Source organism: Methylosinus sp. H3A (assembly GCF_015709455.1).
Classification (GTDB): domain Bacteria; phylum Pseudomonadota; class Alphaproteobacteria; order Rhizobiales; family Beijerinckiaceae; genus Methylosinus.
In genome coordinates, this window is the sequence record NZ_JADNQW010000003.1 from 111,440 (window position 1) to 169,110 (window position 57,671).

A 57,671-nucleotide genomic window follows, 5' to 3' on the forward strand; every position below is an offset into this window, starting at 1 on the left:
CGAAGGCCTCGATCGGAAAATCACCGAGACAAACGCCAACACCCTCAAATGGGTCATCGGCGCAATCGGATTTCAGACCCTCGTCTTGGTCGGAACCATCGTCGGAGCCGTGGCCGCCCTCACGAGATTCATTCCGGCCGCTCCGATTCTCCACCAATAGGCGAATTCCGATAAATCGGAACCGCGCTCTACTCGCGCCGCGCGCGGCGCTCACCGAGCCGTCGCAAGCGACGTCTCGGCCGTTCCGGTCACGATCGCTTTCTCGCGAACCGATCCGACGCGCGAACAATCCCTGCATTCCAAAGGCCTGACGACGGCTGTTTCTCCCCAGCGCGCTCCCGCGCGCGGACGAGTTTCCGCACATGCGTCCGCATGCGGTTTTCAGAACGAAGATTCGCTTCCCTCACTATGAAGAGGCGGGCGTGCGGAGAGGCGGGTGCCTTTCAATCCCGCCGCTCGGGCCGGGCGCCCCATCGGAAGCGCGTCGGATTTGCGCTCGCCGCGATCTCGCGGCGCCGTGGGCCTTCAAAATCCCGCCGATGCGATCGGCGAGACGGCTCCACGGTCGGCGGCAGGCGTAGCCCTGCATGGCTCGGCGCGAAGGCGAGCGCTGGCCAAGGGTCTCTCGCACGGCGGGCGCGACCTCGTCGCTGTCGATGGCGAGCGCGCTGTCGGGGTGGAAGCCTCGTCGCTGTCTCCGAGAAAGCGGGTTCCCGGCAGTGCGCGCCTCGGTCCGTCCGATGCGCTGATGTGCTGGGTCGGCGGAGTCGTCGAGCGCTGTGGGCGGTCCGGTCGCGGCGCGCGTCATGGGCCGCGGGTGGTCGGCGGGGAATCGAGGCCGAGGCCGCGGCAATCGACGGTTCGTCGCGCGCGTCGGCAGTCGTCGGCGCGCTCCGGTCGATCGAAGGTTCGGCGGGATGCGGCTCGCAGTCGCGGCGTTCGGGAGATCACGCTCGGTCTCGACGATCGCATGATTTCTCTGGGGGCGTTTCGCTCGGCAGGCCCGATACGTCGGTTTGCCCCCTCGGTTTTGTTGCGTCCCTAAGCCTGGCCGACCGGCCCCGCAACGGCGGCCCCCGACTTTTTTCCGCCGATGCCGGGGCAGTTCATTTTTTGACCGGCGCAAGCGCCGGATCTCTTTTCCTTGCCCCGGACATCTTTGCATCGCGAAGCAAAAAAGTCGGCGTCTCGCCGTCCTCCGCTTTGCTACGGCCCGCGCCGCCGCCCGATGGGCGCCGGACGCGGGTGCAGGCCCGCTCTCTTGGCCAGGCTTTCAGGGACCGCACCGAGGGGAACAAACCGGCATCGGGCCGGCGAAACCCCCGGCCCAGAAAATCAGGATCACGATCATGACCAAGCGTCCCCAAACGTCCGCTGCGAAACGCAATAAGCCCGCTCGTCCCCCGATCTCCCTCGAGAGCGCGCGCCTCCTCTGCCCCAACGACGCGATCGCGACAAACGTCGCCGCGGCCTTCGCCCTCTCCGTGCCCGACTTTTCCGGGATCCGCGAAGCCCACGACACGCTGCTCCGCAAGACCTGGACCGCCTTCGACGAAGCGCTCAACGAGACCGCCACCAAGATGCACTTTCAGCGCCTCGTCGGAACCTACGTCGCTTCCGCCCAGGGAGCCGGACGCTTCTACTCCGAAAAGGTGACGGAGGCCCGAACCCTCACCGCCAAGCTCGCCAACGAAGCCCGCGACGAGGATCGCGACGCACCTGCCGGCTTCGAGTCCAAGGCCCAGCGCGCTCGCCAGTTCGCCGCCGATCTCGCCATCCAGGCCTACGCCCTCCTCGCCGCCGCCGAGGGAGCCGTCGAGGCCTATCTCCAAATCACCGGCGAAGATTGGAAGCCCTACGTCGCCCACAGCGAGACCGAAAGCGTCGAGCGTAAGTCCGCCGCCGCCGAATTGGGAGCCTTCGGCTGAGCCCGAGCGGCGGGGATCGAAAGGTCCCCGCCTCCCTCTCTCGTGATCTCGATGGAGAACGACATGTTCGACTTCACCAAGCTCCGCCGCCCGAACGCAGCCGAGCAGCGCGAGCAGGAACAGCGCCGCCGCGCCGACGCCATCGCCGCCGACCACACCCGTCGCCTCCTGCGTTCCCGCGACGCCCTCCGCGTCACCCTCACCGATCACCCCGAGGCCCGCTTCACCATCGCCGGCGACCGTGCCGTCCATTTCTATGGCGACCAGCCGAACGGCCGCGAGGCCCGCGCCGTCTGGTATGCCCCCGATCACATGAGCCGCGACGAATTCGACGCGATCGTCGCCGGATATGCGATCGGCGCAACGCTCGACCTGCGCGGCTATTGGAAGCCCTTCAATGGCAATTCGGGAACGAGCTTCACCTTTGTCGCCCAGTTCGTGAAAGCCGCCGATGGCGCCGAGCCCGTGGAGCGAAAATCGCCCGACGCCGAAATCGCCGCCTTCGACGCTTGACGTAAAATGTGCGGGAGCCGCAAGGCTTCCGCATTTCAATGACGTATCCACCCGACGAGGAGAGCGACCCATGCAGCTCACCGCTCGCGTCGCCACCACGAAAGTAATCGCTATGCCTCTCTCCCGCCGGCCCATCGCCCGCCCGATCAACCAGGCCGCCCGCGCCCTGCGCCGACGCGCCGCCAACGCCGGCGCCGAGATCGCTCTCGACGCCCGCCCCAAAATCGTCGCGCCGAAAAAAGGCAAGGGCTCCTATCGCCGCGTCAGACAGAAGCCTCCCGACCCCGAATGACCGAGCGCCCGCAGCGCTTCGGATTCGCTACTCTGACAGGAGACGCGCGAATGAACGCCCGCGATTCCCGACGAGCCTTCCCCGATCGAGACGCCTCCCCCGCGGCCGCCGCACCCGACCAAAACCGGGCCCCTTCGGGGAGCGTCCGCCTCGGCAACAAGCGCAAGGGCGCCGCCGCGAAGCCGCGCCCCGGCGAAACCGTCGTCGATATCGACAGATGCAATCCGATCCTCGGCAATCCCTTCATTCTCCAAAATCACCGCGACGACGCCCGCCGCGCCGAAGTCATCAAGCTCTACAAGAAGAAATACGACGCCGACATCGCGCGCGGCGGGCCGATGTCCGCCGCGACCGAAAAGCTCGCCGAGCGCGTGCGCGCCGGCGAGCGCCTCATCCTCATGTGCTGGTGTCACGGCGCCCCGCTCGACAAGCCGTGCCATGGCGATCTCATCAAGGCGCAAATCGAGAGAATTCTCACCTTCACATGTGTTTGAACCGCGCCGGCGAAGCGCCGGGCACGGAAAAAAGGAGAGGGGCAGACACGCGCCGCGCATCTGCCCCGCATCCGTGTCAGACCCGCCGGCTCGGCCTCAGCCCGAAAACGGCCACCATGTCAGCCACCGACGCTTCAGCTCGTCCGGCAAATCTCGCCACTCCCGCGGAGCCAGCGTCTCCAGCTTGCACACCCAGTCACCCGTCGGCTGACCCTGTATCGCCACCCGCATCGGCGTCTTCGCGCAACGCGCCAGTGATTGCAGCGCCGGCTCGTCCTGCAAGACGCGAATCTGATAGCCGGACCAGAAGCTCACACTCAGCAGCGCCAGCGCCGCCGCGCTCATCTTCATCGCGAAAATGCGCGTCCGGCGACGGTGGATATTGTTCTCCGCCAGCACCAGCCATTGCTGCGACTCGCTCGTCAGATTCTTCACCAAGTCCTTGCAGACGTTGCTGACGATCGTCTCCTGCACCACTTCCGCCTGCCGGATCGCCAGAGCCGCCATCCGGTTCGCCTCTCGAAGCCGCGCGATCTCCGCATCCGTCGCGCTCTGCGCGCCACGAACAATTTCCCGCATTTCGGCCACCGATCCCGCAACGAGCGACCCGAGCGCCCGCAGCGCCGCCATGAACACCGCGATGAACCGGCCCTCTGGATGGTTCGTCCGAACGCCCCAGCCGTGAGCCGCCTGCTCGACCTCGCGGATCGCGCCTTCGAGCGGCTCCGTAATCGTCGCCGCCTCGGACGCCTGAGCGCCTCCCGACCGATTGCTGTGATCCAACATGATCAAGCCTCCTTCGCCGCGGGCGTCCATGCGAGCGGAATCCCGCTCAACGCCTCGGCAAGCTCCTCCTCCAAGAAAATCTCCGTCCGAGCACGATCGAACAGCGACAGCAGCTCCTCGTCGCCCTCGAACCTCCCATCCGCAGCGTCGCGGAACGAGATCCCCAGATCCATGATCTCCGACATGCACGGAAGCGCTGGCATGGTGATCACCACCGCGCCCTTCGAAACCGCGTCCCGAACGACGCTATCCGTCATGATCTCCGCAAACGACTGAGCGATCGACTGACCCGACTGAACGAGCCCCGCGTTCAAAACGATGAGCGTCGCCTCGGGCATGAACACATCGGCCGCCGCCATATGTCGCAGATAATCGAGATCGGCCTTCTCCGGCCCGACGACATGAACCGCCACCGGCCGAATGCCCATGCGTTTCAGCAATCGAACGAGACGCGTCTCCTGCGCCAGCTTCAGCACGGTCGAATCCCCGCCGGGAAAGTCGATCAAGGCGTGAAATCGCCCCCGACTCTGATCCTGAATCCGATCCTCCAGCCAGCGCTTTCGGTCCTCGAAGGTGCTCCCCGGGCGCGGTTCGAGCGCGTCCATATGAAAACGCGACAGGCTGTGCGTCTCGTTTTGCTGGTCCGCATTCCAGACCTGCAACTGCCCGCCCGCCGACCGATAGTATTGAATGAGCGTCGTCGCCGTCGCCGTCTTCCCGACTCGACCCCGGCCCAGCATCATGATCAGCACGGGAAGCGCGGCCGCCTCGCCCGCCTTCGACGCGCCAGTGACCGCGGCTCCCGTGTCTTCGATTTGGTTTTCGACCTTTGCCATGGTGATAGCCTCCGCTTCTCGACCGCCGCCGTCTTGGCCGCGCCGACGCCGCAAACGTCGGCCGACCCTGCGCGAATATGAACTCGGATTTTTTTGTCCCTTCGTCATGGCTGCCTCGCCGTTTCGAACTCGACCAGAAGCACCTCGTCCTCGAGGACGAGCAGTCCCTGCGCTAAGCCCGTCCACTTGTCCGCCCGGCGCGCCTGCATCCCGCTCCACGCCATTGTCAGTTCGATCGCGCGCGGCGTCAGACGCCCGTCCTTCCCGATCTCGCTCATGCGTGTGCGAATGTCCGCCTCGGCCGCGACACGTTGCTGCACCGCCCGCTGGGGCTCGATCGGATGTCGCACCAGCCCCTCGCGAACCCCAGGCGCCCCCGCTTTCGGCAGGGCGAGCACGCGGCCGCCCCCGGCGCTGCTCGCGACCGCGCTCGCCGCGCCATTCGTCGCGACCATTGGCCGCAAGTCCGCTGGTTGTCGTGACGGGTAGCTCTTTCGCACCTCGGCGGCCGCTACCCGCGCCGCCTCGCTCGCTCTCGTCGCTTCGTCGCGCCGCTGCTTTTCACGCCGCGCCCGGAACCAGGTTTTTCGGGCGTTCGCCTCCGACACCGGCTTGCCCGTCGTGTCGCCCATTCCCATCGCCGCGAATTCCGCGCACAAACCCCGCCAGTCCATTCGCGTTCCGCTCGACGCCTCAGCGATCCGATCGTGGTTTTCGAGCATCCACCAGAACAGCGCTGATCGATTCGCCGGCCGGGCGATCAGCCCGAGAACCCGTTCCGTCTTCTTCTGCATCGCGCACTGACCCCCGCGGCTTGCAAATTCGCTCTTGACGGGTCACCGTGAGTCGCGTCTGCGCGAATGAGAAGCAGCGCGTCCCGCGCTCCGGCCGCCATCGCGGCCCGCTTCTTGCTGACGCCCCCGCCGAGCGGGACGCTTCCGAGACGCCTTCGAGACAGACCCGGGACAGCAACGGGACGGTAAAAACAACCATTATGGACCATTGCACCGTTGGTGCCGGACGCCCCTCCGGGGCGCTCAGAACCGAACCGGCGAACATCACACGCAAGGCGCGCTGACGCGCAGAAAAATACGCAGAAGTTGAATTTGAAGGGGCCGCCGGCGTGGAATTCGGCGCGCGCGGCGCGGTCCGATAATTTTTTTGGCGCGAATTTCCGGCCGCCGCGGCGCTTCATATTCGCGCACACCACTCGCAAGCTGATTCTCGCGGCGCCTGGGCGCAGCCCCGGGCGCAGAGCGGCTGTTCGGAAAACAGCCGTGATTTCAAATGCGAGGTGGAAAATGTCAAATCATCAAAACCACGATGCCGGCGGTCCGGTGGAAAACCTGCCCGTCGAAAGTCTCGTCTCCATCGCGGATGGCGCCGTGCTCGCGGACAGTCGCCAAGTCGCCGATGTGTTCGGCAAACGACACGATAATGTCCTGCGCGACATCGATGGGCTGCTCCAGTCCTCAAAATTGAGGGATGTGCAGAAACAATGGTTTATGGAGACGTCGCTCCCTCACCCGACAGTGCCGGGTCACTCCATTCGCTCGTTCGCCATGACCCGCGACGGTTTTACGCTTCTCGCTTTCGGCTTCACGGGCGACGAAGCGTTGGGGTGGAAAATAAAATATATCGACGCCTTCAACGCTATGGAGACCGAGCTCGGCCTCCAGCGCGCCGTCGGCTCCGAGGAGCCCGTACCCGCGTCGGCGGAATTCCTCGAGCATTGCCGCCGGCGATTCAAGGATATCTTCTCCGGCGACTTCATCAGCCCGGACTACCTGCTCAAGATCCTGTTCGTCGGAAATATCCCCTACACCGGCGACAGGCGCTTCCCGCTGCTCGCGAAAGAATCCTGCGAGGCGCTCGGGATCGGCAATAAGGACGCCGCCCTCGGGCGTCTTCCTCCGCTGGCCAAAGGGTTCGTCACCGTCGATTTCGGCGGTGGGCCGACCGAGCGCGAAGCAATCACGGAAGCGGCTCTCTATGCGCTCGCGTTCGATCGTCGCCAGCTCAACACTGCGTGGCCCGCCGGTCCCGGCGGTCTTTTTCCCTACGACATCGCAGCGAAGAGCGATGCAGTCGCCCTCTCCTATCAGATCAAGACGCTCGAGAGCTACTTCCGGTCCTTCCGAGAGTCGGTCTCGCCGGGAACGGGTCTCGAGGAAATACCGGCGTTCCATAATTTCGAACGGGTGATCTCGAGCGCCGCCCAAGCCGCGGACCAGCAGCTCACGGTCGGCTTGCCGCGGCGAGGACATTGATCTTTCGAAAAAAGATCACGTCACCGAACCAGAAGGGCGAGTGGTTCTCTGCAGCTTTCCAGCTTCTCGGCGCGCGGGTCATCCTGCCCGTCGAGGAGACATCCGCGCTCCAAAATTGCTGATGCGCGCTCGACCCTGGCGGCTGCGTCGACTTATTTCGACGCAGCCGTCGCGGCGAGGCGGCTGTAGAGATTCCATCAGCAAAAATCCCGGCTTTTCACTCGTATCGAGCCCCGGCTGCGGAGCTGGTCGCCCCGGCCATGCGGGAAAGGAAACGTCTCGTCCCGGCGGCCCACGCTGGCGAGGTCGGCCGAGAGGTCCGCGATGCGCTGCGCGACCAGATGAACGACGTCGCCCTCGCGCTGCACGCGGCCGTACGCCGCCATCATGCCGGCCGACAGGATGGCGCGCCGGTTCGCCTCGAGCACCTTCGCCCAGATCACGAGATTGGCGATGCCGGTCTCGTCCTCCAAGGTGACGAACATGACCCCTTTGGCGCTGCCTGGACGCTGGCGGACGAGGACGATGCCGGCGGCTTCCAGCCAGCGGCCGTCGCGCGCCGCCATGGCCTCGGCGCAGGTGACGATGCCGCGGCGCCGGAGATCCTCGCGGAGGAAGCTGAGCGGGTGCGCCCTCAATGTCAGTCCGACATGGCCATAGTCCTCGACGACCTCGCGGCCCGCCGTCATCGGTCGCAATGTCACGACCGGCTCGCTCACCTCGGGCACGAATTCCGCCTCCCGCGCGGAGGCGGCGGCGAAGAGCGGCAGCGGCTCGTCCCGCAGCGCCTTGATCGCCCATAGCGCCTCGCGGCGGGCGAGCCCCAGGGCCGGACGGAAGGCGTCGGCTTCGGCGAGATGGACCAGAGCGGCGGAAGGGACGCCGGCGCGCCGCCAGAGATCGTCGACCGAGGCGAAGGGCCGGTCGGCGCGTGCGGCGACGATGGCGCCGCCATGGGCGTTGGCGAGACCCCTGACCATGCGCAGGCCGAGGCGCACCGCGAAGCGGCTGTCGTCCTCGGTCGGCTCCAGCGCGCAATCCCAGCGCGAGGCGTTGACGCAGACCGGCCGCACATCGACTCCATGCGCGACCGCGTCCCTGACGATCTGGGCCGGCGCATAAAAGCCCATGGGCTGAGCGTTCAGCAACGCCGCGCAGAACACATCGGGATGCCAGCATTTCAGCCAGGCGCTGGCATAGGCGATGAGCGCAAAAGAGGCCGCGTGCGATTCCGGAAACCCGTAAGAGCCGAAGCCTTCGAGCTGACGGAAGGTTTGCTCGGCGAAGTCGCGCTCATAGCCGCGGTCGACCATTCCTTCGATCAGCTTCTGCTTGAATCCGGAGACGCCGCCGGTGAATTTGAAAGTGGCCATGGATTTGCGCAACATGTCGGCTTCGCCGGGCGTGAAGCCGGCGCACTCGATCGCCACGCGCATGGCCTGTTCCTGAAAGAGCGGGACGCCCAAGGTCTTGCCGAGCACTTTTTCGAGCTCCGGCTTCGGGAAGACGACGGGCTCCAGCCCTTCCCGGCGGCGCAGATAGGGGTGGACCATGTCGCCTTGGATCGGTCCCGGCCGGACGATCGCGACCTGCACGACGAGATCGTAGAAGGTCCGCGGCTTCAGCCGCGGCAACATCGACATCTGCGCGCGGGACTCGATCTGAAAGGTTCCGAGCGTGTCGGCGCGCCGGATCATCGCATATGTGCGCGGGTCCTCGGCCGGGATGGCGGCGAGATCGAGATGGATTCCCTTGTGATCGGCAAGCATGTCGAGGCCGCGCTTCATGCAGCTCAGCATCCCCAGCGCTAGCACGTCGACCTTCATGAACTTCAAGGCGTCGATGTCGTCCTTGTCCCATTCGATCACTTGCCGCGCGTCCATCGCGGCCGGCTCGATCGGGACCAGCTCATCGAGCCTGTCCTGGGTGAGCACGAATCCGCCGGGATGCTGCGACAGATGCCGGGGCGTCCCCATGAGCTGACGCGCGAGGTCGAGCGCCAGGCGCAAACGCCGGTCGCCGAGGGCGCCGACGTTTACGTCCTCGGCGCCCTCCGATTGTTCCCAGACACGGCTCGACAGCGTTTCGACGATATCCTGGGTGAGGCCGAGCGCCTTGCCGACGTCGCGCATCGCGCCCTTGGCGCGATAGCGGATGACGGTCGAGCAAAGCGCCGCATGGTCGCGGCCATAAGTGTCGAACACCCACTGCATGACGATCTCGCGCCGTTCGTGCTCGAAATCGACATCGATGTCCGGCGGCTCGCGGCGCTCCTCGCTGACGAACCTCTCGAACAGGAGGTCGTTGCGGCCGGGATCGATCGAGGTGACGCCGAGCACATAGCAGACGGCGGAATTGGCGGCCGATCCACGACCCTGGCAGAGGATATCCCGGGAGCGGGCGAAGCGGACGATGCTGTTCACAGTGAGGAAATACGGCGCGTATCGAAGCTTCTCGATCAGGCCCAGCTCGTGCCGCAGGGACGCCTGGACGCTCTCAGGCACGCCTTCGGGATAGCGCGTTTCCGCGCCTTCCCAAACGAGCTTCTCCAGCGTCTCCTGCGGGGTGAGCGTCGGATCGTCGCGCTCCTCCGGATATTGGTAGGAAAGCTCCCCGAGGTCGAAGCGGCAACGCGCCGCGATCTCGATCGTGCGCGCGACCGCCTCGGGATTGCGCGGGAACAGCCGGCGCATTTCCTCGGGCGGCTTCATGTAGCGGTCGCCGTGCTCGCGCCGATCGCCCAGCTCGTCGATGGTGACGCCGTGGCGAATGCAGGTCACAACGTCCTGCAGCATGCGCCGGTCGGGCGCGTGATAGAGCACGTCATTGGTGACGACGCTCGGCACGCGCATCCGCGTGGCCATGGTCGACAGCTCGTGGATCCGAAGCTGGTCATTGGGGCGTCGACGAAGCGTCAGTGCGAGATAGGCGCGGTCGCCGAAGGCGTCGCGCAGCCGGCGCAATCGCAGGCCGCAGGTCTCATCGGCCTCGTCTGGAACGAGGACGCTGATAAGGCCATCGCCGTAGGCGACGAGATCGGCCCATTCGAGGATGCATTTCGCCTTGCCGCCGCGCTTCTTGCCGAGCGACAGCAGCCGGCAAAGGCGGCCATAGGCGGCGCGGTCGGTCGGATAGACCAGCACCGACATGCCGTCGATGAGATCGAGGCGACAGCCCACGATCAGGCGCACGCCGGTCGTCTTGGCGGCCTCGAATGCGCGCACGACGCCGGCCAGCGAGTTGCGGTCGACCACGGCGACCGCTTCGACGCCCTGAAGCGCCGCCTGGGCGAAAATCTCATCGCAGGATGACGCGCCGCGCAGAAACGAAAAATGCGATGTGACCTGCAGCTCGGCGTAGCGGATTCGGCCGCTCATCCGAACACTCCGTGCAGGAACCAGCGCTGCGAGCCGCTGTTGGGATCCTCGCCATCTCCGGAGCGGAAGATCCAATAGCGTTCGCCAGCGTCGTCCTCGACGCGGAAATAGTCACGCACGGCGGTCAGCTCGGCATCGCGCCGCCACCACTCGCCGCGGATGCGCTCGGGGCCGTCGGCCCGGCGGACGCGCCGCCTCACGCCACGCCAGGTGAAGGCGATCGGCGGGTGATCCGGCAGCGCGGCCATCGTCTCGATCGGCTCGGGCGATGGCAACAGCCGCGATGGCCGCGGCCAGCGTCCTTGCCATGTCTCGCCGGTGTCCGGCGCCATGGGCGGAATTCGGCGCACCGAGCGTTCGGGCGTCTCGGTGGCGACCGGCGCAGCTCGGTAGAGGCGCTGCTCACCGACGCGGTTGACGAGGGTATCGACGAGATCGGACACGTCCGGCGCTCCGTCATCGACCATCGCGGTCAGGGTCTGCTTTTCCGCGAGGGGCTCGGCCAGTGTCGCGGCGAGGCTGAGGGTTTCGATGCCGAAGCCGGGCTCGATCGTGTCGATCTTGTCGGTCAGCAGCCGCGTGAGGCGCTTCACGTCGCGCACCGGGATGGCGACCCCGATACGGACCGCCTGCACGCGATCGTCGACCCGGTGACAAATGAGGTCGAGGCGCTTGGCGCCCAGCCCCTTGGCCTCCAGTCCGGCGCAGAGCTGGACGACCAGCTCGCCGATATGGCGGGCGATGGTCTCGGCCGCGCCGATGGGCTCCGCGAAATTGCGCTTCACCTCGATCAGCTCGTCGGGTCGGATCGGCTCGATCGGCTCGCTGAGAATCCCGAGGGTCTGGTCTAGGCGGCGGCCGAGCTGCGGACCGAAGCGCAGCGTGAGCGGCGCGCGCGGCTGCGCGAGGAGATCGCCGATCCGCTCGAAGCCGAGAACATGGAGCGCCGCAACCATGTCGGCAGGCAGGCGAAGCGCGGCGAGCGGGAGGCCCGTCAGCACGGAACCCACATGGCCGCGCGGCGCGATCAGCACAGGCCGCGCGGCGTAGCGAGCCAAGGCGTGCGCCGCGCCCCAGCTGTCGGCGATCGCCGCACGCGCACGCACGCCGGACGAGGAGAGCCTGTCGATCAGGCCGGCGAGCATGGCTTCTTCGCCGCCGTGGAGATGATCGGCTCCGGTGGAGTCGATCACCAAGCCGTCCGGGGGATCGGCGGCGACGATCGGCGCGTAGCGTCGGAGCGCCCATAGCGCGAGACGGTCGAGGCCCTGGGCGTCGGCCGCGGCGTCGTGATCTCGAACGACGAGACCCTGCACGAGAATCCGCGCCTTGGCGGCTGGCATTCCGACGCGCGCGCCCGCAGCCATGGCCGCCGCGTCCGCGGCCCGCACCACCTGTCTCCTCCCGTCGTGACCGATCAGGACGAGCGGCGTCTCAGCCGGCGGCGCCGCGTCGCCAGCCTGCCGTCGAAGCCGGTCCGTGGGCCAGCTCGGCAGGAACAGCGAGACGACCCGAACCATCACACGCCTCCACTTCGAAATCCGCGCTTTCACCGGCGCGGACGCGGATCAGCTCCAGGAGCCAGCGGTGGCGGCCGACGCCGGGAACCGGCAGAGCGGCCGAGGGCGTGACCGAGACGCGCCATCTGGTCGCCGCGGCAGTCGGCTGACCGAAGTCGACCGCTTCGGATTGCCGGCGCCAGCGCCGCAACGCGAGTCCGATCGAGCCGCTTCCCTCGGCGCAGAGCTGGAGACGCCGGGACGCGGTCATGTCGAGACGCGCGACTTCTCCGACGACCGCGCCGAGACCGCCGTGCCGCAAGCCTTCCTCGACACATGCGAGCACTGTCTTGTCATTGCCGGCCTCGACATAGATCACGCGATCGGGCGCCAAGCCCGCTTGCGCGAGGGCCGGGGCGAAAAGGTCGGATCGCGTTATGACCCAGAGAACCTTGCCTTTCGTGCGGGTCGCGATCCCGGCGGCGAACAGCGCCGCGGCCGCGCCGTCCACTGCGCCATTGCCGCCGCCAGCGATCTCATGGAGCGCGCCGAGGGGGAGACCACCGCCCGGAAGGCGCGCGTCGATGTCGGCGATTCCGAACGGAAGGACCGATTTGACGCGCCGCGCCCGGCCTTCGATCTTCTCGATCTGCGCGCGCAACGACTCTATGGCGGGCTCGTGCCGCAATCGCCTTCTCGACCTCTGGGTGTGGGTTCAACGTCATGTTCTCTAAATGTTCTCCCCTTCGAGGTCGGGAGTCAAGAGGACGGGGTTGCGGATATTTCTCTGCGAGGAAGGCCGCGCGAACGCTTCGTGGCGCCTCGAGCAATTTCGAGGGGCCGCAGCTTCGATTTTCGTGATACGCCGCCATTGCGAACAAAACAAGAATCATGGTTCAGTCCGCTGGCCCGCTCACCCTGCCGATTCGCCCATGACCGCCGTCGCCTATCTCGAAAAGCTCAACGCCGAACAGCGCCGCGCCGTCGAGCACGGCCTTGCTGACGGCTCGTCGGCCTCCGCCGGCGGCCCGCTGCTCATCATCGCGGGCGCAGGCTCCGGAAAGACGAACACGCTCGCCCATCGGGTCGCGCATCTCATCGTCCGGGGAGCCGATCCGCAGCGCATGTTGCTGATGACCTTCTCCCGCCGCGCCGCCGCCGAGATGACGCGGCGGGTCGAACGCATTTGCGCCGAGGCGCTGGGCGCCACAGGCGGCGGCGATGTCCTCGTCTGGGCCGGCACGTTTCACGCGATCGGCGCGAGGCTGCTGCGCGAATATGCCGGCGCCATCGGGCTCGATCCCGCCTTCACCATTCATGATCGCGAAGATTCCGCCGATCTGATGAATCTCCTCCGCCACGAGCTCGGATTCTCGAAGACCGAGAGCCGCTTCCCTGCCAAAGGCACATGCCTTTCGATCTACTCCCGCGCCGTGAACGCCGAAATCCCGCTCGAGCAGGCGCTGCTCGGCGCCTTCCCTTGGTGCGCCCGCTGGCATGACGAGCTGCGCCGCATATTCGCCGCCTATGTCGAGGCGAAGCAGGCGCAGAATGTGCTCGATTACGATGATCTCCTGCTCTATTGGGCGCAGATGATGCAGGACGAAGCCCTCGCAGACGAGATCGGCGGCCGCTTCGATCACATTCTCGTCGACGAATATCAGGACACCAATCGCCTCCAGGCCTCCATCCTGCTCGCCTTGAAGCCCAAGGGCCAGGGGCTCACCGTCGTCGGCGACGATGCGCAATCCATCTACTCCTTCCGCGCCGCCACTGTGCGCAACATTCTGGAATTTCCGAAGAGCTTCACGCCGCGGGCGGAAATCGTCACGCTCGACCGCAATTATCGCTCGACCGAGCCGATTCTCGCCGCGGCCAACGCGGTCATCTCGCTCGCCGCCGAGCGCTACGCCAAGAACCTCTGGACCGAGCGCCGTTCCTCGGAGCGGCCGCAGCTCGTCGCCGTGCGCGACGAGAGCGATCAGGCGCGTTTCATCGCCGAGCGTGTGCTCGAGGCGCGCGAAGCCGGCATGACGCTGAAGCAGCAGGCGACTCTGTTCCGCGCCTCGCATCACAGCGCAATGTTGGAGCTGGAGCTCGCGCGCCGCAACATTCCCTTCGTGAAGTTCGGCGGGCTGAAGTTCCTCGACAGCTCCCATGTGAAGGATGTTCTCGCTTTGCTGCGCTTCGCGCAGAATCCGCGCGATCGCGTCGCCGGCTTTCGCATTCTGCAAATCCTGCCCGGCGTCGGCCCCTCCTCCGCGCAGAAAATTCTCGATTTCCTCATCGAGCGCCCGGACCCGCTCGCCTGCCTCGCCGAGGCGCCGTCGCCGCCGCGCGCCGGCGAGGAGTGGCGCGGCCTCGTCGCGACGCTGCAAATTCTGCATGCGAGAGAGCGCTGGCCGGCGGAAATGGAAGCGGCGCGCCGCTGGTACGAGCCGCATCTCGAGCGGCTGCACGAGGACGCGCCGAGCCGCCTCGCCGATCTCGTCCAGCTCGAGCAGATCGCAGCTTGCTATCCCTCGCGCGAGCGCTTCCTCACCGAGCTGACGCTCGACCCTCCGGACGCGACGAGCGACGAGGCCGGCCCGCCTCTGCGCGACGAGGATTATCTGATCCTATCGACGATTCATTCCGCCAAGGGGCAGGAGTGGAAGTCGGTCTTCGTGCTGAACGCTGTCGACGGTTGCATCCCCTCCGATCTCGCGACGGGAACGGCGGCGGAGATAGAGGAGGAGCGTCGGCTGCTCTATGTCGCGATGACGCGCGCGAAGGACAGCCTGCGCCTAGTGACGCCGCAGCGCTTTTTCACCCATGGCCAGCCGGCGCAGGGCGACCGGCATGTCTACGCCGCGCGCACGCGTTTCATTCCCGCGGAGCTGCTGCGGCATTTCGACTGCGTGAGCTGGCCGGTCGCTGCGGCCGCGGGCGAGCGTCTCGCCGGGGGTGGGCTGCGGGTCGATGTGCGTGCAAAGATGCGGGGGATGTGGGGGTGAGCGATGACGGCGACGGAGCCGAAGGTAAAGCGCGTCGTCTATGCCGCGCGCACCCACTCCTGAATGAAGCTCAGTTCCGGGAATGACATAGCCGAAAGAAACCAAGAATACGCCCACCCCTGACCCTTTGCGGACTCTGGGAGCGTCCGGTTCAGGGTAGTTAGTTCGCTCTGGAACTGGTCTTCCCCAGTCCTAGCGACAGTTGCAATGTCATCTTAGATCTGGGCGGTTACGCGTAGGCCACTGACTGGCTCAGCGGTCGCGGCATTGACGTTGACCGCATAACCTCGTCCGTTCCGAGTCGGCTACGATCCGGCGATCAAGTTGCTCTTCGAAAGTAGCCAGGATGTCGCTGAACGGCATGTAGCGCTGCATCTGATTGCGCGAATGGCGCTCAGCAACGACACTTTGCAACTTGCCGGCGGTCGGCGAAAAATGGTTCAAGAACTACCGGATGGCCGCCTGACGGTTCGCTAAAGGGTCAGGCGCTCGCTGAAGCAAGGGGGGCGTTCTTGGATATGAGGCACAATTCGGAAGCCGATTGGTGGTCCGAATGGAAGGAGCTCAGCGATGCCGGCAGTCTTGGAACGCGAAGGCCCGAAGAGGTGGTCCGAGCCTGCCGTAAGCTTGACCAACCGCGGCACGATCGCCTGAGGGGCAAGCTCCTCAAGCATTTGACGGACCTGGCCAGAGCTTATCTTCGGCCACGCGTTCGTCAGGACCTGGTCGATGGCGGGCGCGAGGTCATCGAAGAGGTCATAGAGATCCTCTCCGTCGCGGTCTTGACGCCGTCCGCGGCAGATGGTGTCGGCTTCGAGACGGCCTTCCACGCGAAACTTCGCCAACGATTGGTGGATCGGATCAGGGCGTCGCTCAAGGATCGCGACGTCATCGAGCAAGAGGCCGTCGATCCCGAGACGGGCATCGCGACAGAGCCGCCGGACTGGAACCAACTCAGTCCGGAAGACAACGCCGTAATCGCCGACGCCATCGCGAAATTACCGCATCTGCAACGAAAGGCCTTCCAGCTGCACCGCCTGGGTTTTCGCTACACGTCTTCCAACCCGAACGAGAGCATTGCAGTAATGCTTGGGAAGACGCCGAAAACCGTCCAGGACTGGGTCGAGAAGGCCGAAAGGCAGATCCTTGAACTCTTGGGATCGAACAAATGATAAGCGCATCCGAAACACTCGACGACGTCCTATTCGAATTCCATCAGGTCGCGGACCCGATCTCTCCCGAGCTGCTCAACGCCTGGACGGGTCGTTACCCTCAGTTCGCGGACGAGATCCGCGCCCACGCGGTCGAGATCATGGACATGGAACTGCTCGCCTCGAGGCAGGCCGCGGCAGCCGCGCAGCCTCTCGTCGGCGAGATTGTCACCCTACGCGCCGCGCTCCAGGAAGCCGGAACGTCGTTGCGCGACTTCGCCGATCGGCTCGACATATCGCGATCGGTGGTCTCGGATATCAACTCCGGTCGGATCGACCCGGCAACGATACCAAAGCGCTTCGCCCGCCTGGGAGCCGCGCAGATCGATAGGGCCATGGACTGGTTCGAATCCATCGTGAGGTCGTCTCGCGAGATGGCACCTACGCCCGCGTTCAAGGCAAAGGCTGCGCCGACCACCGGTCGCCAGAGGACTTGGGAGGAGGCCATTCGCGGTTCGAACATGGCCGAGGATCGCCGGTCCTTCTGGCTTTCCGACGAGGACTGATCGTGGATATCTGGCGCGACATTCGATTGAAGGCGCGCCAGCGCCACACGGAATCGGCCGCGACGGCATCGGCCGCCACGGCCGACGCGCTCATCAGATCGGGACTGAAGATCGCGAAGCTTCAGGTCGACGAGTTCGATCCCGGAACGGTCTTCGGCCCTGGAGTGTTCGGCGCACTGGAACGCGACGACGGGTTCGTTCGGCTGGCTTCCAACCTCGACGACAGCCAGAAAGCGGTCGTGGCCGCCCATGAGCTCGGCCACTATTGGCTGCACGACGAGACGGCCTTCATGATCCGCTCGACGGAGGCCGGCTTCGGTGGGCAGCCTATCGAGACCGGTTCGGATCGCGTCGTCGCCTACTCGCCTCGCGCAAGGCAGGAGGTCCAGGCCGACATCTTCGCGCAGGAATTTCTCCTGCCCGCCGATGCGCTCCGCGAGAAGCTTGTTGTCCAGCGTCAGCGCCCTTCGAAGATCGCCGAGGAAGCTGGCCTGCCCGTCGAGTTCGTTCGCATGCAGGCGATCCGTGCACTGTTGCTTCCGCCACTGACCGCTCCGGTCACGCCCGAGGCCTCCGGGCCTAGCCATCCTCTGGATCCCGAGCAGCGTGAGGCGGCCGAGTGGGATGAACGTCCCCTCATTCTCGATGCAGGTCCCGGAACCGGCAAGACCAAGACGCTGGTCGCCCGCATCAGGCATCTGATCAACAAGGATATCCCGCCGTCGAGCATCCTAGCGCTGACCTACTCGAACAAGGCCGCGGCCGAGATGATCGAGCGGATCGAGACGGTCAGTCCGGCCTCCGCTCCGCTGATCTGGGTCGGCACGTTTCACGCGTTCGGCCTGGAGTTGCTTCGCCTCCACCATCAGGCCGCGGGCCTGCCCCCCGATTTCAAGGTGCTGGATGAGGCGACGGCCTTGGCCGTTCTGGAAGGGCTCCTTGCGGAACTCTCCCTCGTCCATTTTCAGAACCTCTGGGACCCGACCCTCGAATTGAAGCCGATCCTGAAGGCGATCTCCCGCGCCAAGGACGAGATGGTATCTTACCAGGAATACGAAACGGCCGCCGCCCAAACGCTCAAGGACGCTGTGAGCGCCGATGAGATTGAAAGGGCTCAGAAGGCGGTCGAGGTAGGCAGGGTTTACCGGATCTATCAGCAGGCACTGCTCGACCGGCATTGCCTGGACTTCGGTGACCTCGTCTACCGATCGACGGAACTACTATCCCGAAACCGTGCCATTCGGGACGAGGTCAGGGCCAAGCACCGCCACGTTCTTGTCGACGAATATCAAGACGTCAACTTCGCGAGCACGTCGCTGCTCGCACAGATCACCGATCAGGGCAAGAGGCTTTGGGTCGTGGCCGATCCCCGCCAGTCGATCTATCGTTTCCGCGGCGCTGCTCCGGCCAATACGGTCGACTTCACGAACCGGTACCCAGGGGCCCAACGCCGGCAACTGAAGACGAACTACCGTTCCTGCGATACGGTGGTGCGGGTCTTCGAGCGCTTCGGCGCAAGCATAGCGGCGGCGCCTCGTCCGGCGGCGAGCTGGAAAGCTCACCGCGGCAAGGTCGGCTTCGTCGAATTGGTGCAGGCCCCCGACCTGCGATCGGAAGCCGTCGCGATGCGGGATCAGATCGAGCGCCTGCGCTCCCTGGGTATCGGGTACGAGGACCAGGCGATCCTCGCCGGTACCCACCTCTGCCTTGCCCGCTTCGGCCGCATCCTGCAGGAGCTCGGCGTTCCCATCCTCTATCTAGGCGACATCTTCGAGCGCCCGGAAGTTCGCGACCTTTTGGCCCTGATCTCGTTGGGGGCGGAGCCGGGCGGCGTCGGCTTGATGCGTGTAGCGCAGTTCCCGCAATACGGGGCGACGCGCGAGGACGCGAAACGGGTCATCGGTCACGCCCGGGAGGCGAAGGAAGACGTCGTCGCGGCCTGCGCCAAGGCGGGCACGATCGCCGGCGTGTCCCCCACGGGTGCCGCTGGGCTTCGCCTCCTGTCGCAACATCTGAGCGGAACGGAATGGAATACGAGTCCCTGGCACCTCCTGAGCCACTATCTGCTTGAAGCCAGCGATTACCTGCGTCCGCTGCTGGATGCCGGCGACATACGTTCCCAGCAGTCGCTCGTGGCGATCTATCAGCTCCTCAAGTTCTGCCGTGAGCATCTCGACGCGAACCGCGGCGTCGGGGGACGGCGTAAGTTGCTGGACGATATCCGGAGGCTCGAACGGCTCGACGACGATCGCCAGTTCCGGATCATTCCGCCGGAGGCAACGGGCATAGCCGCCGTCCGCATGATGACGATCCACGGCTCGAAGGGACTGGAATTCCCTGCCGTTCACCTGCCGCAGGTTGCGACGCGGTACGTGCCGGGGGGCCGGCGGGCGGTGACATGCCCGGCGCCGAAGGGGCTGGAGCGGCTGGAGCTCTCTCCCGCGGAGCATGAGGCCGAATCGGAATGCTTGTTCTTCGTCGCTCTTTCGCGCGCCCGGGACGCGATGACCATCAGTCATGCGAGGCATTACACCGCCAAGGCCACGTGCAACCCTTCGAAATTCCTAAAGGATCTCGGAGGCGTCCTGCCGAGTGCCCGCACCGCGAGCTTGTCGCAAGGCATGTCCGCGAAGGCGGTCAGAATTCCTATCCCTTTGCAGGCGGAATTCGAGGAGTGGCACCTCGAAGTCTATTCCAAGTGTCCCGCGCGGTATCGGTACGAAGTCATAGATGGCCTGAGAGGTCCCAGCGACGACAGCGCCTATCTCAAGTTCCACGGCTGCGTGAGGAAGACGATCCGCTGGATCTTCGACGAAATCAGAGAAGGCCGAACCGTGACGGCGTCGCTGGCCGTGGCGCGCCTCAAGGCGATATGGGCCGAGCAGGGCCCCGACCATGCGTTCGCGCCATTCTACCTCGCGGAGGCGACCAAGATGGTCGAGGGCGCGGCGAACATGCCGATGTTGGGGATCGATGCCGACCGGGCCTGGTTCGCCGACTTGGCCGGAAAGCGGATTACCATGCGACCGGATCGTGTCGTCCTGACGCCTACCGGAGGTATCCTCGCGCAGAGGCTGAGGACGGGTCGCAAGAGCAAGAGCGAGCCGACGAAGCCGATCTGGGAATTGTTGCATTTGGCCGGTCGCCAGATGTTTCCAGGCCAAGCGGTCGAACTGGAGGCGTATTACCCGGCCCAATCCGATCGGTCGCCCATTCCGACCGTCGCCGGCAAGGGGCTGGAAGGCTACGCCGAAAGCATTGCCGGCATCGAGCAGGGCGAGTTCGCGCCGGTAGCCGGTAAGGACTGTCCGACTTGCCAATTCTACTTCGTCTGCACCTCCGAAGATTTTTCCTGACACGACTACCGAATCCATCGGGCCAGGTTCGCTGAAAGGGTAGAAGGGGCGGCAGGTTCCGCCTCGCTGTTCGAATAGCGAGCCTTTCATGATCCAGCCTGCCCACGCCAACGTCCCGCGTTTCCAGATCCTGATCGGGGACGCGGAGCTCAACTTTCGTCAGATCGAGATCCCCGATCCGATCGTCACCGGCCGCCAGATCCTCGAAGGTGCCGGCGCCCGCCCCGTCGACGAGCATTTGGCCATCGCCGTCCTGCCGGACGGTGCGCTGGAAACCCTGCGCGAGGAGGAACTCTTCGACCTTCGCGCGAAGGGGGCCGAGAAGGTCCTGATCTTCAAGACTGACCGCTCCTTCCGCTTCAAGGTCGACGACCGCGAGCGCGAATACGGGACCAACTTGGTCAGCGGTCGCGCGCTCAAGATCCTGGCCGGCGTCGATCCCGCCACGCACGATGTCTACCAGGAAATCCGGGGCGGCGAGGACCTGCAGATCCGCAACGCCGATTTCGTCGATCTGTCGAAGCCCGGCGTGGAGAAGTTCTTCACGGCGATCGCGCAGACGACCGAGGGCCTTTCCATCTTCCTGCCACCCCGCGACGTTGAGTATCTCGCCAGGCGGGGCATAGCCTATGAGGACGGCTCGGAAGCAGGGCACGCTGGCGTCGTGTTGAAGGCGCTTCCTCTGCCAGAGGGCAAGTTCACATCGACGGCGGTCAATGTCCTGGTCCTCTTGCCGCCGGGCTACCCCGACTGCCCGCCGGACATGTTCTACTGCCTTCCCTGGCTGAAACTGCAGCGGACCGGAGGCGATCCCCGGGCGGCATCGGTACCGCATCCCTTCCGCGGCCAGACTTGGCAGCGCTGGTCGCGACACAAAAACGCGTGGCGTCCCGGCGTCGACGGTATTCACACGATGGTGAAGCGCATCGAGCTCGCCCTCACCGAGGCGGCCTGACATGCTCGACATGATCCTCCTCGAAGGGCACGAAGCGGAGCTGCGCGCCCTTCTGGCCGCCGCCGATGGCGCCGAGGCATCGGCTTACGTCCTTCTGGGCAAGGCTGACGTCACTGCCGATCCATGGACCCGCAAGGCGCGTCGGCGCCTTGTCTCCCACAAGGTCGTCCCGGTGCCGGCCGAGGACAGGATCTCGGCCTCCGGCGTTCACGTGACGTGGTCGACGAGGTCGTTCGTCAGGTTGCTGAAGCAGGCCGAGGAGAGCGGTCTCACGCTCGGCATCGTGCATACGCATCCCGGCAGCCATGCCTTCTTCTCCGATCAGGACGATCGCAACGAAACCGAGCTGCTGCGGATCGTGACGAACCGGTCCGGCGCCGGCCATGGCTTCGCCAGCGTCGTGCTAGGCGGCGATGGCAGCGTCTGCGCTCGCCTGTGGACGAGTCCGTCAGAGGCGACGCTCTGCGAGCGCATCACGGTCCCGGGCCGCCGCCTGGTCGTCCACGGCATTCAGGCCCCAGCGTACGACGCGATGCTCGATCGGCAAGCGAGGCTGTTCGGCACGTCGTTCAATCCCATCGTGCGCAGCCTGCGGATCGGGGTGGTCGGCTGCGGCGGCACCGGCAGTCCCACGGCCATGATGTTGGCCCGCCTCGGCGTGGGAGGCTTGCTGCTGGTCGATGACGACGTCATTGAGTTGACCAATCTCAACCGCGTCCACGGCTCCCGTCGAAGTGACGCCGATGGCGGTCGCGCGAAGGTCGATGTCCTGGCGCGGGAGATCCGGGAAGCCGATCTCGGCGTTGATGTCGTCACCTTCAAGGGATGGGTCGGCGATGCGAGAGCCCGCGATGCCCTGCGCTCCTGCGACGTCGTCTTCGGATGTACCGACGATCACGACGGCCGTCTTTTCCTGAACAGGCTCGCTTACTTCTACGGCATCCCCGTCGTTGACATGGGCGTCCGTATCATTCCGGCCAGCAAGGACCGCCCCTATGAGATGGCCGGCCGCGTCACGCTCGTCACTCCTGGCGCGCCTTGTCTCCTGTGCCGCGGCTTGGTCGACCCGGTGCGGGCGCGCGAGGAGGCGCTCAAGCGCACCGATCCGGACGAGTACGACCGTCGCAAGGCCGAGGCCTACGTCGCGGGCGGCGGCGATCCTGCGCCTGTCGTGGTCACCTTCACGACGGAGACTGCCTGCATGGCCGTTAACGAGCTCCTTCAGGGTCTGACGGCGTTTCGAGGGGATGGCGGCATGAAGACGGAACGTCGGCGGCGCTTCGATACGGTCGAGTACCTGCGTCCCCCGGCGCGAGTGCGACCTGTGCGCGAACGACACGATCTGGGGGCGAGCCGACGTAGCCCCGTTCCTGCATAGGATTGGGTAGCCGTCATGAAGCGCCTTATAGCAAAAACCTTCCGCTGGCTCGGCCTGATCGAATTCGACCTGTTGTCGCGTAAGTCCGAGACCTATCCCCGCGAGGAGCAGGTGGTTCCTGGCGAACTCGTCTTCGTGGTCGACGCAGGAATCGAGAAATGGGCATGCTTCAAATGCCCGGGAGGGTGTGGGACCACCATCCCTCTCTCCCTCAATCCTAAGCGCCGGCCAAGGTGGGCCGTCGCCCTGGACTGGTTTCAGAGACCGACCGTAAATCCTTCGGTGCATCAGAAGAACGGTTGTGGTTGCCACTTCTGGATTACGCAGGGACGAATCGATTGGTGTAAGGACGGGAAACCAAACACAGGTGCTTGAGCATGACCTCCTCCTCGAACATCTTCTGGTTGCGGACTTCATTGGCAAGCTCGACAAAGGCGCTGACAGTGCGGAACATCCGATTTCGGGCAGTCGCTCAATGTCCGATCATGGCGCACCTCGCCGTTCGTGAACGTGAAAAAATGACCGATTGTGTTGAAAAACTCGGGAAAATGGCACTCGTCAAATCCGGTGCAAAGCACTTTTCAGGCGAGCATCGTCAGTGAATGCCATCGTGCGGGATCAGCCGAAGCCCAGCATTCATTTGACGCGTTGGCAGGTAGACCCCCGGCTCGTTTTCCGATTGGCGCATCACCGGCTTCGAGAAATTTCGACCGGCCTTCCAAAAGACTTTTTCAACAGTATCGACCCAAAGCGGCCGCTCGTCTACCTCAACCGCGATGCACAACTTGGGTGGAAAGCCGTCTTCACTCCAACCGCCGACGATGACATCGATGCGCCAATTGCAACCTGGATGTCTATCGACCATTGCGTTGGACGCCTTCCGTCTAATATCCTCAGGCTTTGGCTTGCTGGAGATTCGGGTTCTCCTGCAGGTTTGTTATTGTTTTTACAGATGGAGGCGCTCTTGGCGTTCCGGTTTGTTCATAGCGCAGACATCCATCTGGACTCGCCGCTCAGGTCGCTGGCTCTTCTCAATCCGGAGTTGGGGGGCCTGATCGGCGGGGCGACCCGACAAGCCTTTAAGAACGTCGTCGATCTGTGCATTGAGGAGAGAGTGGACGCTCTCATCCTCGCCGGCGACCTTTATGATGGCGATCAGACGTCTATGAAGACGGCTCGCTTCTTTGCCAGCCAACTCGATCGCCTGGATAAGTCGGGTATCAAGGCGTTCGTCGTCCGTGGCAATCACGACGCAGAATCAAAAATCTCGGCCGAGTTGACCTATCCGGAAAGTGCCAAGCTTTTCAGGGGATGGGCTGACTACGTTGAGTTGCTTGGTGTTTGCGGGGGAAGGAATGTTGCCATCCACGGCATCAGTTTCGCCAAGCCTCATGCACCGGAAAGCTTGCTGCCGAAATTCAAGCCGCCGGTCTCGGGGGCGATCAACATAGGAATCATGCACACGAGCCTGACGGGAAGCGATGGGCACAATGTCTATGCGCCGTGTAAGCTGACGGAACTGCAGGATTTTGGCTACCGCTACTGGGCTCTAGGTCATCTTCATAAGAGAAGCATTTTTAAGGGCGATTGCACGATCGTCATGCCTGGCAATCCTCAAGGGCGTGATGTCAACGAAGCCGGCTCGAAGTCGGCGACTCTCGTGACGGTGGGCGACGACGGCTCGTTTACGGTTGAAGAGCGCCCGACCAGTGTCGCGGAATTCGTCCGCATTCCGGTTTCAGTCGCGGGATGCGAGGACTGGAGATCGGTCGTTGATACGGTCCGCAAGGGACTCGAAGCGGCGCGTTCGGAGGCTGTCTCTGATTACCTTGTCGGTCGCGTCCTTTTGTCCGGCGTGACTCCGACGGCGTTCGAACTCTTCGCTAAAGCCGATCTTCTGAAAGAGGAGATCGACCATCAGGCGGGGCTTTTGGGCAAGACGTGGGTTGAAAAGATCGAGATCGCGTGTGCGTCTGGAGCAGCGCCATCGTCGGAGGATTCAGCGTCCACGATCGCTGAACTCGAAGCGATCATGAACGAAAACGTGATGGGGACGGACTCGTTCATGCTGGAGCTTCAGGGACTTGCCGACGAGTTGAAGAAGGGACTGAAAAACACCCCTCGTGAATCCTACGGGATTTTCGCGCCTTCCGACGAGGAGGTTTTCAAATCGCGTCTGAGCGAACTCGCCCGAGACGGCGCCCGGGAGGTGGTGGCTCGCTTGCGGATCGAATCTTCGAAGGAATCTCTTTGATGCGCCTTCGTCGTCTCAACCTCGCGCGCTACGGAAAATTCACTGATTTTCCTTTTGATTTCGGTGCGCTGGAACCAGGAAAACCCGACTTTCACGTCATTTTCGGGCCGAACGAGGCGGGCAAGTCGACGACCTTATTCGCCATTCTCGACCTGTTGTTTGGGATCGAACATAACACACGCTACGGTCATCTCCATGGGTTCGACAATATGGAGATCAGCGCGGAGGTCGAATTCGCCAGCGGCTTGCGAGAATTTCGTCGCCGGAAGAAGCGGTCGAACAGCTTGCTTGACGCTTATGGCAATCCATTGCCAGAAACCGCCATTTTGGATGAAATGGGCGGTTTGAGCCGGGAAGACTACCGGTTCATGTTCTCTCTCGACGAAGCTATGCTCGCAAAGGGCGGAGAAGCCATTCTGGCGAACAAGGGCGATCTGGGGCAATTGCTGTTTTCAGCTAGCGCCGGCCTTGCCGACCTCAGCCAGAATCTCAATGCGATGCGAGGTGTGACCGAAGCCTTCTTTAAGGAGGGTGGCCGCAAGCATGAACTTGCAAGCCTCAAGGACTCTTTGAAGGATCTCGCTGAGAAGAGGGAAGAGTGCGACACGCAGGCCACGGTCTATGCGAAACTCGTGGCCGAAAGCAAATGCGCCGAGGAGAATTACAGAAAAGCGCTCGAAGACCGCACACAGGCGCAACGCGACAAGGAAGCGATCGAAGCGATCGAAATTGCACTCCCGCGCATCGTGAAGTTCGAGGAGTTGAGCCAGAAGATCGCCGAACTCGGCGAACTGCCGGATGCAGCGCCGGAATTAAAGGATACCGCCTCGAAGCTGCGCGACGAGGCGATCCGTCTGGAGACGGAGCTCGCGGGCGCTGTCGCTCGCGTCGCCGATCTCGAACGTGAGATCGAGGCGATCGTCGCCGACGAGACAATTCTGAAGGAAGGCGAGACCTTCGCGAAGCTCGACAAACCGCGCTCCAGGAGCTTGACGGCCCTGGAGGACTTGCCAAATCGCAAACTTGAAAAAGATCGACTCAGCGCGAAGATCAAGACGGCGCTGCGCGATATCGGCCGGGATGAGAATGACGATGCCCGCGAGCTTCTGCTCGACGCCAGAACAAAAGTGCGGCTCACGGAGCTCGGCGGCGCATGGGGCGCTTTGGACACCGCGCAGAAGACGGCGAAGCGCGAGCAAGCGCAGGCGGTCGAAAAGGAGCACAAGGCCCGCGAAAGGAGAACCTCGGCCAGGGTCGTCGACAGCGGGAATGGCTTGCGCCTACTCTCTGGCGTCGTTCACGACGTTCGCGAAGGTGGTTTCGATACCAAGGTCTCGGAGGCGCGCAAGAAGGCGCATAAGTTGAAGTCTGAACTCGCCGGCGCGATGGCGCCGCTCGGTCCCTGGTCAGGCTGTGCGGAAGATCTGCGTTCGCTTCGGGTTCCCGGCCCGACGGCTATCGCGCAATGGGCGTCGGATGTCTCGACCGCTGAAAAGGCGTCAAAAGATACCGAAAGCGCGGTCCAAACCTTATCGTTCGATATCGAGCGGCTCATTGCGGAGAGAGACTGCGCATCTGCCGGCTTTGGCGTCATGTCCGACAGCGAGGCCGCTGTAAGGCGCGGCGATCGCGAAAAGGCTTGGGCCGAGCACCGGCGCCGTCTCGACTCCGAAACCGCAGATGCGTTCGAGGAAGCCCTGCGCGCCGACGATCTCGTGATATCGGCCCGGATCAATCACGCGAACGAGGTGGCGAAAGTCAATGTCGCCGTGGCGGCCATCATCCTCAAGGAAGCTGAACAAAAGACCGCGATCGTGGGTCGCGATAAGGCCAAGGGTGAAGAAGCCGCGTTGCGGAAAAAGATCGCCGACGCGATCACGATGATTTCGGAACATTTCCCGGAAAGCATGGATGTTGCCGCATTCGAGGCTTGGATCGAGCGCTACGAGACAGCAACCCGGGCTTTGAACGCCCTTTTAAACGGCGAAAGCGAGTTGCGTGGCTTCGAATTGGACCTGTCCGAGGCTTTGTCGCGCCTTCGCAATGCTCTGGCGCGTGTCGGCGTCGCCTTTGCCGAAGGCGACGATCTGAAGACTCTTCTCCAGCTCGGGCAAAATGCGCTCGACGCAGAGATGACGCTCAAAGGGCTCGACGAATCTTTGACGACGGCGCAGGAGGATTTGAAGCAGCGCGACAAGGATCTTTCCGATGCGCAAAAAGCCGTCGACCAATGGCGCGCCGACTGGAAAGAGGCCTGCGAATCCTGCTGGATCGGGCAAACGCACCCTGACGCCGCGACGACGCTCGTCAGCGCCATTGTCGAAAAACTGAAGACGCTCGAAGGAGACGTCTCTGCACACAAAGATCTCGATTATCGCATCGAGGCGATGACCAAGGACCTGGAGAATTTTGAAAAGGAAGTGCGAGAGATCGCCGCGAGGATAGGCGTCGGCGTCGATGGACGCTCGTCTCTCGCGCTGTTTGACGTTCTGAAAGCGCGCATCGAGGTCGAAGAGACTAAGGCGCGCGACCGCGACGCGAAATCGCAAGATCTCGATCAGGAGCGAGAAAAGGTCAGGAAATTTCACGATTCGAGCGATCAGAACGTGACGCGCCAGCACGAGATCTTGTCGCTGCTGGGGGTTGAGACTCTCGACGCAGCCCTTGTTGTTCTCGCCAGGATCGCAACGCGAGCCAACTACCGAGAAAGTATGGCGTTCGAGGAGAAGGAAGTTCTCGGTCGACTGAAGGTCGACTCCATGGTGGAAGCGTCGGTCAAGGCGCGGGAAAGCGACTTGGCGGAAATGGCTAGCCTCAGGATAGACGCTCAAAACCGTTTCGATGAAGCCGACGGCCGAATGAGAACGTCTTTCGCTCAGAAGGCGAAACTTGACAGCGTAATCGAAACTGTCGGCGGGGATGACGCTGTTGCGCGAATCGAGGAGCAGCGTCGGACGATCTGCCTCGAGATCGAAGACAAGTCGCTACGCTGGTTCCGGCTGCGCGCCGGCGTGGTGGCCGCTGAGCGCGCATTGCGCATTTATCGCGACAAGCATCGCAGTTCGATGCTCGCCAGCGCGTCGGCCGCCTTCTCGACGATCAGTCGTGGGATGTATGAGGGTTTATCGACGATTGTCGACGGGGCGAAAGAGCAACTCGTGGGCGTCGTCGCCGATACGAAGGGAACGCGAAATTCAGAGGAAATGTCCACGGGAACGCGATTTCAGCTCTTCCTAGCGCTTCGTGTCGCAGGCTATCTGGAGTTTGCTAGGACGCGTCAATCCGGCGCGCTTGTTCCGTTCGTCGCGGACGATATCCTGGAGACTTTCGACGACGGACGTTCCGAGGAGGCGTTCCGTCTCCTGTTGCAAATGGCCCAATTCGGACAGGTTATTTACCTAACCCATCATGAGCATCTTTGCGCGATAGCCCAAGCGGTATGTCCTGATGTGAGGCTACACCGGTTCGACTAACTGTTTTTCGCGGCTCCGGATGGGAGATTAATGATGAACTGAATGTTCATCGCGGAGTGACAAGCTACATTCATATGGTCAAAACCGCGGAAAACCTGAAGGGCAGGGGAACAGGCCTCGTCTCTTTGACGGATGTTCGACACCTCGTCGTCGGGCGGGATGCTGGTTTTCGCACGCTTGCCACAATCGCCGAATTCGAGCGAGCCTTGATCCGCGAACGCACGGCAGCTGGACTCGCCGAGGCGAAGCACAAAGGCAAGATGGGCGGTCGGCCCAGTCGCCTGACGGAAAAGGACGTGACGGCGGCAAAGGTGTAATCGGATTCCGATCATGACCCCTTTCAGGGTCTCTCTTGGCAGCAAATATCAATCACTTACGTGCGTGACCCCTCGCCGATCGGCTTCGTGACCCCATGCCGATTTACGTGCTGATAACTCGCTGTGGTCAAATGCGCACCCGCTGGGACTAACAATGGCCAGAATAGATAGCACGATCTCAGAGAGAACTGGCGTCAACGCTGTGGAGGCGATTTTTCTCAGGAGGCTAAAATGGCTCTTTCGGGAGCAACCGGTTTCGGATTTCGGGATCGACGCTCAAGCCGAGGTAACGGTTGACGGTGAACCGACAGGTAAACTGATCGCGCTTCAGATCAAAAGTGGCCAATCTTTTTTTTCGCGCAAATGCCCCGAAGGTTTCATCTATCGTGGTGAAATGAGGCATCTGGATTACTGGGAGAACCATTCGCTTCCCGTATTCCTCATTCTGCACAACCCTGATGATGGCACGACCCTGTGGCAGAAGATCGACCGCCGAATCTGCAAGCTTTCAAAACGCGGCTGGAGTGTTCTTGTTCCGAACGAAAACGTTCTGGACGAGAAGGCCCAATACCACCTTGCTCATGGTCTGGTGAATGACGACGAGTCCAAACGGCGTTTCGCCTTCAGCGTCGATGCATCGTTCATGGAGCGGTTCAAGGATGAGACCGTTACGATGATCTGGGAGGACTGGATCAACAAGGGGCTCGGCTTGCGCAATCCCACATTCAAGTTTCCTAATGGCGAGACCATGCGGTTCGAAAGCTGGTATCCAACCCACGATGTTTTTGAGGCGATGAGCTGCATCTATCCGTGGCTACAGTACGAGTACGCGGAAGAGATATCGGAAGAATCCGGGGAGGTTGAATTCCACGTTCTCGACGTTGAGCTTCGGCCAGCTGCAAAGGGATTTTTGGAGGCCGAAGCGTTCTTTCGCGAAGGAATAAACGAGAGTCCGCCCGAGCCGCTGGGGCGTGAAGACGACGACTTTGATGACGCCTGGTCGCAAGGGGAATACAGTGAACTGGCTGAGACGCTTTGGAACGATAAGGACGACCCAATCTGACACTCAATATTCCGGTGAGTTCCATTCAATTCTGCAGCACCCTAATGAATCGGGTCTACCCTTATTTCGAATGTCCGCAAATGGCGGATTGTGTTGAAAAACTCGGCCATTGCCGGGCGCCGAGGCTCGTGATTCACTTTCCTCGCCGATTTGCGGGGGACGTGGCGATGATGGGGACTCAGGCGGGAGCCGCCCGCTTTTTCTATGACTTCTGCCTCGACGATCACGTGCCGAAGGATTATGAGTTGCGTGGGATCGATCGGCATCTCGATCTCGATGGCATTCGCGCGACGTTGAAACCGTTCTACAGCAGCATCGGCCGGCCGTCGGTCGATCCAGAGCTGATGATCCGCATGCTGCTCGTCGGCTACTGTCTGGGCATTCGTTCAGAACGCCGCCTGTGCGAAGAAGTGCATCTCAATCTCGCCTATCGCTGGTTCTGCCGTTTGGGGCTGGACGGCAAGGTCCCAGACCATTCTACGTTCTCCAAAACCGGCACGGCCGTTTTCGCGAGAGCAACATTTTTCGAGAACTCTTCGAAAATATCGTGGAGCGCTGTATGGCCGCAGGCCCTCTTGACTCCCCTCATTTTTGAGATCGACTCATTTTCGCCGCGCCCGCTCGCGAAACCGTTCGTTAACGGATCGTTTCGATGGGTGGCAAGCAATGCGGACAGAGCTGGCCCCGCTTCTCTGGACAGCTCCCCGCGGATTTTGAGTGGATCTCTGCCGAGGTTTGCTGAACGCGGGGCTTTCGCGAATTTGTCGCGGCGTCGGGAGGGCGTAGCCCGACCAGAGGCGCGACAAATTCGCGGCGACGATCATGCAGCCATCACGGCCTCTCCACAACCGAAATAAGCCTCGTCTGGCGTGCGGGCGTCAAGGCTCGAATGCGGGCGCCGCTCATTGTAAAAGGCCAGATATTTGGCGATCGACGCGCGCGCCTCGGACACGCTGTCGTAGGCGTGCAGATAGATCTCTTCATATTTGACGCTGCGCCACAGCCTCTCGACGAACACATTGTCGCGCCAGGCGCCCTTGCCGTCCATGCTGATGGCGATCTTCGCATCGAGCAGCACACTCGTGAAGTCATGGCCGGTGAACTGGCTGCCCTGGTCCGTGTTGAAAATTTCCGGTCTGCCATGCTTTGCCAGCGCCTCTTTCAACGCCTCGACGCAAAACTCCGCCTCCATCGTGATCGACACGCGATGCGCCAGCACGCGCCGGCTCGCCACGTCGACAACCGCCGCGAGATAGACGAAGCCGCGCCGCATCGGGATATAGGAGATGTCCGTCGCCCAGACATGATTGGGCCGCTCGATCTTCACGCCGCGCAGGAGATAAGGGTAGATCTTATGCCCCGGCGCCGGCTTGCTCGTGTTCGGACGCCGATAGATCGCGGCGATGCCCATGCGCTTCATCAACGTCGCCACATGTCGACGACCGACGGCGACACCTTCGCGCCGCAAAAGATCACGCAGCATCCGCGCCCCCGCGAAGGGATGATCGAGATGCAGCTCGTCAATGCGGCGCATGAGATTCAAGTCCTCGGCCGAGACCGGCCGCGTCTTGTAATAGACCGAGCTGCGGGCGACGCCGAGCGCGCGCGCCTGACGGGCGATGGGAAGTTCATGGCTGCGGTCGATCATCGTTTTACGCTCAGCAATCCCGCTTTGGTGAGCGCGCCGGACAAAAAATCATTGGTCAGCGTCAGTTCGCCGATCTTGGCGTGAAGCGCCTTCAAATCGACCGCCGCTTCCTTCGCTTCCGGTTTTTCCTGACCGAAAACGCCCGCCGCGCCTTCGAGAAGCTGGCCCTTCCAGGTCGTGATCTGGTTCGGATGAACGTCGAACTGCTGTGCGAGTTCGCTGAGCGTCTTCTCGCCCTTGATCGCGGCCAAAGCCACCTTCGCTTTAAACGCCGGGGAATGCGTCCGGCGGCTCTTCTTCGTCATCGAATGCTCCTGATTCGCAGCGAGAATCCTCGCCGCTGTCAGGCAGAAAATCCACTCAAGCTACTGTCCGAATTTCCGAGGCCGGCTCTGACTGTGGCGCAGAGCCTCGGATTTATTGAAGTCAAGGACGGCGCCAGCTCCGATCGCCGCGCATCGCTCGCGGATGGAGCTCTCGAGCAGGAACTGATCAGGCCCATCATGATCGCTACGCGCATCTCCCTTTTCACTGTTCTCGCCGCTGACGTGAGAGCTGGAACGGCGTGAACGCCGAAGTCATCATTTTCCGCGCCCGTGTGACCGATATCTCCCGGCGCGACCCCACTTCGGGCACGTTGGAGCGTTCGGTCGGCGGCAATCTCCTCAACTTAAATAAGCGTATTAATGCATTTAATGTGAGACGCTCCGCGTCGGCGGCCGACGCGCCACCATGAGGGCGGATGGAGGTGGTTGGTCAAGCGGGGCCACTGGACCGGTTTGCGCGCAGCTCAGAGAGAAAGGCAGCGGCGAGCTCCGCCGCTGCTGTCGCAGCGTCCAGGGGCACGTTGAAGCCCTGCGCGGCCTGGTTCAGCAGCTTTAGCGCGGCGTCGAGTTCGGGATTACGGGCTGGGGCCGTGCCGGTCCGGGCCAACTCTTCCAGGGCGGCACGGATCGTGAGTGGGTGTTCGATCATTCCGCGCTCTTCGAAAAGAGATCGAAGCTCGCGCTCGATCTCGATGCGTAACTCGACCAGTGACATGAGCGGGAACTCTCGAGCGAACTCCGCAACGGTCGGCAGCTCAGCCCGGAGCGGTTCCGGCAGCGCGGCCGAGAGCCGGTATTCGGCGACGCCCATCGGCTTTGCTGAATCACGCAGTGCGTATTCGACGATGACTTCGTTCTTGCCCTTGCAAAGGATGATGCCGATGCTGGGCGCATCTGTCACATGCCGGAGCTGATCGTCGACGGCCGACAGATAAAAATTCATCTTGCCGGCGAATTCCGGCTTGAACTCCTCGATTTTCAGCTCGACGATCACGAAACACCGTAAGTGGAGGTGGTAGAAGAGCAAGTCGAGGTAGTAGTCGTGGCCACCCACCTCTAAATGATATTGATTTGCAACGAACGCGAAGCCCTTTCCGAGCTCCAGAATGACGGCGCGGAGATGCTCCAACAGCGCGCGCTCGAGTTCTCGTTCCGATATTTTCGGGCCGAGGGAAAGAAAGTCGAAGCTGTAGGGGTCCTTGATGAGCTCTTGAGCGAGCTCGGACTGCGGCGCCGGTAAGGTTCGTGCAAAGTTCGTCAGAGCCTTGCCCTGCCTTCCGAACAGGCCGCTCTCGATCTGGTGGGCGAGAACAGCGCGGCTCCAGCCATGCTCGACGGCTTGCCGGGCGTACCATAGCCTCTGGTCCAGGTCCTTGAGCCCCTCGACCAGCTTGATGATATGGCCCCAGGGCAATTGTGCAACAACCTGCTGCACAATTTCGTCGTCGACGAAGGCCTCGGCGAACGCGCGCATATATTTGAGGTTCCGCGGCGAGAGCCCAGTCATTTCGGGAAAGTCGCGGCGCAGGTCCGCCGCGAGACGGTCGATAACTCGTGTACCCCAGCCCTCCGCCTCCTGACGGGTCAGGATGTCACGGCCGACGCTCCAGTAGAGCAGAATCAGTTCTCGGTTGACGGCAACGGCCGCCTTCAGGCGGGCTGCACGGATTCGCTCCTTCAGCTCGGCGAGCAGGTTGGCGTAGCTTTCGCCCTCGAATGGGGTAGGTAGAGTCATTCGGCGATCCTAGCAGGGCAAAGCCTGAAAGGCTTCAAGTTTGGCGACTGTCGACGGTCTTCCACTGGCTGGCCGACGTCAGATCATGCGACCGTGATCTCGGGTCGTCGATCTCTCCTCTGCGCCGCTTAGTTGATCCAGTGATGCAGGCTCATCCAAGACGCCGGCAAGGAGAATGATTGAACCGCGCCGGGATTGCCGGAGGCTCCAAGCCTTGAGAGGATGGAGCCATGGATACGAAGAAGAAGACATCGAACAGATTTTCACCTGAGGTTCGGGAACGGGCGGTTCGGATGGTGCTGGAGCACCGGGGCGATCATGCCTCGCAATGGGCGGCGATCGCCTCGATCGCGGCGAAGATCGGCTGCACGGGCGAGACGTTGCGGAACTGGGTCCGCCAGGCGGAGCGCGACTCGGGCGCCCGCCCTGGCGCGACGACGGATGAGCGCGAGCGGATCAAGGCGCTGGAGCGCGAGAACCGCGAGTTGCGGCAGGCCAATGATATCCTGCGCAAGGCGTCGGCTTATTTTGCGGCGGCGGAGCTCGACCGCCGCTCGAAACAATGATCGCCTTCATCGACGATCACCGGGACAAGCACGGGGTCGAGCCGATCTGCAAGCTGTTGCCGATCGCCCCTTCCACCTATTGGGCGCATGCGGCGCGCCGGCGTGACCCTGCGAAGGCCTCGGCCAGAGCGCGCCGAGACGCGGTCCTTCGCAAAGAGATACGGCGCGTCTACGACGAGAACTTCCAGGTCTATGGCGTACGCAAGGTGTGGAAGCAGTTGGACCGGGAGGGCGAAAAGGTCGCGCGCTGCACGGTGGCGCGGCTGATGCGGAACATGGGGTTGCAAGGGATCGTGCGCGGCCGGCCGGTCAAAACGACGGTGAGCGACCGCAAGGCTCCATGCCCGCTCGACAAGGTGAACCGGCAATTTCGGGCGGCGCGGCCGAATGCGCTGTGGCTGTCCGACTTCACTTATGTCTCGACTTGGCAAGGCTTCGTCTATGTGGCTTTCGTGATCGACGCCTTCGCTCGGCGGATCGTCGGCTGGCGCGCCTCGCGCACGGCGCATGCGGGCTTCGTGCTCGACGCGCTCGAGCAGGCGCTGCATGATCGTCGGCCGGTTCATGGCGGCGGCCTCGTCCATCATAGCGACCGCGGCGTTCAATACGTCTCTATAAAATACACCGAGCGCCTCGCCGAGGCCGGCGTCGAACCATCGGTCGGCAGCGTCGGCGACAGCTACGACAACGCGCTCGCCGAGACGATCAACGGGCTCTACAAGGCCGAGCTGATCTGGCGACGCGGGCCGTGGCGAAACTTCGAAGCGGTCGAGTTCGCCACGCTCGAATGGGTCGACTGGTTCAACAATCGAAGACTGCTCGAGCCGATCGGAAACATTCCGCCGGCCGAAGCCGAAGCGCGCTATTATGCGCAACTCGAGGAGCCCGCCATCGCGGCGTGACTCAAACCAAATGGCCTCCGGCGATCCCGGCGCGGTTCAGATGTTCGCTTCTGGCGCATTGCCCGAAACTCAAACGGAGACGCTATCAAATTGGGCGCCCGCTTCCCATTCGCGCAGAGCGCTGCAACGCTTCGCCTCCGTAGAGGAGGCGCAACTATGTCCAAGGAATTGCAAGAGGGTCTCGCCCGGGTCGAGCAGGAAAGCCACCAGATCGTCGAAGCGGTCGGTCTTCAGAACGAGCAGATCCGCATCACCATCACCCGCCTCGACGAGATCATCGCCCTGCTCACGCCCAAGGACGACGCCGGCGAGCCGACACTGAGCGATTTGCTCGCCCATTTGATCGCGCAGAACCGCGAGCAGCTCATCCTCTCGCGCAAGACCGTCGAGCTCCTCGTCGACACGCAGCAAAGCCTTCCGGACAAGACCGTCGAGGCCCTGGAAAAGCGCTTCTCTTCCCTCGCGAAGGCCTGATCGATGATCACTTTCCGCAAATTTGCGGCGGCCTCCGACGGCAAGCTCGTCCGTATGTATTTCACGGAAGCGAGGCTCGGCCCGCCGCCGCCCGAGCAGGCGACCGAGGCCCTCGGTCAGCAGCAGCTGGAGCCGGGGTCGCGCCTCACCAGCTACTACACCGGCCGCGACGCCGGGCCGGCCTGGCGAGCGGACATGCCGCTCTCCGTCGCCCGCGCGCTCGGCATCAATTCTCACCATGCGCCAAAGGACGAGGAGCTCGATCGGCTCTTCGAGGGCAAGCGCGCCGACACGGGCGAGGCCTGGTCGAAGCACAAACGAGAAATCAGCGGCTACGACTTCACCTTCTCACCCCACAAATCCGTGACGCTCGCCGCCGAATTCGCGCAGGATCCAGCGGAGGCCGCCGCCATCCGCAACGCCATCTATCGCGCCAATGACGCGGCGATGCGCTATGTCGCCCGCGAGATCGGCTGGGCGCGGCGCGGGCGCGCGGGGAAGAGCGGCGCCGATCCCGGCGCGGTCGGGTGGGTGAGCTTCAAGCATTATATCGCCCGTCCGACCCTGCCGGTCCAGGACGGCCGCGAGGGAGCGACCTATCTCCTCGAAGCGCCGATCGCCGGCGATCCCCACGACCACATCCACAATGCGCTGTTCAATCTGGTCGTTACCGGCGAAGGCCATATCGGATCGCTCGACACCCAGCGCCTTCACGCCCGCGTCCATGAGTTCGGCGCCTTCGCCCAGGCCGTCCTCGCCGACGAGCTGCGCGCGCTCGGCATTCGCGTCGCCTACGACGAGAAGGAACAGGCCGCCGTCATCCTCGCCATCCCGCAATTCGCCAATGAGGCGTTCAGCAAGAGCACCCATCAGGTCCTGCGCAACGCCAAGGCCTTCGCGGCCGGGCAAGGGCTCGATTGGGACGACATCTCTGCGGAAAAGAAAGCCGAAATCCTCCGCGAAGCGGCGGCAGCCGCGCGCCTCGCCAAGCATGGCGAGAAGACCGATCACAAAATCTGGCGCGACCAGGCCGAGGCGATGGGTTGGGAACACTCGACCGTCATGGAGGATGCGAGGATTGCCGCGCTGTCGAACGAGGAGCGCATCGAGCGGGCCTACGCCTTCGCGGCGAAACATCTCGCCGAGGAATTCCACACGGCCGCCGTCATCGACCATGATCGTCTTCGCATCCACGCCGCGCGGGGATTGATCGGCGTGGGCGTCGCCGGCGGCGTCAAGGATATCGACCGGGTCGTCGAGCAGATCGAGCGAAAGGGCGTCGATCTTCACGGCGAGCACGTCGATCTGGTCGCCGCCTGGGCGAAGCGCGAGAATCCCGAGGACGAGCCGCGACTGCGAATTCCGACGCAATCCGGCCGGGGATTCCGATTTGATCCCGGCCGGCGTTCCGATTTGAAGTCGGCCACCATTCCGAACTGAAGCCGGCCACCAGGAGGCCTTTCCGGTCCTCTTTTCGTCTGCTGTCCGCAGGTCAGCAACTGCGGCATTCCGCTTCGTCGAGATCGACGAGGAGAACGGGATGCCGGCGAAGAGAGAACTGACGATGCGACAACTTCGGCAGATGCTGCGGCTCGCCCATGAGGGGGTGAGCGCGCGGGAGATCGGGCGGCGGCTCGGCGTGGCGCGCAGCACGGTGCAGGATTATTTGAAGCGAACGGCGGCCGCGGGGCTGATCTGGCCGCTTCCGGAGGAGGTCGGCGACGACGCGCTGGAGCAGCGGCTGTTCGCGCGCCCCAGCTTCAAGACGGGCCAACGGCGTCGGGTCGAGCCGGACTGGGCGGAGCTGGCGCGGGAGATGAAGCGCCCCGGGGTCAATTTGATGATCCTGTGGGAGGAATATCGGGACGCCAACCCCGAGGGCTATGGCTACAGCCGGTTCTGCGATCTTTTTCGCGGCTTCGAGCAGCGGTTGACGCCGGTGATGCGGCAGCACCATGTCGCTGGCGACAAGGTCTTCGTCGATTATTCCGGCAAGCGGATCGGGATCGTGAACCCGGTGACCGGCGAGATCCGTGAGGCGGAGATTTTCGTCGCCGTGCTCGGCGCCTCCAATCTCACCTACGCCGAGGCGAGCTGGACGCAGAAGCTGGCGGATTGGACCGGCGCGCATGTGCGCATGTTCCGCTTTTTCGGCGGGACGCCGCGGCTGCTGGTTCCCGATAATCTCAAGAGCGGCGTCAATAAGTCCTCTTTCTACGACCCCGAGATCAATCGGACCTATGGCGCGCTGACGTCGCATTACGACGTCGGCGTGCTGCCGACCCGCCCCCGAAAGCCGCGCGACAAGGCCAAGGTCGAAGCCGGGGTGAGATTCGCGCAGTTCTACATTCTGGGACGCCTGCGGCGGCAGATCTTCTTCTCGCTCGCCGAATGCAACGCCGCCATCGCGCGCTCCATGGAGACGATGAACGGCCGGCCGATGCGCAAGCTGGGGATCAGCCGAAGAGAGCTGTTCGAGAAAATAGAGCGCGACGCCCTCGGCCCCTTGCCAGCGACGGATTGGGAGTTCGCCGAGTGGAAGCGGGCGCGCGTCAATATCGATTATCACATCGAGGTCGAGAGCTTCTTCTACTCGGTTCCGCACGCCCTCATCCACGCCGAGGTCGACGTGCGCGTCACCGAGCGGATGATCGAGGTTTTTCACCGTGGTCAGCGCGTCGGCCTGCACGAGCGCCGCTTCATGGGCGCCCGGCACGGCACGGCCCCGGAGCACATGCCGAGCGCGCACCGGCGTTACGCCGCCTGGACGCCGGATCGCTTCCGCCGCTGGGCGGCGACGATCGGGCCGCACACCGAAGGGCTCATCGTCGCCGTGCTCGCCGCGCGGCGTCATCCCGAGCAGGGCTTTCGGACCTGCCTCGGCGTGCTGAAGCTCTATCGCGGCGTCGAGGCCGCCCAGGCCGAAGCCGTCTCCGCCCGCGCGCTGGAAATCGGCGCCTTCAATTGCAAGAGCGTCGCCGCATTGCTCGCCGGCAAATCCAGGGCTTCCGGCGCGAGGGACGGCGCTCCGGCAACGCTGCTCGATCACGAAAATCTCCGCGGTCCCGGCTATTACCACTGAAAGGAATCCATCGATGCTCGCCCATCCGACACTCGATCTATTGAACGCGCTCGGGCTCTATGGCCTCGCCAAAGGGTTCAAGGAACTGGAACACAAGGCCGAGGCCCGAGGCCTCGAGCACGCCGAATGGCTCGGCCTGCTGCTCGAATACGAGCTGACGCTGCGTCGTCAGAAGCGCTTCGAGACGCGCTCCCGCGCCGCTCGCCTGCGCCATCCGGCCAGCGTCGAGGACGTGGACTATCAGAGCACACGCGGGCTCGACCGGGCTCTGTTCCTGAAGCTCGCCGCCTGCGACTGGATCGCCGAACGGCGCAATCTGCTGATCACCGGGGCGAGCGGCCTCGGCAAAAGTTGGCTCGCCTGCGCGCTCGGCCAAAAGGCCTGCCGGCAGGACATATCGGTGCTCTATTATCGCGTGCCTCGGCTGTTCACCGATCTCGCCGTCGCGCATGGCGATGGAAGCTACGGCCGGCTGCTGCGCAAGATCGCACGCGCGCGACTGCTGATCCTCGATGATTGGGGGCCGGAGGCGCTCGTCGGCGATCAGGCGCGCGATCTGCTGGAGATCGTCGAGGACCGCTACGACGCCGGCTCCCTCGTCATCACCAGCCAGGTTCCGGTCGATCGTTGGCACGAGATGATCGGCATACCGACGATCGCCGACGCCATCCTCGACCGCGTCATCCATAACGCCTACCGGCTCGAGCTCTCCGGCGACAGCCTCCGCAAGCGCCGCTCGGCGCCCGCAAAACTCGAACAGGCTTGACCGCGTCCACGACGCGAAACATCATCCAAATCGATCTGCGCACGCACGACGCCGGTGGCCGACATCAAATCGGAACGCTGGCCGGCTTCGGATCGGAACAGGTGGCCGGCTTCATATTGGAATGCATGGCCGGCTTCGTCGGAATACGCACCGCGACAGGTGCTCCGCGTCACCAATTCCGCGCAGATCCGTGTCGAGGAGAGCCTTCGCTCCCAAGCCGCGCGCGCCGCGCTCGGCACATCCGGCGCGCTGGCGGCCGCCGACATCCGGCGCGCCATCGAGGCTTCGGGGCTCGATTTCGACAGCGAGCCGGAGCATGGCGCCGCGCAAAAGGCCGCGATCTATGCGCTCGGCCAGGGCGGCGCGCTGTCGCTCCTCACCGGCGTCGCCGGCGCGGGAAAATCCACGCTGCTGCAGCCTCTCGTCGCCGCCTGGAAGGCCGACACGCGCTTCGACGCCTCGGGCCGCGAGCTCGTCGGCGTCTCGACCGCATGGCGGCAGGCCGACGCGCTGCAGGACGCCGGCATCGCGCAGACCCGGGCGCTCGAGCCGTTCCTCAAATCCGTCGATGCCGGCGAATTCATGCCGACCCGCAACACGATCCTGATCATAGACGAGATCAGCCAGATCGCGCCGCGGCCGATGCTGCGGCTGCTCGAGCTGCAGGCCGAGACCGGCATGACCATCAAGGCGCTGGCCGCTTTGACGCGCAGGATATGTTGCCTGCCTGTCGGTCATGGGGTGGGAAGCGGCCCGTCCGCTTTCGGAAACTCGCATGGTAGAAGCTGACGCTCGTTCAGGAAATCACTTCGGCAGGTCGCCGGGAAGGGACCAATGAGCGATAATCTTTCGCGTCGTATGCTCTGCCGCGTTGGCCTCAACAATGAGGGTGTTTTGACTCAGTCGCCGCCAGTCTCCGACCTCGTAGCCCGCCTGCTTTCCGCCAAGACCCAGGCATCCATGGTGTCGTTGCTCCGCACGGAGGCACGCCCACCCGCGACCAAGGCGCTTTCGGCGGAAGTCAAGGCGCATGTCTCGGTGCTCGCGGGGCACCTGACTGAAGGGCGGCCGCGCGAGGCGATCGCGACCGCTTTGGCGATGATCTTCCTCGACCCCGATCACGCCATCTCCTGCATGCGGCGCGACGGCGTGCTCCGCGCGTCGCGCTACGAATACAGGGGATCCCTGATCGGCAGGATCGCCAAGGCCGTGCTCAACGTCCGCGACCTGCTGGCCACGTCGCCGGATTGCATCGCCTACCTTGAATCGGTCGAGGCGCTGTCGCGCGTTGCGGGGAACGCCCTGACGTTGAAGTTGGAGGTCGAGGCGACGGTGCGGGCGCATCGATCCGTGGTGCTGAAGACCATTTTCGTCATGGTCAACAGCCTCTTCTATCATGAATGGATCAACGACCAGGAAGCCAGTTCGCTGGATGGCAGGCGTTACTCGTCCGAGGAGTACGCCGAGGCTGCCTCGCTCGTATTGTATACCTACGCGTCGATGTTCCCGGTCGACGGCCTCTCCTTCGCCCATGTCGACACCGAGGCCTCCGGGAAGAACGCGCTCGTCTACGAGCGGCTGTTGGTGGCCGCAATTCGGCTTACGAAGTTCAGGGAGGCGGAGCTGTTCATCGACGGGCTGCCATACCGCGCGGACTACGAAGGGAAGACGATTACGGTCTCCTCGATCGACCCCGACGTCGAGCGTGCGGTCCGCCTTGGGTTTATGCAGCACCAGAACCAAACGATAATTCGGCAAATCCACCTGCGGGAAGCGGATTCAGCGATCTCCATCCGGGCCGTGATAGACCGGGCCTTTGATCGCGGTTTCGACCGGCTGCTTGAGATCAACGATCAGATCGTAAGACGCTTGGTCCTGCGGTTGCCCGCGATCCCGGAGATGTTCGATGCCTTGTTCGCGCGGGACGAGCTATTCCGCGACGAGATTCAGATGCTACTGGCGCTGGACGTCGACAACTTCGGAACGTTCGACGACCTCATCTTCCCCATCACCGACAACATCTCATCGTTGGACGTGTTCAAGGTGCAGCGCTACTTCAACTTCATCAGCTGCGCGTACCAGCGTCGGCTGGCGGACCTTGAGGATCCGGCCGAGCGCGAAACGTTGACCCTGACCTCGACACTCCTGCTCATACCGCACGATGCGATGGTCGAGCAGATGCGGCTGATCTTCGGCGACGGGGACAAGGGCAGCGATATTATCGGACTTTTGACAATGGATCCCGGAGATTCGCATCTCGATCTCCAGTACCGCCCGTTCGTAGATGTCGGTGGCTACTACGTGATTGCCCCGCACGTGGTGGCCGTCTCCAACCTTGTGCGCAACACCATCGTCGCCAACCGCCTCAGGTCGGCCGCGATCGGTCCGAAGGACCGCATGGTCCACTCCGTCACCGAGGCGCTCCGCTCTGCAGGCTTCGAGGTCGAAAGCGACTTCAAGGCGAAGGTCGCCGGGGAGCAGTTGGAGCTGGATATCGTCGCGCGGCGCGACGGTTCGCTCTTCCTTTTCGAGTGCAAGAACGCCTATCATCCCGTGTCTGTCCACGAGATGCGGAACAGCTGGGACCACATCCGCAGCGCCAAAAAGCAGCTCGACAAGCGGCGGGAAATTCTCACCGAGCCGGCGAACCAGGCGCAACTCTTCCGAAGGCTTGGCTGGGAGATCGGTTCCCCGTTCCCGGTGCACACCGGCATCGTTATTGCAAACCGGGTGTTCCACGGAGCCAGTCTCAACGGGCACCCTATCCGGCAAGCGCACGAACTGATCAACGTACTGACGAGCGGTCGGATCGGCGCGAACGAAGACAGCCTATCGTTCTGGCTCGGGGCTGAATTTCAAACCGCCGATCTCACCACCTATCTCGGCCCCAGGTCCATTGCCGCCGACCAACTGGCAGCGCTCGATGCTCGCCAGTGGCGCTACTCGATGGGACACCGCGATCTCGTCTTCTCGTCCTACATGCTCGACACACTCAAGTGGAACCGGGAAATGCGGGAGAGGTACGGACCGCCGGTGGTTGAAGGTGGCGCGAGCTCCCGCATTTCTGTTCACGAAATTTGAAAAATTCGGCCCCGCAAGAGCAACGACTAAGCTGTGTTTCGCTTCGTCTTGATCATAAATAGAGGTCTGAAGTTGGCATCGGGAATGCCAACGCCAATGCCCGCATCGGGGTCGGGTCTAGAAGGGCAGCTATACTGCATTCGCTACCGGATAGCTGACAGTCCGCTCCCGGCCCCCTTTGCGACATTATTGCCTCGTCGCAGAGCGTCAGTAGCTGGCGCATCATCCCCATCGGCGCTCGCGACATCGGGGGCGCCGGCTACTCGCTGGGGTCGCCAACGAAAAACTGCAGTGACCAAATACCAAGCGCGGGCGGCGCTGGTCCGCCCTGTCCTTGCGGGTTAGACATTCTCCAGCCGCACTGTGATTCGGTTTGCCCTGCGGGGGGCGCGGTGTGTTTTCGAGGGAACGGCGGAAAGCCGGATGGGATTTTGGACGCAGCTGTTTCCAGGAGCACGGTGACGCGTGATGACCTCGCGCATGCCATTTACGCCCGCATCCCCGGCCTCTCCCGTGCGGACGCAAAATCCCTGCTCGATTGCGCGCTCGCGGAAATGCTGTCCGCCCTGACCAGCGGAGAAGACGTAAGTCTTCGCGGCTTCGGCACTTTTCGCATCCGCTCCAAAAACGCTCGCCCGGGCCGCAATCCGAGAACCGGAGCTGCGGCTCTCGTCTCTTCGCGTCGGGTCGTTGTGTTCAAAGCGGCGCCACATCTCAAATCGGCCGTGGCGGCGTCGGGAGCATCCCCGGTCGCCGGCGACTCTCCGTAGAGCGGTCGCGGGCGCGGCGTGGTGTGAGCGCCGATCACCGTTGATGTCGCGAGCTGCGCGCCGCCGGCGCCGGCCGCCATCTTTCGGCGCCCGATCGTTTTCATTCGCGCAGACTCCGGCGACCCTTCGCTGTCATAGCGGAGGCGCAATTATGTCCAAGGAATTGAAGGAAGGGCTCGCTCGCGTCGAGCAGGAATCCCACCAGATCGCCGAAGCGGTCGGCCTTCAGAACGAGCAGATCCGCATCACCATCGCCCGTCTCGACGAGATCGTCGCACTCCTGACGCCCAAGGACGACGCCGGCGAGCCGACACTGAGCGACTTGCTCGCCCATCTGATCGCGCAGAATCGCGAGCAGCTCATTCTCACGCGCAAGGCCGTCGATCTCCTCGTCGACATGCAGCAAAGCCTCCCGGAGAAGACCGTCGAGGCCCTGGAAAAGCGCTTCTCTTCCCCCGCCAAGGCCTGATCGATGATCACTTTCCGCAAGTTCGCCGCAGCGTCCGACGGCAAGCTCGTCCGCATGTATTTCACGGAAGCGAGGCTCGGGCCGCCGCCGTCTGAGCAGGCGACCGAGGCCCTCGGCCAGCAGCAACTGGAGCCGGGGTCGCGCCTCACCAGCTACTACACCGGTCGCGACGCCGGACCGGCCTGGCGCTCGGACATGCCGCTCTCTGTCGCCCGCGCGCTCGGCATTAATTCTTACCACGCGCCCAAGGACGAGGAGCTCGACCGGCTGTTCGAGGGCAAGCGGGCCGATACGGGAGAGGCCTGGTCTAAGCATAAGCGAGAAATCAGCGGTTACGACTTCACCTTCTCGCCCCACAAATCCGTGACGCTCGCGGCGGAATTCGCGCAGGACCCAGCGGAGGCCGCCGGCATCCGCAATGCGATCTATCGCGCCAATGACGCGGCGATGCGCTATATCGCCCGGGAGATCGGCTGGGCGCGGCGCGGACGCGCGGGGGAGAGCGGCGCCGATCCTGGCGCTGTCGGCTGGGTCAGCTTCCGCCATTACATCGCCCGTCCGACCCTGCCGGTCCAGGATGGCCGCGAGGGCGCGACCTACCTCCTCGAATCGCCGATCGCCGGCGATCCCCACGATCACATCCACAATGCGCTGTTCAATCTGGTCGTCACCGGCGAGGGCCATATCGGATCGCTCGACACACAGCGCCTCCACGCCCGCGTCCACGAGTTTGGAGCCTTCGCCCAGGCCGTCCTCGCCGATGAGCTGCGCGCGCTCGGCATTCGTGTCGCCTATGACGATAAGGAGCAGGCCGCCGTCATCCTCGCCATCCCGCAATTCGCCAATGAGGCCTTCAGCAAGAGCACCCATCAGGTCCTACGCAACGCCAAGGCCTTCGCGGCCGGCCAAGGGCTCGATTGGGACGACATCTCCGCGGAAAAGAAAGCCGAAATCCTCCGCGAAGCGGCGGCCGCCGCGCGCCTCGCCAAGCATGGCGAGAAGACCGATCATAAAATCTGGCGCGACCAGGCCGAGGCGATGGGCTGGGAACACGCGACCGTCATGGAGGACGCGAAGATCGCCGCGCTGTCGAACGATGAGCGGTTCGAGCGGGCCTACGCCTTCGCGGCGAAACATCTCGCCGAGGAATTCCACACGGCGGCCGTCATCGACCATGATCGTCTTCGCGTCCACGCCGCGCGCGGCTTGATCGGCGCGGGCGTCACCGGCGGCGTCAAGGATATCGACCGGGTCGTCGAGCTGATCGAGCGCAAGGGCGTCGAGCTTCATGGCGAGCACGTCGATCTGGTCGCCGCCTGGGCGAAGCGCGAGAATGCCTACGACGAGCCGCGACAGGTGCTCCGCGTCACCAATTCCGCACAGATCCGCGTCGAGGCGAACCTCCGCTCCCATGCCGCGCGCGCCGCGCTCGACACTTCGGGGGCGCTGGCGGCCGCCGACATCCGGCGGGCCATCGAGGCTTCCGGGCTCGATTTCGACAGCGAGCCGGAGCATGGCGCCGCCCAAAAGGCCGCGATCTATGCGCTCGGCCAGGGCGGCGCGCTGTCGCTCCTCACCGGCGTCGCTGGCGCGGGAAAATCCACGCTGCTCCGGCCCCTCGTCGCCGCCTGGAAGGCGGACACCCGCTTCGACGCCTCGGGCCGCGAGCTCGTCGGCGTCTCGACGGCATGGCGACAAGCCGATCAGTTGCAGGACGCCGGCATCGAGAAGACCCGGGCGCTCGAACCATTCCTCAAATCGCTCGAGGCCGGCGAGTTCGTCCCGACCCGCAACACGATCCTCGTCATCGACGAGATCAGCCAGATCGCGCCGCGGCCGATGCTGCGGCTGCTCGAGCTGCAGGCCGAGACCGGCATGACCATCAAGGCGCTGGGCGACCGCGAGCAGGCGCAGGCGATCGAAGCCGGCGACACGATCGAAATTCTGCGCCGCGCGCTGCCGAAACCGGCGCAACCCGAGCTCCTCACCGCCGTCCGTCAGCTCGATCGGCGCGACCGCCAGATCGCCGGCATGTTCCGCGACTCCGAGGCTGCAACCGCGCTCGCGATGAAACGCGCCGAGGGAACGGCCATGCTGGTCGGCGGCGATTTCGATCAGGTCGCCGCAAAGATCGCCGATTTCTATGTCAGCCGGCGGGACATTCTCGAGGCCGCCGGCTCGAAGCGCGGAATCACGATTTCCGCGCCGACCAATGAGGACGCCGCTGCGATCAGCATGGCGATCCGGACGCGGCTCAAAGCGCGGGGCGAGATCGGCGCTGATGAGACTGTTCACAAGGCGATCGCGCCGCGCGGCGCGAAGGAGTCGCACGCCTTCGATCTGCCGATCGCCACCGGCGACCATCTTCGCCTCTACCGCTACACCTGGGCCAAGATCGACGGCAAGGAAGGCCCGATCGGCTATAACGGCCATATCGTGAAGGTGATGGGCAAGACCGCCGGCGGCCTCCGCCTGCAAAACGCCAAGGGCCAGATTGGCGAGGTCGAATGGCGTCGCCTGACCGATCCCGTCACCAAGCGGCTGATGCTCGGCTTCGGCCATGCGCTGACGAACGACGCCGCGCAAGGCGTCACCTCGGACGAGCACATCGACGCGCTGCCGCGCGGCAGCGCCGGCATCACCGCCTTCAAGGCCTATGTCGCGGAAAGCCGGGCCAGGGGCACGACCTGGACGATGATTTCCGAAGCGGCCGTCCATGAAGCCGAGAGGCGAAGCCGTGCGCTCGGCGACGCCAAGCCGATCGAGGCGGAAGATCTCTGGAAGCGGATCGCAGCCGACATGGCCGCCAAGCCCTATAAATCCCTCGCTCTCGATCTCGTCGAGGCCTGCCGGCGGACGCGCGAGCGGTCGATCGACTCCTTCATCGAGCAGGGCCGCACGTTCCACCGGCGGCCCGCCGACGCCAAGGATCCTGGCCGAAAGGCGCGAGAGCGCGTGCGCTCGAAGATCGCCACGGAAGAAGTTGCGCCCCACATCGCCGATCTCGCCGCCGACGTCGAGCGAAACGCCGCCCTATTGCGCGAGACGAAAGAGAACATCGAGTCCCGCCTCGACAAGCAGTGGCCCGAGCCTCCCTCGCCGAATGCGGCTATTGACCGGCCCTCTCCATTTCCTTTCCGCTAAACCCTGCCTTACGCACTATCGGCGCCCGCCGCTTTGATCGGACGTTGGAAAGGCGCTTTCACGCCGCCCTCACCTATCCGATCATGGAGCCCAGCGCATGACGCCGTCATCGAATGGACTCCACAACGCCGTGCGAACGCCGGCGGCGCGCAGAGCTTCGTTTGTCCAGGCGTTGCAGGTTCGAAACGCGTTGTAATGGCCGCGCGCGCCGTAAAAGATGTCGTTCTGGCCATAGCCGTGGATGACCTCGCGCCGGTCTGCGAACGTCGCATCGATGAAGGCGGAGAGGCGGCGGTATTGCTCGGGCGCGAGCCGCAGCGGACGAACTGTCTCGCCCGGGCGGACGTCCTCGAGGAGGTCCACATGCACCAGCGTCGACCCCTGCCCTGTCACAGCCTTCAGTCCTCGGAGGAGTGAAAACTCCGCCCAGGTCGGCGTGTTGAGATAAAAGTCCCGATCGCCCCAGCCGAAAGCGAGCCAGCGCGGCGTGGTCGCCCAACCAGGCGCATCACCCGGGTGGATGCGATTGCTCCAATCGACGCCGGCGGCGTTCGCCGGCACGACGACGCCGGTATGCACGCCATTGGTCTGCACGAAGATGGTTATGCCGCCATCCAGCTCGCGCCAGTCGTCGTTGACGGGAATGCGGCTCGCGATCGAGGCAAAGGCGAGATAGAGGGAGGCCGAGACGAGCGGCGCGATGAGGATGAGGGCGAAGGTGCGCGCGGCGCGGCGCATGGACTGCCTAAACCAGGTTTGCAATCGAGGTACCTTCGAGGACATGGCCGCTCTCGTCTACGCGAATTCTGTGGGCTTCGAGAATTGTTCCGTCTCACGGGATCAATTGACGCGCCCGTGTCTCCAACCCGCGGCGACCGCCTCTTCCTCCGAGCAGAACCAGCGCTCTCCGGAATTCTGGTCGATTTTGACGCGGGCGTAGAATGGCTCGCCGGGCTTATGGAATATACGTTCGCCATTGCGACTGATGTTCCCTTTGATCTCGCAGTTCGAAGGCGCCGTCGATTTCGTCGAAGCCGGAGCCGCGCCTCGCGAGGCGAAAGCGGGACCAGGAGCAAGGATCGGCTTTGCGGCCGACCAGATTTGCTCGAAACGCGCCTCGAACGTTTGGGCGGCCGCTCGATCGCGGATGACCACGACATCATTATCCTGCTGCTTCATCCCCGACGCGGTGAAATTCGCGGAGCCCGTCCGCAACAGCATGTCGTCAACGGAATAGGATTTCAGATGCATGAAAGGACCGGGCAGGCTCGTACGCAGGCTCTGCGACACTTCTCGCAGCCGATCGAGATCGCTCGCCTGGCTGGGGTCCAGAACGATTCTGATCGCGACGCCGCGTCGATGCGCATCGATCAATGCGTCGATGACGGGCCAGTCCGTCAGCACATAGGCGGCGAGGTCGATCTTGACGTGCGCCGCGCGCAGAAGCGCTACATCGAGGCGTTCCAGATTCTCGGTGGGGGCATAATGGATTTCAGGCGCTTCGGACGCCGAGACAAATGGCGGCGCTGCAAGAGCCAGCGCGCCAGCGAGAAGCGACAGGCGAAAGGACATTCGATAATGCTCCCGTCAATCCGAAGGTCTCACGCATCGATTTTCATTCTCACCCGATCGTTCGAAGACCGGAACGAGCTGTTTTAGCGACACCGGCCTCACGCAGCAATGTCTGGAGCGCGGCAACGGTGTAAGCACGTCGCGCCCTCGCCCGCAGCAGCGGGATACCGATCTCGCTGAACACCGCGTCGACGAAAGTGTCGCGTTCCCTTCGATGCGGCAGCGCGTGCGTCTTGTCGTCCAGCTCGATGGCCGCGACGGGCTCGAGGCTGGCGGAATCGCAGATGAGGTAATCGATGCTTTTGCCAAACACCCTATTCATCGCAGCGCGTCTCTTCGAATTGCTCGCGCTCAGATCGACGTCGACGAGCTCAGCGAGCCGCACCTGTGCGAAAACGCGATAGCCCTCGCCGACCGCTTCGTCCAACACGGCGAGAAATCGCTTCTCATTTGGCGTCAGAAATCGCCCGCGCCGATAGGCGGGCCGACGCGAGCCGATGAACGCGACGACAGCGAGAATAATCACTCCGAGCAGCGCGAGAGGAGCGACATGCTCGATATCGATAAGCCGCATCGGCGACATTATGGGGAAGCCTCCACTCGCCGCCGGGGCGCCAGCTGTTGCGCCGCCTCGGCGTCCGCCGCGATCATCGACGTGACCGCTGCCAAATCCGCTCGCAGCTTCTCCCGATTTTCCCGGCTGGGCAACGTCCCCTCGGTCTCCTTCGCCGCCGCCTCGATCTTGCCGAGCAGCGTCGCGGCGCGCTCCCGGGCCGCGGCCTCGTCCTCGCCGATCGCAGCCTCGATCTCGACGATTTTTTCGTACAGCGCTTTGTCGAAAGGTTCAGCGGGCCGATCGCCGCCCGACGCCTCTCCTTCCGTTCCATGCACCGCCGATTCGAGCATGAGAAGAAGGCGCGTCGCCGCGCCCTTCCTTCCCTCATACGGGGTAAAGGGAACCTCGCCCGCGGCGCGGATCGCCGCTTCGACGCAGGCGTCTCGATCGCCTCCATTCGCCTTCGCGTCGCGAAAGGCTTCGTATATCGCCCTCAGCGTCGGCTCCATGGGCTCGCGGCCCCCGGCGGCGACGATCCCATTTTCGATATTGGTCGCGATTTCGTGGACGGCGTCGAGCCTCGCCTCCAGCTCGGCGCGGGCGGGCGGCGCGAGAGACAGGCGTCTGACGAGGGGCTTCGGCCCGGACTTGTCGACATTCGCGTGAAAAACCTTCGCGTAGATGCGGCGGCCGCCGAACAGCATGATCGCCTCGCCCTCGATGAGGCTCTGCAGGTCTCGCCAATTGACGCGAGACACCTGACGAACGTCGGCCTGGCGCGTGTCGTGATAGACGCCGATATCGCCGCCGCGAAAGCTCGTCGCCTGCGCCACATCCGTCTTGCCCGACGTCTCCTCGATCCATTCGCGCGTGCGATTGGCGTCCTGCTGGCGCATCGCCGCGGTCAGATTGGCGTTGCCGAGCAGCGTGTAGGTCTTCTCGCCGAGCCGCGCGAAGATCCCCGAGACCTCCTGAAAGCCGAGCCAGAAGGCGATGTTGAGGCTGCGGCCCTGCGCCATCATCCGGTCGAGATCGCTCGTCGCGTAATAGGCGAGCTCGTCCAACACGATATGATAGGGAGCCTCCATTCCGAGCTTCTCCTTCGGCATGCCGAGCATTTGCGCCATCATGCCGCGCAGCGACGTCACCACGATCTTGCCGAGCCCGGCCAATGTGTCGGAGGAGTTCTCCAGCGCAGGCAGAGAGACGACCAGAATGCGCCGGTTCAAGACCACGTCGCGCATGTCGATGTCGCCCTGCTCGATCTTGAATATGTGCCCAAGCGAAACGCCGAGCTGGGTGAACATCTCGGTGAAGTAGAACCGCGCATAGCCATGCTGCTTGGATGGATCGTCGGACTTTTGCTTGTTGTAGTCGAGGTCCGTGTCATAGCCGGGCAGCTCGCCGAGATAGGCGAGCAGCGGATAGACGACGTCCTGTGGGAGGTCGAGAGCAATGTCCTTCGTCTTGCCGGTCGCGGGGTCGCGCAATTCATAGAGACCCTTGACGGCGAGCTTCCAGATCACGCGCAGCTCGAGCGCGTCGCGGATCTTCTCGATGTCGATCGGAACGCCGGCGTGATCTCTGATCCAAGTCAGAACGGGGATCACCGCCCCGATCAAGGCGACCGCGCGGCTGCGGAAGACGCCGTTTGAATCATTGGCGGCCTGCTCGCCGAGCTGGCTGACCACCATCTCGCGGATCGCGTCGGCGTTGCCCGTGGCGAAGGGATTGAAGCTGTTGCTCTCTTTGCTGCCGCTCGCGACCAGCAGATTGAGATGCAGCACATCGTCCTCGCGGCCGAATCGCCGCGCGAGCGCCATCACCTCGCCGAACAACGTGTGGTCGGCCTTGCCGTCGACGAGAACGAAGCCGCTCGCATGGGTCAGCGCATTGGAGACGAAGCCCAAAATCGCGGTCGTCTTGCCGGCGCCGGTCGTTCCTGGAATGGTCGCATGTTGCCGGCCGTCCTCGGCGGTGATCCACAATTCCCGGCCGGAGACGTCGCGGCCGAGATAGATGATGCCGGCCGCCATGCGGGGTGCGCGGTTCTTCGGATCGGGATAGTTCCAGTCCGCGACGGCGGCGCTCTTGGGAAGCCGCATCGGCAACTCGACGCGTCGCGTCAGGACGAGGGCCGCGTAGCCGATCGCCGCGGGGACGATGAGATCGACCGACGCGGGCTCGAGCAGCATGAGCCCGGCCCCGACGCTGAGCATGGCGCCGGAAAACTCGCTCATCAGCGAGCCCCAGACACGTGTCGACATCGGCCGCAGATCGCGCAGCGCTTGCGCGCCGGACCGCTCGAACCGCTCCTGCGGCCCCGAAATCTCGCGTGGGATCATAGTGCTCCCCGCGCCGCCGGCGCTCGCATCATTGCTGCAGGCCGAAGGCGGCAGGACCCGATTGGCTCGCGCCGGCCGGGGTTCCCGGCGCGGGCGTGATCTGCGGGGGCCGCTGCAGGTCGCGAGCGAGCGTTTCGGGCAATGAAGTGGGCGACGCCGTCGCGGCGGACCCTTGAGAAACCGCCGCCTGGTTCACGCCGAAATCTTTTTGCTGAGACGAAACGCTTCCCGCCCGAAAGCCCACATAGCCGACGGCCGACACGCCGAAACCCACGAGGAGCGTCGTGAGCAATGATCGTCTCGTCGGCGCGGCGGAAACGTTACGACGTTCGCTCTCCGTGACGATGGGCTCTCGCTGGCCGGCCGCGGTCGCGACGATCGGCCCGTCCAGATGCACATGAACGTCGATATGAATATGCGGCGGCTCGTGAGCGACCTTGATCGTATCGGTAGAAACCTCGTCCATCATGATCTCCTATTTTTGTCGAGAGCCGATGTTCGTGCCGAGCCGCGCGAATGAGAAGGCGCATCAGACCTTCCGAACCGCCGCGAGCGCATTGTCGATCGAGGCGCCGCGCAAGGGCGCGCCCGCGATCAATTCGGCCGCCCAATGGTCGCGCGCCCCGATCGCTTCGACGAGCGGCGTCGCGTGGAGAAGAGGGTCGAACATGTCCGCCGGGTAGCCCAATGAGTGCAGCGCGTACCAGAGCCGCCGATCGACGAGCTTCAGGAAGTTGAACTGCGCCGGCGGCAGAACGCCGCCTTCCGCCCGCGCGGCGAGGAGAACGCTCATAGTCGCGGGGGTGGTGAAGCCATGCGCCGCCATCGTCTTGACCAGTGGCTGGCGCAAATCTCGTTCGCCCAACCATTGATCCGCGCGCTCGATCAGGGCGGTCGGAAAAAGGAGCGCGCGATCGGGACCTGTTCGGCCTTCCTTGCCGATCGGCCCCAGCGCCGACGAGAGATCGCCCAGATAGCGCTGCGCTTCGTCGCGGCGCTGCGCCCGATGCAGCGAAAACGCCGCCAGGATGCAACGGACATGCGGCGCCGCGTCTCCCGGCTTGCCGCGGACCGAGCCGAGCTGACGCATGAGCTCGGCCCGCGCCGCGGCCTCATTGAAAGCGCCCTTGTCGTCTGTCGCCCAGCGCCCGATCCATTCGGCGCGGGTCAACGCCCGATCGGCGGGACGCGGCTTGCCCGGCTCGACATCGACGAGCCCCAGCCGTCTGCGCACGAAGGCGGCCGGCGTCCGAAACGATCGCAGCTGCTCGCGCATCAAAGCTTCGAGATCGAGCGGCCGGGAAAAGCGCTTCGCCCCGGCGCGGCTGGCGCAAACGGTGGCGAGAGCCAGAACGACGCCGATCGAGGGCAGGAGAAAGAAGCGCCCGACCTCGCGGGCGAGGCGCAGCAGCTGCGGAAATTTCACCGTCGCGGGATTTGTCGCGAGAAGCTGGGCGTCGGCGACGTCGTAGCGATCCGTGAACAGATGGATAAATGTCATCTGGCCGTGCAGGCCCTGCATGACGATCGCGCTGATCGCCGCGTGCTGCTCCTCCCAGAGATACCAGCCGCCGAAGCCGACGCCGACGATGAAGACGGCGACGCTCATCAAAAAGGCGGCGCCGTCGCTCACATTGCCCTGTGACGAGTGCGAAACCGACATCACCTCGCTCCAACGGTGACGGCGCCTTTGTCGGCCGAGGCAATCTCGCCGGCGGCCTGCCGCTGCAGACGCCGGCCCTGCGCCAGGACCAGGCGGCGATAGGTGGCCTTGTGTCGTTCATTGTGCGAATGATAGAGCCCGATCCCTTCCCAGAGATCGCCATCCGCCTCGTCGAGCGCCTGCCGCAGGATCCACGCCCCGCCTTCGACATTGGCGCAGAATTCGTCGCGAAGAGCGCGATAGGTCGCCTCTCGCGACGCGCGCCAATGTTCCGCGAGCTTCGGCACCCAAATCTGGTTCACCTGCATCGGTCCGATGTCGACAGTGTCGTTGGTGTTCTGGCTCACTTTTCCGAGCCGCCCATTCTCGACATTCAGAAGGATCAAGAGAATCTCGGCGGGGATCGAATGCGTCTTCGAGGCCGCGTCGATGCACTCCTTGACGTAGGCGCCTTTCGCCAGATCATCGGCGGCACGCGCCGGTCCGCTGATCGCGACCATGGAGCTAGCGAGAATTGCGAAAAACCGTCTCATTGCCGCTGTTCCTTCCCTCGCTGGTCGGCCTCGAAGCGTTCGTTCGACGCCGACCAGACGTCGCCGAGCTTCTCCACCTCGACCCCGTTCGGCCCGCAGGCCTGCGATATCGCCTCCATCGTCGCCAACATCGCCATTGTGAAGGATCCGGCGTCGATCACGGCGAGGCGATAGCCGAGGAGAGCCCCTTCGTCGGGCTGCGTCGTAAGTCCGAAGCCCTCGCCCTTGACCTCGCGCCACAAGGCTTCGCCCGTCAGCAGGAACAGCGGCAGCAATCCATCCGCCGCGGCTGCGCTGTCGAATGGTACGGTCACGCCCTCGAACAGCACCGGCTGCCCGCCTTTACGTAGAAGCTTCTCGAGCACAGCCTCGACATCCCCTATATCCAGGATCATGCCGCCCTCCTGCGCTTCCAGGTCGGAACGGCGGTTCGGATCGGCCCGATCAGCATGCGCCGCAGCAGCCGCAAGACCGACGAAACCGTGAGGCCCGCCCAGCTGACGACAATGAAAAAGGTCATGCCGCCGATCGCTATGTAGAAAGTGAGCCAGCTCCAATAGACGACGAAGACCAGCAGGGGCAGGCAGGCTCGCCCGTCCAGAAACAATATCCGCGTCGGCAGAGCGGTGTTCCGCCACATCAGCCTTCCTCCCTCAATTCGCGGGCCGCCGTTTCCTCGCTGATGCGGCCATCCTGCAAGGCCTTGTCGATCGCCTGCGCAAAAGACTGTCCCTGCTCCTCGATGGCGCGGCGCGTCAGGCCCGGCCATTGCGCCGGATCCGTTTCCAGAAAGCGAGTGCGCAGCTTTCGATCGAACGCCAGGAACTCTCGCAGCGCCGTGCGCTTCCCGTCCAGGGACCGCGTCAGCCTCTGATTGACGACGAGCCGCAGCGATTGCGCGACGGCGCTGATCAAATTCTCGCGCTCGGCCAATGGGCAGAGGCTCGCGATGCGCTGCATCGTCAGCGCGACGTCATTGGCATGGATCGTCGTGGTCAGAGCATGGCCGGAGATCGCCGCCTGAATGGCCGCGCTCATCGTCACCGAATCGCGGCACTCACCGACGATGATGTCTGTCGGCTCGCGTCGCATGCAGCCACGAATGAACTGTTCGAAAGTCGGAAGATCGCGGGGAATCTCGCTCTGATTGATCGTCGAGTTCGGGCTCTTGACGCGATCGAGCAAAAACTCGACCGGGGCGGCTCCTTCGATTATGTCATAGTGCCCGTTCGGGTCGAAAAGTTTGGCGACCGTCATACCGGCGATCAGCGTGGACTTTCCCGAGCCCGTGCCGCCCGACACGATGACCATGCCGTTTCGCGGGCGGAACGCCTCCATGATGCCGGGCTCGACGAGCTGCACCTCCAGGGATGGCGGCAATCCGGGGATCGGACGCAGCACGATATTGACGGACCTCCGGCTGCCGCGCGTCGACGTGACGTTGAGCCGGTAGCGAAGCCGCTCGGTGCGGCTCAAGGCGATCTCATAGGTCGTATCGAGCTCGCCGCCGCCCTGCATATGCGCCATGCCGTCGGCGCCATAGAGATGATTGACGATCTGTGCGATCTCCGCCTCATCGACCGTCGTGTCGCCGACCCTGCGATTGCGGCTGTAGATCCTCAGCCGAGGGCAGTGCCCCGTCTGAAACGAGACTTTCGACGCTCCCGAGCGATAGGCCCAGGTGAGCAGTGAATCCAAGCCGGGCGCGCTCTTTCTCGGGTCCGCCACCCAGGAAAGACCGGCGCTATCCCACGTTTCATCAGCCGACGCGTCCGTCGCTAAATCATGAAGCGTCACGTCTCTCCCTCCCCGAGTGCGCGGTGTTCGTCGAGCTGCTCTCATCCCGCTCTCACCTCGGGCAGGGGCCGTGGCGCTTGGACGCCCAGCGCCGCGCATCGGCCTGCAGGCCGGGCTGACCGGTAATGCGGACGATCCGATCGCCGGCGCGCAGCTCGTCGCGGCCGCCGTTGACGACGCTATTCTGGAAGGCGACCTTCGGATGCTCGACCAGTCCAGCGCGCAGCAGCACCCGGTACCGCGCCATGCCGACGATATCGCGCTGCAAGCGACCGAGGTCGGACAGGAATATTTCGACCGCCTGCTTCTCGCCCTGCGCCCACCCTTCGGCGACCCATTTGTTCCAATAGGCGGCTTCCTGCTCGGTGCGTGGAAGCACGGCGTCATGGGGCCGCGTCGGCGCTTTCCAATTGCGCACGAGATAGGCGCGCCAATTCGGCGGGGCGGAGGCGAGCTGCGCTTCGCGCGTAATCTGATAGACGCAGTCCGTCTCCCGGGCGACCTGCGCATTCTCGCCGAGCGCGAAGGCGAGCTGTCCCTGGGTCACGACTGGCGGGCGCAGCAGGGTCCGGCCGCCGCCGAGCGGCAGCACCACGGAGCCGAAATCATAGCTCTTGTCGAGCGTCGGCTCATAGCGCCGCAGCATATCGTTGATCGCGAAAGATCGCGCCGCCAGGCCGCCTTGCGCCCCGAAGCTCAGCGCCGCCTGATACAGCGTGTCCTCTCGTCCCGGCTCCAGCCCGAGCCCAGGATCGCCCCGCCCAGCGCGCACCGCCTGCAGCGCCTCGAGGGACGGCGGACGTTCGCCTCCGACGACCGCAGGCTCCTGCGACGCTCCGGTGATCGGCTTGTTCAGCGGATTGCCGAGAACATGAGCCGCCGCGTCGATCTCCGCGGGCGAAGGAGCCGGAGGGACAGGATAGACCTTGATCCCTTCGGCGAAAGCCGAGGAAGCGAGAAGGGTCGAGGCCAGGAATGTCGAGACGAGTTTACGGAGCGTGACTTTAGACATGATAGATCACCTCGATGCGATGATGCTGCGCATCGACCTGCACGGTCGCGCGGTCTCCCGCGGCGCTGCCGATGGCCTGGAAAATTTCGTAGACGCGCCGGGGGCCGGATTTGATGCCGATCGACACCGACTGAACATTGAACGCAGAGTCGACGACGACGTCGTATCCGATCTCGCCGGCGAGCTTTTTCACCGCGCCTTCGATCGGTCCTTCCCATTCGAAGGCGACGATTTTTTGCAGCTCGGCAGGCACGACGGCAGAGCCTTGACGCGGAGCCGGGCGCATTCGACCGATCTCGCCCATCTCCTTGTCGACATGGTCGACGCTTCGTTGAAGGGCGATCTCCGCATTCGGCATGCCCGCGACGTCGACCGTCGTCGCAACATCATGCGCGCAGCCGCCCAGAATGCTCGACGCCAGTAGTAGGACGAGAACGCGACATGGATGGTTGGCGCTCATGTGATCTGCTCCATATTTTTGCGCGATCACGCTATTCGGCGTCGGCGCGAATGACGATGAAGTCTCGGCCGCTTGTCTCGACCTTTGATGAGGCGACGAAGTTCGGCCTCTTCGGCGTTCGCGACCGATTCGGCGTTATCGAGATCGAGGGCGCGGCGATGCTCCATTCGAGCGACGTCGCGCGTCCCCGAGCCGAACATGACGACGCCGTTAGGACGAAGCTGGATGCGAAAGCTGGGCATGGCGACGCTCCTCGATCACGAAATCAGGCCGAAACGATTCCCCTGCTCTGCGCGAATTTCAAACGCCCCCGCGGACGAGAGCGAAGAGCTGATATCTAATGAGCCGCCATCGCGGAGAACTCCGAGCCGCTATTTTCATATCGGAGCTTCGCGCCGATCCCGCGCGCATCGGCCAGCTCGTTCGCCAATTCGTCGACGACGCCGGTTTCCGCGCGCGTGTCGAGCTCGCCCCGCCGCATGCGCTTGGCCTTGCGTTCCTCGATCTCTTTTTCCGCCGATCCGCCCGGAAATATTCTCGCGAGACGACGCAGCGCCTCTCGAAACCCGATGCGGTCGTAGAGACGATTGCGCAGCGCTCTATCGCCAGGGGTCGTCGACAGCGCCCACAGCTCGATCGGCCCGAGCGTGTTGACGAGCATCTGCTCATATTTGGCGTTGTCCGCATGCAGCACCACCAGGAACGGCGCGCCGGCGGGACCGGGTCCATGAAGGCGGTGGCGGACGATGTCGGCGCTCGCTTCGGAGAGATTGAAGCGCTGCACAATCTCTTCGGCTTCCGCGTCGTCGCCGGCCCGCAGCACGAAGCGTCCCGTCGATTGGCTGACAATCGCGTCGCCCATGTCGCTCAAGCGCTGACTGGCAAAGCCGAGCTGAACATTGTGCTTGGGGCCTTCGCGCACATCGAGCTCGGCTTGCGCGCGGACCTGCGGACTGCCTTGCGTGCGATGCCATTCGTCATAGTCGAGTCGCTTCACCGACTCGTAGATTTCCTGGAAGCGGGGTTGGTGGAAGCCGCGCGCCTCTGCTGGCACGAATGGCAGGTAATCCGGCTTCAGGAAGAAATTGCGCGCGATGATGTGGCGCGCCAGCATATACATCATCTCGGTCTGGCGATTGGCCGCCGCCGAGCCGGTCGGCGCGACTTCCGCGAGATCCATGACGATGATCCGCGCCGCTCCGAAATCGAGCCGCGTCGGGCTGTTCAAAGTCGGAAACTTGCGAATGACATCGTAGATATAGCGTT

At 63.8% G+C, this 57,671-nt stretch carries 50 protein-coding genes, 1 pseudogene and 1 other annotated feature (2 of these 52 running past the window's edge); of the genes and pseudogenes, 30 read left to right on the forward strand and 21 right to left on the reverse strand.

All coding sequences use genetic code 11. The annotated features are described in order from the left end of the window. The 5 genes from IY145_RS01430 to IY145_RS01450 form a co-directional block, all read left to right on the forward strand. Positions 1-160, forward strand: partial view of a coiled-coil domain-containing protein gene (locus IY145_RS01430; RefSeq protein ID WP_196406599.1) — the 3' portion only. Its footprint begins 293 nt before the window's first position; 160 of the gene's 453 nt are visible here — the last part of the coding sequence; the start codon falls outside the window, past its left edge; its stop codon occupies positions 158-160. A gap of 1,189 nt (positions 161-1,349) precedes the next feature. Further along, positions 1,350-1,928: a hypothetical protein gene (locus tag IY145_RS01435; RefSeq protein ID WP_196406600.1), complete on the forward strand. Its 579-nt coding sequence runs from the start codon at positions 1,350-1,352 to the stop codon at positions 1,926-1,928. Positions 1,929-1,991: 63 nt separating this feature from the next. After that, complete coding sequence (locus IY145_RS01440; RefSeq protein WP_196406601.1) at positions 1,992-2,441, forward strand: hypothetical protein; 450 nt, start codon at positions 1,992-1,994, stop codon at positions 2,439-2,441. A gap of 70 nt (positions 2,442-2,511) precedes the next feature. Continuing rightward, on the forward strand, positions 2,512-2,733 hold the full coding sequence (locus IY145_RS01445; protein ID WP_196406602.1) for a hypothetical protein: 222 nt from the start codon (positions 2,512-2,514) through the stop codon (positions 2,731-2,733). A gap of 50 nt (positions 2,734-2,783) precedes the next feature. Next, positions 2,784-3,227, forward strand: a complete 444-nt coding sequence (locus IY145_RS01450; RefSeq protein ID WP_196406603.1) for a DUF4326 domain-containing protein — start codon at positions 2,784-2,786, stop codon at positions 3,225-3,227. A 96-nt stretch (positions 3,228-3,323) separates the two neighbouring features. Here IY145_RS01450 and IY145_RS01455 read toward each other — a convergent pair whose 3' ends face one another. The 3 genes from IY145_RS01455 to IY145_RS01465 form a co-directional block, all read right to left on the reverse strand. After that, positions 3,324-4,013: a hypothetical protein gene (locus tag IY145_RS01455; protein ID WP_196406604.1), complete on the reverse strand. Its 690-nt coding sequence runs from the start codon at positions 4,011-4,013 to the stop codon at positions 3,324-3,326. A 2-nt stretch (positions 4,014-4,015) separates the two neighbouring features. Beyond that, positions 4,016-4,849 (reverse strand): hypothetical protein, encoded by an 834-nt coding sequence (locus IY145_RS01460; protein ID WP_196406605.1) that lies wholly within the window; start codon positions 4,847-4,849, stop codon positions 4,016-4,018. Positions 4,850-4,953: 104 nt separating this feature from the next. Further along, a complete protein-coding gene (locus IY145_RS01465) occupies positions 4,954-5,643 on the reverse strand; it encodes a hypothetical protein (RefSeq protein WP_196406606.1) in 690 nt (229 codons plus the stop codon). A 507-nt stretch (positions 5,644-6,150) separates the two neighbouring features. On the opposite strand from IY145_RS01465, the gene IY145_RS01470 reads away from it, so the two are divergent. Further along, entirely contained in the window at positions 6,151-7,119 is a 969-nt protein-coding gene (locus IY145_RS01470; RefSeq protein WP_196406607.1) for a Rha family transcriptional regulator, read from the forward strand. A 197-nt stretch (positions 7,120-7,316) separates the two neighbouring features. Here the strand turns inward: IY145_RS01470 and IY145_RS01475 are convergent, their stop codons facing one another. The 3 genes from IY145_RS01475 to IY145_RS01485 are packed head-to-tail and all read right to left on the reverse strand — an operon-like array spanning position 7,317 to position 12,683. After that, a complete protein-coding gene (locus IY145_RS01475; RefSeq protein WP_196406608.1) occupies positions 7,317-10,496 on the reverse strand; it encodes an error-prone DNA polymerase in 3,180 nt (1,059 codons plus the stop codon). Next, complete coding sequence (locus IY145_RS01480; protein ID WP_196406609.1) at positions 10,493-12,016, reverse strand: Y-family DNA polymerase; 1,524 nt, start codon at positions 12,014-12,016, stop codon at positions 10,493-10,495. The genes IY145_RS01475 and IY145_RS01480 overlap by 4 nt, the downstream gene beginning before the upstream one ends. Next, positions 11,931-12,683: an ImuA family protein gene (locus tag IY145_RS01485; protein WP_196406610.1), complete on the reverse strand. Its 753-nt coding sequence runs from the start codon at positions 12,681-12,683 to the stop codon at positions 11,931-11,933. Before IY145_RS01485 ends, IY145_RS01480 begins: the two co-directional genes overlap by 86 nt. Positions 12,684-12,927: 244 nt before the next feature. Between IY145_RS01485 and IY145_RS01490 the strand changes: the two genes are divergently transcribed. The 13 genes and pseudogenes from IY145_RS01490 to IY145_RS01545 all read left to right on the forward strand — a co-directional run. Continuing rightward, a complete protein-coding gene (locus IY145_RS01490; RefSeq protein ID WP_196406611.1) occupies positions 12,928-14,991 on the forward strand; it encodes an ATP-dependent helicase in 2,064 nt (687 codons plus the stop codon). A 518-nt stretch (positions 14,992-15,509) separates the two neighbouring features. Then, positions 15,510-16,163 (forward strand): sigma-70 family RNA polymerase sigma factor, encoded by a 654-nt coding sequence (locus tag IY145_RS01495; RefSeq protein WP_196406612.1) that lies wholly within the window; start codon positions 15,510-15,512, stop codon positions 16,161-16,163. A gap of 146 nt (positions 16,164-16,309) precedes the next feature. Further along, positions 16,310-16,708: a helix-turn-helix transcriptional regulator gene (locus tag IY145_RS01500; RefSeq protein WP_196406613.1), complete on the forward strand. Its 399-nt coding sequence runs from the start codon at positions 16,310-16,312 to the stop codon at positions 16,706-16,708. 2 nt (positions 16,709-16,710) lie between these two features. Then, complete coding sequence (locus tag IY145_RS01505) at positions 16,711-20,064, forward strand: ATP-dependent helicase (RefSeq protein ID WP_196406614.1); 3,354 nt, start codon at positions 16,711-16,713, stop codon at positions 20,062-20,064. Between the two features lie 88 nt (positions 20,065-20,152). Continuing rightward, positions 20,153-21,019 (forward strand): multiubiquitin domain-containing protein, encoded by an 867-nt coding sequence (locus IY145_RS01510; protein ID WP_196406615.1) that lies wholly within the window; start codon positions 20,153-20,155, stop codon positions 21,017-21,019. Position 21,020: 1 nt separating this feature from the next. Further along, positions 21,021-22,397, forward strand: a complete 1,377-nt coding sequence (locus tag IY145_RS01515) for a ThiF family adenylyltransferase (protein ID WP_246721671.1) — start codon at positions 21,021-21,023, stop codon at positions 22,395-22,397. A 15-nt stretch (positions 22,398-22,412) separates the two neighbouring features. Further along, positions 22,413-22,772, forward strand: coding sequence for a DUF6527 family protein (locus IY145_RS25485; protein WP_246721673.1), 360 nt, complete (start codon positions 22,413-22,415; stop codon positions 22,770-22,772). After that, complete coding sequence (locus IY145_RS01520; RefSeq protein WP_196406616.1) at positions 22,769-22,999, forward strand: hypothetical protein; 231 nt, start codon at positions 22,769-22,771, stop codon at positions 22,997-22,999. Before IY145_RS25485 ends, IY145_RS01520 begins: the two co-directional genes overlap by 4 nt. After that, positions 22,996-24,651 (forward strand): DNA repair exonuclease, encoded by a 1,656-nt coding sequence (locus IY145_RS01525; protein WP_312030533.1) that lies wholly within the window; start codon positions 22,996-22,998, stop codon positions 24,649-24,651. Before IY145_RS01520 ends, IY145_RS01525 begins: the two co-directional genes overlap by 4 nt. After that, positions 24,651-28,124: a YhaN family protein gene (locus IY145_RS01530; RefSeq protein ID WP_196406617.1), complete on the forward strand. Its 3,474-nt coding sequence runs from the start codon at positions 24,651-24,653 to the stop codon at positions 28,122-28,124. Before IY145_RS01525 ends, IY145_RS01530 begins: the two co-directional genes overlap by 1 nt. Before the next feature lie 56 nt (positions 28,125-28,180). After that, positions 28,181-28,441, forward strand: a complete 261-nt coding sequence (locus IY145_RS01535; protein WP_409455277.1) for a recombinase family protein — start codon at positions 28,181-28,183, stop codon at positions 28,439-28,441. Between the two features lie 154 nt (positions 28,442-28,595). Further along, positions 28,596-29,504 (forward strand): DUF4365 domain-containing protein, encoded by a 909-nt coding sequence (locus IY145_RS01540; RefSeq protein WP_196406619.1) that lies wholly within the window; start codon positions 28,596-28,598, stop codon positions 29,502-29,504. A gap of 167 nt (positions 29,505-29,671) precedes the next feature. Beyond that, positions 29,672-30,075: pseudogene (locus IY145_RS01545) on the forward strand (transposase); the annotation flags it as partial. Positions 30,076-30,324: 249 nt separating this feature from the next. Here the strand turns inward: IY145_RS01545 and IY145_RS01550 are convergent. Further along, a protein-coding gene (locus IY145_RS01550; protein WP_196406620.1) for an IS3 family transposase occupies positions 30,325-31,457 on the reverse strand; the annotation gives its coding sequence in 2 pieces (ribosomal slippage) (positions 30,325-31,202 and positions 31,202-31,457; 1,134 coding nt in all). A gap of 260 nt (positions 31,458-31,717) precedes the next feature. On the opposite strand from IY145_RS01550, the gene IY145_RS01555 reads away from it, so the two are divergent. Continuing rightward, entirely contained in the window at positions 31,718-31,888 is a 171-nt protein-coding gene (locus IY145_RS01555) for a hypothetical protein (RefSeq protein ID WP_196406621.1), read from the forward strand. A gap of 20 nt (positions 31,889-31,908) precedes the next feature. Here IY145_RS01555 and IY145_RS01560 read toward each other — a convergent pair whose 3' ends face one another. Further along, complete coding sequence (locus IY145_RS01560; protein WP_196406622.1) at positions 31,909-33,213, reverse strand: YhcG family protein; 1,305 nt, start codon at positions 33,211-33,213, stop codon at positions 31,909-31,911. A 230-nt stretch (positions 33,214-33,443) separates the two neighbouring features. Between IY145_RS01560 and IY145_RS01565 the strand changes: the two genes are divergently transcribed. From IY145_RS01565 to mobF (IY145_RS01610), 10 genes are all read left to right on the forward strand, one after another. Beyond that, a protein-coding gene (locus IY145_RS01565) for an IS3 family transposase (protein ID WP_210332579.1) occupies positions 33,444-34,681 on the forward strand; the annotation gives its coding sequence in 2 pieces (ribosomal slippage) (positions 33,444-33,741 and positions 33,741-34,681; 1,239 coding nt in all). Continuing rightward, positions 33,734-33,850, forward strand: a sequence feature (AL1L pseudoknot). (Overlaps the previous gene by 117 nt.) A gap of 156 nt (positions 34,682-34,837) precedes the next feature. Beyond that, a complete protein-coding gene (locus IY145_RS01570; protein WP_196406623.1) occupies positions 34,838-35,155 on the forward strand; it encodes a hypothetical protein in 318 nt (105 codons plus the stop codon). 3 nt (positions 35,156-35,158) lie between these two features. Beyond that, positions 35,159-36,595 carry a MobF family relaxase gene (mobF, locus tag IY145_RS01575; protein WP_196406624.1) on the forward strand — a complete coding sequence of 479 codons (1,437 nt, stop codon included), beginning with the start codon at positions 35,159-35,161 and terminating at the stop codon, positions 36,593-36,595. A 100-nt stretch (positions 36,596-36,695) separates the two neighbouring features. Next, positions 36,696-38,237 (forward strand): IS21 family transposase, encoded by a 1,542-nt coding sequence (istA, locus tag IY145_RS01580; RefSeq protein WP_196406625.1) that lies wholly within the window; start codon positions 36,696-36,698, stop codon positions 38,235-38,237. A gap of 13 nt (positions 38,238-38,250) precedes the next feature. Next, positions 38,251-39,003 (forward strand): IS21-like element helper ATPase IstB, encoded by a 753-nt coding sequence (gene istB, locus IY145_RS01585; protein WP_196406626.1) that lies wholly within the window; start codon positions 38,251-38,253, stop codon positions 39,001-39,003. 159 nt (positions 39,004-39,162) lie between these two features. Beyond that, the gene (locus tag IY145_RS01590) at positions 39,163-39,792 is read left to right on the forward strand and encodes an AAA family ATPase (RefSeq protein ID WP_312030534.1); all 630 of its coding nucleotides are present in this window, start codon (positions 39,163-39,165) and stop codon (positions 39,790-39,792) included. A 45-nt stretch (positions 39,793-39,837) separates the two neighbouring features. Next, positions 39,838-42,084: a hypothetical protein gene (locus tag IY145_RS01595; protein ID WP_196406628.1), complete on the forward strand. Its 2,247-nt coding sequence runs from the start codon at positions 39,838-39,840 to the stop codon at positions 42,082-42,084. A gap of 392 nt (positions 42,085-42,476) precedes the next feature. Next, positions 42,477-42,854, forward strand: coding sequence for an integration host factor subunit alpha (locus IY145_RS01600; RefSeq protein ID WP_312030535.1), 378 nt, complete (start codon positions 42,477-42,479; stop codon positions 42,852-42,854). 151 nt (positions 42,855-43,005) lie between these two features. Next, a complete protein-coding gene (locus IY145_RS01605) occupies positions 43,006-43,323 on the forward strand; it encodes a hypothetical protein (protein WP_196406630.1) in 318 nt (105 codons plus the stop codon). Between the two features lie 3 nt (positions 43,324-43,326). Beyond that, on the forward strand, positions 43,327-46,467 hold the full coding sequence (gene mobF / locus IY145_RS01610) for a MobF family relaxase (protein ID WP_196406631.1): 3,141 nt from the start codon (positions 43,327-43,329) through the stop codon (positions 46,465-46,467). Positions 46,468-46,548: 81 nt separating this feature from the next. Here the strand turns inward: mobF (IY145_RS01610) and IY145_RS01615 are convergent, their stop codons facing one another. From IY145_RS01615 to IY145_RS01675, 13 genes are all read right to left on the reverse strand, one after another. After that, positions 46,549-47,250: a TIGR02117 family protein gene (locus tag IY145_RS01615; protein WP_210332586.1), complete on the reverse strand. Its 702-nt coding sequence runs from the start codon at positions 47,248-47,250 to the stop codon at positions 46,549-46,551. 57 nt (positions 47,251-47,307) lie between these two features. Then, positions 47,308-48,039, reverse strand: a complete 732-nt coding sequence (locus IY145_RS01620) for a phospholipase D-like domain-containing protein (protein WP_196406632.1) — start codon at positions 48,037-48,039, stop codon at positions 47,308-47,310. Between the two features lie 49 nt (positions 48,040-48,088). Then, positions 48,089-48,622 carry a DUF2726 domain-containing protein gene (locus IY145_RS01625; RefSeq protein ID WP_312030536.1) on the reverse strand — a complete coding sequence of 178 codons (534 nt, stop codon included), beginning with the start codon at positions 48,620-48,622 and terminating at the stop codon, positions 48,089-48,091. Next, positions 48,622-50,940, reverse strand: coding sequence for a type IV secretory system conjugative DNA transfer family protein (locus IY145_RS01630; protein ID WP_196406634.1), 2,319 nt, complete (start codon positions 50,938-50,940; stop codon positions 48,622-48,624). Before IY145_RS01630 ends, IY145_RS01625 begins: the two co-directional genes overlap by 1 nt. A gap of 28 nt (positions 50,941-50,968) precedes the next feature. Further along, entirely contained in the window at positions 50,969-51,406 is a 438-nt protein-coding gene (locus tag IY145_RS01635; protein ID WP_196406635.1) for a hypothetical protein, read from the reverse strand. Between the two features lie 63 nt (positions 51,407-51,469). Then, positions 51,470-52,603 carry a hypothetical protein gene (locus IY145_RS01640; RefSeq protein WP_196406636.1) on the reverse strand — a complete coding sequence of 378 codons (1,134 nt, stop codon included), beginning with the start codon at positions 52,601-52,603 and terminating at the stop codon, positions 51,470-51,472. Continuing rightward, the gene (locus IY145_RS01645) at positions 52,603-53,136 is read right to left on the reverse strand and encodes a lytic transglycosylase domain-containing protein (protein WP_196406637.1); all 534 of its coding nucleotides are present in this window, start codon (positions 53,134-53,136) and stop codon (positions 52,603-52,605) included. The genes IY145_RS01640 and IY145_RS01645 overlap by 1 nt, the downstream gene beginning before the upstream one ends. Further along, positions 53,133-53,531 (reverse strand): hypothetical protein, encoded by a 399-nt coding sequence (locus IY145_RS01650; protein ID WP_196406638.1) that lies wholly within the window; start codon positions 53,529-53,531, stop codon positions 53,133-53,135. Before IY145_RS01650 ends, IY145_RS01645 begins: the two co-directional genes overlap by 4 nt. Then, complete coding sequence (gene icmT, locus IY145_RS01655) at positions 53,528-53,776, reverse strand: IcmT/TraK family protein (protein WP_024882023.1); 249 nt, start codon at positions 53,774-53,776, stop codon at positions 53,528-53,530. Before icmT ends, IY145_RS01650 begins: the two co-directional genes overlap by 4 nt. Further along, positions 53,776-54,834 (reverse strand): type IV pilus twitching motility protein PilT, encoded by a 1,059-nt coding sequence (locus tag IY145_RS01660; RefSeq protein WP_246721675.1) that lies wholly within the window; start codon positions 54,832-54,834, stop codon positions 53,776-53,778. The genes icmT and IY145_RS01660 overlap by 1 nt, the downstream gene beginning before the upstream one ends. Positions 54,835-54,985: 151 nt before the next feature. Next, on the reverse strand, positions 54,986-55,945 hold the full coding sequence (locus IY145_RS01665; RefSeq protein ID WP_196406640.1) for a type IV secretion system DotC family protein: 960 nt from the start codon (positions 55,943-55,945) through the stop codon (positions 54,986-54,988). Next, entirely contained in the window at positions 55,938-56,405 is a 468-nt protein-coding gene (locus tag IY145_RS01670; protein WP_196406641.1) for a DotD/TraH family lipoprotein, read from the reverse strand. The genes IY145_RS01665 and IY145_RS01670 overlap by 8 nt, the downstream gene beginning before the upstream one ends. A 337-nt stretch (positions 56,406-56,742) precedes the next feature. Next, positions 56,743-57,671, reverse strand: partial view of an ATP-binding protein gene (locus tag IY145_RS01675; RefSeq protein ID WP_196406642.1) — the 3' end only. 2,125 nt of this gene lie beyond the right edge of the window; 929 of the gene's 3,054 nt are visible here — the last part of the coding sequence; its start codon lies off the right edge, out of view; its stop codon occupies positions 56,743-56,745.

Bases quoted from the DNA above. Each gene is read 5' to 3' on its own strand.
- IY145_RS01435 (WP_196406600.1), top strand. From the start codon at position 1,350: ATGACCAAGCGTCCCCAAACGTCCGCTGCGAAACGCAATAAGCCCGCT.
- IY145_RS01440 (WP_196406601.1), top strand. From the start codon at position 1,992: ATGTTCGACTTCACCAAGCTCCGCCGCCCGAACGCAGCCGAGCAGCGC.
- IY145_RS01445 (WP_196406602.1), top strand. From the start codon at position 2,512: ATGCAGCTCACCGCTCGCGTCGCCACCACGAAAGTAATCGCTATGCCT.
- IY145_RS01450 (WP_196406603.1), top strand. From the start codon at position 2,784: ATGAACGCCCGCGATTCCCGACGAGCCTTCCCCGATCGAGACGCCTCC.
- IY145_RS01455 (WP_196406604.1), bottom strand. From the start codon at position 4,013: ATGTTGGATCACAGCAATCGGTCGGGAGGCGCTCAGGCGTCCGAGGCG.
- IY145_RS01460 (WP_196406605.1), bottom strand. From the start codon at position 4,849: ATGGCAAAGGTCGAAAACCAAATCGAAGACACGGGAGCCGCGGTCACT.
- IY145_RS01465 (WP_196406606.1), bottom strand. From the start codon at position 5,643: ATGCAGAAGAAGACGGAACGGGTTCTCGGGCTGATCGCCCGGCCGGCG.
- IY145_RS01470 (WP_196406607.1), top strand. From the start codon at position 6,151: ATGTCAAATCATCAAAACCACGATGCCGGCGGTCCGGTGGAAAACCTG.
- IY145_RS01475 (WP_196406608.1), bottom strand. From the start codon at position 10,496: ATGAGCGGCCGAATCCGCTACGCCGAGCTGCAGGTCACATCGCATTTT.
- IY145_RS01480 (WP_196406609.1), bottom strand. From the start codon at position 12,016: ATGGTTCGGGTCGTCTCGCTGTTCCTGCCGAGCTGGCCCACGGACCGG.
- IY145_RS01490 (WP_196406611.1), top strand. From the start codon at position 12,928: ATGACCGCCGTCGCCTATCTCGAAAAGCTCAACGCCGAACAGCGCCGC.
- IY145_RS01495 (WP_196406612.1), top strand. From the start codon at position 15,510: ATGAGGCACAATTCGGAAGCCGATTGGTGGTCCGAATGGAAGGAGCTC.
- IY145_RS01500 (WP_196406613.1), top strand. From the start codon at position 16,310: ATGGAACTGCTCGCCTCGAGGCAGGCCGCGGCAGCCGCGCAGCCTCTC.
- IY145_RS01510 (WP_196406615.1), top strand. From the start codon at position 20,153: ATGATCCAGCCTGCCCACGCCAACGTCCCGCGTTTCCAGATCCTGATC.
- IY145_RS01515 (WP_246721671.1), top strand. From the start codon at position 21,021: ATGCTCGACATGATCCTCCTCGAAGGGCACGAAGCGGAGCTGCGCGCC.
- IY145_RS25485 (WP_246721673.1), top strand. From the start codon at position 22,413: ATGAAGCGCCTTATAGCAAAAACCTTCCGCTGGCTCGGCCTGATCGAA.
- IY145_RS01530 (WP_196406617.1), top strand. From the start codon at position 24,651: ATGCGCCTTCGTCGTCTCAACCTCGCGCGCTACGGAAAATTCACTGAT.
- IY145_RS01540 (WP_196406619.1), top strand. From the start codon at position 28,596: ATGGCCAGAATAGATAGCACGATCTCAGAGAGAACTGGCGTCAACGCT.
- IY145_RS01560 (WP_196406622.1), bottom strand. From the start codon at position 33,213: ATGACTCTACCTACCCCATTCGAGGGCGAAAGCTACGCCAACCTGCTC.
- IY145_RS01570 (WP_196406623.1), top strand. From the start codon at position 34,838: ATGTCCAAGGAATTGCAAGAGGGTCTCGCCCGGGTCGAGCAGGAAAGC.
- mobF (WP_196406624.1), top strand. From the start codon at position 35,159: ATGATCACTTTCCGCAAATTTGCGGCGGCCTCCGACGGCAAGCTCGTC.
- istA (WP_196406625.1), top strand. From the start codon at position 36,696: ATGCCGGCGAAGAGAGAACTGACGATGCGACAACTTCGGCAGATGCTG.
- istB (WP_196406626.1), top strand. From the start codon at position 38,251: ATGCTCGCCCATCCGACACTCGATCTATTGAACGCGCTCGGGCTCTAT.
- IY145_RS01595 (WP_196406628.1), top strand. From the start codon at position 39,838: ATGAGCGATAATCTTTCGCGTCGTATGCTCTGCCGCGTTGGCCTCAAC.
- IY145_RS01605 (WP_196406630.1), top strand. From the start codon at position 43,006: ATGTCCAAGGAATTGAAGGAAGGGCTCGCTCGCGTCGAGCAGGAATCC.
- mobF (WP_196406631.1), top strand. From the start codon at position 43,327: ATGATCACTTTCCGCAAGTTCGCCGCAGCGTCCGACGGCAAGCTCGTC.
- IY145_RS01615 (WP_210332586.1), bottom strand. From the start codon at position 47,250: ATGTCCTCGAAGGTACCTCGATTGCAAACCTGGTTTAGGCAGTCCATG.
- IY145_RS01620 (WP_196406632.1), bottom strand. From the start codon at position 48,039: ATGTCCTTTCGCCTGTCGCTTCTCGCTGGCGCGCTGGCTCTTGCAGCG.
- IY145_RS01625 (WP_312030536.1), bottom strand. From the start codon at position 48,622: ATGTCGCCGATGCGGCTTATCGATATCGAGCATGTCGCTCCTCTCGCG.
- IY145_RS01630 (WP_196406634.1), bottom strand. From the start codon at position 50,940: ATGATCCCACGCGAGATTTCGGGGCCGCAGGAGCGGTTCGAGCGGTCC.
- IY145_RS01635 (WP_196406635.1), bottom strand. From the start codon at position 51,406: ATGGACGAGGTTTCTACCGATACGATCAAGGTCGCTCACGAGCCGCCG.
- IY145_RS01640 (WP_196406636.1), bottom strand. From the start codon at position 52,603: ATGTCGGTTTCGCACTCGTCACAGGGCAATGTGAGCGACGGCGCCGCC.
- IY145_RS01645 (WP_196406637.1), bottom strand. From the start codon at position 53,136: ATGAGACGGTTTTTCGCAATTCTCGCTAGCTCCATGGTCGCGATCAGC.
- IY145_RS01650 (WP_196406638.1), bottom strand. From the start codon at position 53,531: ATGATCCTGGATATAGGGGATGTCGAGGCTGTGCTCGAGAAGCTTCTA.
- icmT (WP_024882023.1), bottom strand. From the start codon at position 53,776: ATGTGGCGGAACACCGCTCTGCCGACGCGGATATTGTTTCTGGACGGG.
- IY145_RS01665 (WP_196406640.1), bottom strand. From the start codon at position 55,945: ATGTCTAAAGTCACGCTCCGTAAACTCGTCTCGACATTCCTGGCCTCG.
- IY145_RS01670 (WP_196406641.1), bottom strand. From the start codon at position 56,405: ATGAGCGCCAACCATCCATGTCGCGTTCTCGTCCTACTACTGGCGTCG.